The 52802-nt window shown below is 68.5% G+C and carries 46 protein-coding genes (2 of these 46 cut by a window edge); 21 read left to right on the top strand and 25 right to left on the bottom strand.

From position 1 onward, the window contains the following. A protein-coding gene (locus IFJ75_RS03080) for a CBS domain-containing protein (protein ID WP_207871163.1) crosses the window boundary here: on the bottom strand, positions 1-313 show its 5' portion. The gene continues 116 nt to the left of window position 1, outside the view; the window shows 313 of its 429 coding nt (coding positions 1-313); the start codon lies at positions 311-313; its stop codon lies beyond the left edge, outside the window. A gap of 71 nt (positions 314-384) precedes the next feature. Continuing rightward, on the bottom strand, positions 385-1149 hold the full coding sequence (locus IFJ75_RS03075; protein WP_207871161.1) for a rhomboid family intramembrane serine protease: 765 nt from the start codon (positions 1147-1149) through the stop codon (positions 385-387). A 117-nt stretch (positions 1150-1266) separates the two neighbouring features. Between IFJ75_RS03075 and hfaA the strand changes: the two genes are divergently transcribed. From hfaA to IFJ75_RS03055, 4 genes are all read left to right on the top strand, one after another. Beyond that, positions 1267-1737, top strand: coding sequence for a holdfast anchoring protein HfaA (hfaA, locus tag IFJ75_RS03070; RefSeq protein WP_225896962.1), 471 nt, complete (start codon positions 1267-1269; stop codon positions 1735-1737). After that, positions 1730-2785 (top strand): holdfast anchoring protein HfaB, encoded by a 1056-nt coding sequence (gene hfaB / locus IFJ75_RS03065; RefSeq protein ID WP_207871159.1) that lies wholly within the window; start codon positions 1730-1732, stop codon positions 2783-2785. The genes hfaA and hfaB overlap by 8 nt, the downstream gene beginning before the upstream one ends. After that, positions 2709-3962: a holdfast anchor protein HfaD gene (gene hfaD, locus IFJ75_RS03060; protein ID WP_207871157.1), complete on the top strand. Its 1254-nt coding sequence runs from the start codon at positions 2709-2711 to the stop codon at positions 3960-3962. Before hfaB ends, hfaD begins: the two co-directional genes overlap by 77 nt. Before the next feature lie 129 nt (positions 3963-4091). After that, on the top strand, positions 4092-7001 hold the full coding sequence (locus tag IFJ75_RS03055; RefSeq protein WP_207871155.1) for a M16 family metallopeptidase: 2910 nt from the start codon (positions 4092-4094) through the stop codon (positions 6999-7001). Between the two features lie 133 nt (positions 7002-7134). Here IFJ75_RS03055 and IFJ75_RS03050 read toward each other — a convergent pair whose 3' ends face one another. Next, positions 7135-8034, bottom strand: coding sequence for a hypothetical protein (locus IFJ75_RS03050; RefSeq protein ID WP_225896961.1), 900 nt, complete (start codon positions 8032-8034; stop codon positions 7135-7137). Between the two features lie 239 nt (positions 8035-8273). On the opposite strand from IFJ75_RS03050, the gene IFJ75_RS03045 reads away from it, so the two are divergent. The 9 genes from IFJ75_RS03045 (at position 8274) to IFJ75_RS03005 (ending at position 24952) form a co-directional block, all read left to right on the top strand. Then, positions 8274-8795 (top strand): PAS domain-containing protein, encoded by a 522-nt coding sequence (locus IFJ75_RS03045; protein ID WP_207871153.1) that lies wholly within the window; start codon positions 8274-8276, stop codon positions 8793-8795. 401 nt (positions 8796-9196) lie between these two features. Beyond that, the gene (locus IFJ75_RS03040) at positions 9197-12043 is read left to right on the top strand and encodes a TonB-dependent receptor (RefSeq protein ID WP_207871151.1); all 2847 of its coding nucleotides are present in this window, start codon (positions 9197-9199) and stop codon (positions 12041-12043) included. 90 nt (positions 12044-12133) lie between these two features. After that, positions 12134-13612 (top strand): glycoside hydrolase family 28 protein, encoded by a 1479-nt coding sequence (locus tag IFJ75_RS03035; RefSeq protein ID WP_207871149.1) that lies wholly within the window; start codon positions 12134-12136, stop codon positions 13610-13612. A gap of 10 nt (positions 13613-13622) precedes the next feature. Then, complete coding sequence (locus IFJ75_RS03030; RefSeq protein WP_207871147.1) at positions 13623-15749, top strand: alpha/beta hydrolase family protein; 2127 nt, start codon at positions 13623-13625, stop codon at positions 15747-15749. Positions 15750-15780: 31 nt separating this feature from the next. Then, on the top strand, positions 15781-19677 hold the full coding sequence (locus tag IFJ75_RS03025; protein ID WP_207871145.1) for a LamG-like jellyroll fold domain-containing protein: 3897 nt from the start codon (positions 15781-15783) through the stop codon (positions 19675-19677). Then, positions 19674-20714, top strand: a complete 1041-nt coding sequence (locus IFJ75_RS03020) for an alpha/beta hydrolase (RefSeq protein WP_207871143.1) — start codon at positions 19674-19676, stop codon at positions 20712-20714. Before IFJ75_RS03025 ends, IFJ75_RS03020 begins: the two co-directional genes overlap by 4 nt. Before the next feature lie 462 nt (positions 20715-21176). Further along, on the top strand, positions 21177-22382 hold the full coding sequence (locus tag IFJ75_RS03015; protein WP_207871141.1) for a saccharopine dehydrogenase family protein: 1206 nt from the start codon (positions 21177-21179) through the stop codon (positions 22380-22382). Between the two features lie 11 nt (positions 22383-22393). After that, positions 22394-23590 (top strand): carboxynorspermidine decarboxylase, encoded by a 1197-nt coding sequence (locus IFJ75_RS03010; RefSeq protein WP_225896960.1) that lies wholly within the window; start codon positions 22394-22396, stop codon positions 23588-23590. Between the two features lie 99 nt (positions 23591-23689). Next, a complete protein-coding gene (locus tag IFJ75_RS03005; protein WP_207871139.1) occupies positions 23690-24952 on the top strand; it encodes an MFS transporter in 1263 nt (420 codons plus the stop codon). 59 nt (positions 24953-25011) lie between these two features. On the opposite strand, the gene IFJ75_RS03000 is transcribed toward IFJ75_RS03005, so the two are convergent. Continuing rightward, complete coding sequence (locus tag IFJ75_RS03000; RefSeq protein WP_207871137.1) at positions 25012-26313, bottom strand: MFS transporter; 1302 nt, start codon at positions 26311-26313, stop codon at positions 25012-25014. Positions 26314-26403: 90 nt separating this feature from the next. Beyond that, positions 26404-27222 carry a 2-keto-4-pentenoate hydratase gene (locus tag IFJ75_RS02995; RefSeq protein WP_207871135.1) on the bottom strand — a complete coding sequence of 273 codons (819 nt, stop codon included), beginning with the start codon at positions 27220-27222 and terminating at the stop codon, positions 26404-26406. Positions 27223-27389: 167 nt separating this feature from the next. Between IFJ75_RS02995 and IFJ75_RS02990 the strand changes: the two genes are divergently transcribed. Beyond that, entirely contained in the window at positions 27390-28436 is a 1047-nt protein-coding gene (locus tag IFJ75_RS02990; protein ID WP_225896959.1) for a LacI family DNA-binding transcriptional regulator, read from the top strand. A gap of 76 nt (positions 28437-28512) precedes the next feature. On the opposite strand, the gene IFJ75_RS02985 is transcribed toward IFJ75_RS02990, so the two are convergent. Then, entirely contained in the window at positions 28513-29175 is a 663-nt protein-coding gene (locus IFJ75_RS02985) for an RpiB/LacA/LacB family sugar-phosphate isomerase (RefSeq protein WP_207871131.1), read from the bottom strand. Between the two features lie 169 nt (positions 29176-29344). Between IFJ75_RS02985 and kduI the strand changes: the two genes are divergently transcribed. Genes kduI through IFJ75_RS02970 form a run of 3 tightly spaced genes read left to right on the top strand, consistent with a single transcriptional unit; the run spans position 29345 to position 31984 of the window. After that, complete coding sequence (gene kduI / locus IFJ75_RS02980) at positions 29345-30178, top strand: 5-dehydro-4-deoxy-D-glucuronate isomerase (RefSeq protein WP_207871129.1); 834 nt, start codon at positions 29345-29347, stop codon at positions 30176-30178. A gap of 7 nt (positions 30179-30185) precedes the next feature. After that, positions 30186-30944: a 2-dehydro-3-deoxy-D-gluconate 5-dehydrogenase KduD gene (kduD, locus tag IFJ75_RS02975; RefSeq protein WP_207871127.1), complete on the top strand. Its 759-nt coding sequence runs from the start codon at positions 30186-30188 to the stop codon at positions 30942-30944. Positions 30945-30964: 20 nt separating this feature from the next. Continuing rightward, positions 30965-31984, top strand: coding sequence for a sugar kinase (locus tag IFJ75_RS02970; protein ID WP_207871125.1), 1020 nt, complete (start codon positions 30965-30967; stop codon positions 31982-31984). Here IFJ75_RS02970 and IFJ75_RS02965 read toward each other — a convergent pair. From IFJ75_RS02965 to IFJ75_RS02930, 8 genes are all read right to left on the bottom strand, one after another. Beyond that, a complete protein-coding gene (locus IFJ75_RS02965) occupies positions 31981-33669 on the bottom strand; it encodes a class I SAM-dependent methyltransferase (RefSeq protein ID WP_207871121.1) in 1689 nt (562 codons plus the stop codon). The two genes, IFJ75_RS02970 and IFJ75_RS02965, sit on opposite strands and share 4 nt — an antisense overlap. Then, positions 33666-34211: a DUF2239 family protein gene (locus IFJ75_RS02960; RefSeq protein WP_207871119.1), complete on the bottom strand. Its 546-nt coding sequence runs from the start codon at positions 34209-34211 to the stop codon at positions 33666-33668. Before IFJ75_RS02960 ends, IFJ75_RS02965 begins: the two co-directional genes overlap by 4 nt. Positions 34212-34402: 191 nt before the next feature. After that, complete coding sequence (gene dxs, locus IFJ75_RS02955) at positions 34403-36313, bottom strand: 1-deoxy-D-xylulose-5-phosphate synthase (RefSeq protein WP_207871117.1); 1911 nt, start codon at positions 36311-36313, stop codon at positions 34403-34405. 138 nt (positions 36314-36451) lie between these two features. Next, entirely contained in the window at positions 36452-37327 is an 876-nt protein-coding gene (locus tag IFJ75_RS02950; protein ID WP_207932443.1) for a polyprenyl synthetase family protein, read from the bottom strand. Between the two features lie 41 nt (positions 37328-37368). Continuing rightward, positions 37369-37749, bottom strand: coding sequence for a tRNA-binding protein (locus IFJ75_RS02945; RefSeq protein ID WP_207871115.1), 381 nt, complete (start codon positions 37747-37749; stop codon positions 37369-37371). Beyond that, positions 37749-37997 carry an exodeoxyribonuclease VII small subunit gene (locus IFJ75_RS02940; protein WP_207871114.1) on the bottom strand — a complete coding sequence of 83 codons (249 nt, stop codon included), beginning with the start codon at positions 37995-37997 and terminating at the stop codon, positions 37749-37751. Before IFJ75_RS02940 ends, IFJ75_RS02945 begins: the two co-directional genes overlap by 1 nt. A 40-nt stretch (positions 37998-38037) precedes the next feature. Beyond that, complete coding sequence (locus IFJ75_RS02935; protein WP_207871112.1) at positions 38038-38685, bottom strand: histidine phosphatase family protein; 648 nt, start codon at positions 38683-38685, stop codon at positions 38038-38040. A gap of 42 nt (positions 38686-38727) precedes the next feature. Beyond that, positions 38728-39645 carry a histone deacetylase family protein gene (locus IFJ75_RS02930; RefSeq protein ID WP_225896958.1) on the bottom strand — a complete coding sequence of 306 codons (918 nt, stop codon included), beginning with the start codon at positions 39643-39645 and terminating at the stop codon, positions 38728-38730. 75 nt (positions 39646-39720) lie between these two features. Between IFJ75_RS02930 and IFJ75_RS02925 the strand changes: the two genes are divergently transcribed. From IFJ75_RS02925 to IFJ75_RS02915, 3 genes are all read left to right on the top strand, one after another. Further along, entirely contained in the window at positions 39721-40257 is a 537-nt protein-coding gene (locus tag IFJ75_RS02925) for a GNAT family N-acetyltransferase (RefSeq protein WP_207871110.1), read from the top strand. A 20-nt stretch (positions 40258-40277) separates the two neighbouring features. Continuing rightward, positions 40278-41456 (top strand): vWA domain-containing protein, encoded by a 1179-nt coding sequence (locus tag IFJ75_RS02920; protein WP_207871108.1) that lies wholly within the window; start codon positions 40278-40280, stop codon positions 41454-41456. 77 nt (positions 41457-41533) lie between these two features. Next, positions 41534-42055: a hypothetical protein gene (locus IFJ75_RS02915; RefSeq protein ID WP_207871106.1), complete on the top strand. Its 522-nt coding sequence runs from the start codon at positions 41534-41536 to the stop codon at positions 42053-42055. 53 nt (positions 42056-42108) lie between these two features. On the opposite strand, the gene IFJ75_RS02910 is transcribed toward IFJ75_RS02915, so the two are convergent. The 6 genes from IFJ75_RS02910 to IFJ75_RS02885 all read right to left on the bottom strand — a co-directional run bounded on the left by IFJ75_RS02910 (position 42109) and on the right by IFJ75_RS02885 (position 46327). Beyond that, on the bottom strand, positions 42109-42297 hold the full coding sequence (locus tag IFJ75_RS02910) for a CsbD family protein (RefSeq protein WP_207871104.1): 189 nt from the start codon (positions 42295-42297) through the stop codon (positions 42109-42111). 92 nt (positions 42298-42389) lie between these two features. Then, positions 42390-42881 carry a hypothetical protein gene (locus IFJ75_RS02905; protein ID WP_207871102.1) on the bottom strand — a complete coding sequence of 164 codons (492 nt, stop codon included), beginning with the start codon at positions 42879-42881 and terminating at the stop codon, positions 42390-42392. Further along, on the bottom strand, positions 42866-43309 hold the full coding sequence (locus tag IFJ75_RS02900) for an NUDIX domain-containing protein (protein ID WP_207871100.1): 444 nt from the start codon (positions 43307-43309) through the stop codon (positions 42866-42868). The genes IFJ75_RS02905 and IFJ75_RS02900 overlap by 16 nt, the downstream gene beginning before the upstream one ends. Before the next feature lie 2 nt (positions 43310-43311). Beyond that, positions 43312-44364, bottom strand: a complete 1053-nt coding sequence (locus IFJ75_RS02895; RefSeq protein WP_207871098.1) for a sensor histidine kinase — start codon at positions 44362-44364, stop codon at positions 43312-43314. After that, positions 44361-44786 carry a response regulator gene (locus IFJ75_RS02890; RefSeq protein WP_225896957.1) on the bottom strand — a complete coding sequence of 142 codons (426 nt, stop codon included), beginning with the start codon at positions 44784-44786 and terminating at the stop codon, positions 44361-44363. The genes IFJ75_RS02895 and IFJ75_RS02890 overlap by 4 nt, the downstream gene beginning before the upstream one ends. Next, positions 44783-46327 (bottom strand): sensor histidine kinase, encoded by a 1545-nt coding sequence (locus tag IFJ75_RS02885; RefSeq protein ID WP_225896956.1) that lies wholly within the window; start codon positions 46325-46327, stop codon positions 44783-44785. Before IFJ75_RS02885 ends, IFJ75_RS02890 begins: the two co-directional genes overlap by 4 nt. A gap of 158 nt (positions 46328-46485) precedes the next feature. Here IFJ75_RS02885 and IFJ75_RS02880 point away from each other — a divergent pair, with 158 nt between their 5' ends. After that, on the top strand, positions 46486-47157 hold the full coding sequence (locus tag IFJ75_RS02880) for a hypothetical protein (RefSeq protein WP_225896955.1): 672 nt from the start codon (positions 46486-46488) through the stop codon (positions 47155-47157). Here the strand turns inward: IFJ75_RS02880 and IFJ75_RS02875 are convergent. The 5 genes from IFJ75_RS02875 to flbD form a co-directional block, all read right to left on the bottom strand. Further along, positions 47150-48136, bottom strand: coding sequence for a hypothetical protein (locus IFJ75_RS02875; protein ID WP_207871094.1), 987 nt, complete (start codon positions 48134-48136; stop codon positions 47150-47152). The two genes, IFJ75_RS02880 and IFJ75_RS02875, sit on opposite strands and share 8 nt — an antisense overlap. A gap of 50 nt (positions 48137-48186) precedes the next feature. After that, positions 48187-48753 (bottom strand): SRPBCC family protein, encoded by a 567-nt coding sequence (locus IFJ75_RS02870; protein WP_207871092.1) that lies wholly within the window; start codon positions 48751-48753, stop codon positions 48187-48189. Between the two features lie 92 nt (positions 48754-48845). Then, on the bottom strand, positions 48846-50948 hold the full coding sequence (flhA, locus tag IFJ75_RS02865; RefSeq protein ID WP_207932439.1) for a flagellar biosynthesis protein FlhA: 2103 nt from the start codon (positions 50946-50948) through the stop codon (positions 48846-48848). Positions 50949-50962: 14 nt separating this feature from the next. Next, a complete protein-coding gene (gene bla, locus IFJ75_RS02860) occupies positions 50963-51886 on the bottom strand; it encodes a class A beta-lactamase (protein WP_207871090.1) in 924 nt (307 codons plus the stop codon). 4 nt (positions 51887-51890) lie between these two features. After that, a protein-coding gene (flbD, locus tag IFJ75_RS02855) for a sigma-54-dependent transcriptional regulator FlbD (RefSeq protein ID WP_207871088.1) crosses the window boundary here: on the bottom strand, positions 51891-52802 show its 3' portion. The gene runs 480 nt beyond the window's last position; only the last 912 of its 1392 coding nucleotides appear in the window; its start codon lies off the right edge, out of view — the gene reads right to left on this strand; it ends in the stop codon at positions 51891-51893.

Below are 52802 nucleotides of genomic sequence, written 5' to 3'. Positions count from 1 at the left end.
CCGGCAGGTGGCGGATCCGGCGATCGGTCATCCGGCCCATCAGGATGGCGACGGTCTCGGCCGGTTTGGCGAAGACCACTTCGGCGGTCATATAGTCGGAGACCGGCTTGCCGAGCGCGGCCGCCCCGTCGGCGGCGACGGCCTTGACCACATCCCGCTCGGAGAAGACCCCGGCGACCCGGTCCCCGTCACAGACGATCAGGGCGCCGACACGTTTGGTGTCCAGCTCGGCGCAGGCTTCAGCGACGGTGGCGGCGGGCGCGAGGGTGAAGACCGCCCCTCCCTTGCCCTTGAGGATTTCGGCGACGAGCATCAGGGGTTTCCTTCTCTATCGTTGTAGAGAACGACGCCGGCAGGGCTCGTGATCGGGCCTGTCGGGCCGCTTCAGGCGCGAGGATCGCCCAGACCGGCTTCCGACGCAAATCCTGCGGGCGGTTTTCCGAACCAGCGGGCCAGCGGACCGATCAGCAGCAACCCCGCCAGGAAGCCGAAGGCATGGGCCTCCCAGGCGATGCCCGCCCCGTCGGCTCCCGGCGCGAAGCCGATCAGGCCGGTCACGGCGTTGAGGATCAGGATGACGGCGCTGGTCGAGATCACACCGCGGTCGCTGAGAGGCCGCACCCGGCCACTGGTCCCGAGCAGTCGGATCGCCCCGCCCAGCAGGCCGGTGACCGCCCCGGACGCCCCGACCATCGGCGCGTCGGAGCCCAGATGGATGAGGCCATATCCCAGGGTTCCGGCCAGACCGCAGACTATATAATAGGCGAAAAAGATGAATCCGCCTTTCGCGCCCGAAAACAGGCGTGCGATCGGGGGGGCGAAAGCGATGGCGAAACCGGCGTTCATCAGGGCGTGAGCCCAGCCGCCGTGCAGGATCATGCTGGTCAGAATCCCCGGCCACCAGCCGCCGTTCGTCAGGGAGTTCGGGAAGAAGGCCCAGCGCAACCCCTCGTCCGGCAGTCGCTCCTGCAGGAAGAACATCACCGGCATCGACAGGGCGACCAGCAGCGGCGCCAGGGGCGCGTTGAAGATGCGCTCGCGATCCTGCCCGTCGCCGCCGTCCGGCGTCGGCGAGGGCGCGCGAGCTCCCCACGGCGACGACGACGGCGGGCCTGACGGAGTGTCGAATCTGTCGTGTTCGGAACCCATGTCGATGGAATGCGCGGAGAATTCTGCAATCTCAAGCGCTTCTTAATAACCCTAACCGCATTCTGGCACGCGGGTTGGTTACCGGCCCATCAACCAAGTTCCGTGCGGAGACCCGGAATGACCACTGCCAGAATGCGCCGGACGGCCCGCGGGGGAGCCCTGTTGGGGACCGTGTGCCTCGCGGCCATGGGCCCGACGTTCGCCCTCGCCCAGACGACGGGCTCGGCCGGAGCCTCGAGCTTCCAGGCCGGATACGGCAACGCCCGCTATGCGGTGACCCAGCCGTCGACCGGGTCGACGCGCGACGCCAACGGCAACCGTCTGATCGTGGACGGCATCATCCAGAGCGGCGCCTCCAGCTATTCCAGCGCCAGCTCCGGCGCCTCGTCGGCCTATGCGGGGGCGGGGTCGTCCTCGTCCAGCAGCAGTGGCGGCACGACCATCGGCGGCGCGACCGCCATCGGCAACAGCCTGAACGTAGTGGTTCAGGGCAACCATAACACCGTGATCGTCAACTCCAGACAAACCAACACGGGCAATATCAGCGCCGGCACGGTGCTGAACGGGACCCTGGACCTCGATGACTGAACGCACCCTCTCCAAAAGCCCTCTGGCCAAACGCCCCCTGGCCAAACGGGTGCGCATCGTCGGCGCGGCCTGCGCCATCGGCGCCCTGATGTCCGGCTGCGTGAGCACGGTCGCCGGACCGGGCGGCCAGTATGCGACGCCCATCGGCAACGCCCCGGTGACGGCCAACCCCACGCCCTATTCCACGGCCCTCTACTGCCTGTCGGACTATGCGCGCCGCTACAACCTGCCCTCGCCGCGCATCGCGGTGGGCCGGATCAGCGACTACACCGGCTCGGTCTCCTCGGACGGCGGCCGCCAGATCACCCAGGGCGCGTCCCTGATGGCCTATTCGGCCCTCGCCAAGGCCGGCGCCCGGATGGTCGAGCGCTACGACACTTCCATCTCGGAGCTGGAGCTCCGCTATGCCAACAACAAGCTGATCGGCGACGAGGGCGCGGCCGCCGGCGGCGCCCCGGACAGCAACAACTATCGCCGCATCCTCGCCGGCCAGGTGCCGGGCTCGGACTTCTACCTCGTCGGCGGGGTGACCGAGGTGAATTTCAACATCCGCTCCGCCGGTGTGGACATCGGTCAGGGCGAGGTCGACTCGGCCCGCCCGGGCTCGGCCCTTATCCAGGGCAAGGTCTTCGTCATGAACGTCGCCATCGACCTGCGTCTGGTCCAGACGACCTCGATGGAGGTGGTCGACGTCATTTCCTACCAGAAGCAGATCATCGGCCGGGAGATTTCGGCCGGGGTGTTCGACTTCCTCGACGGCAACGTCTTCGACATCTCGGCCGGCACGGGCGGGATGGAGCCGGTCCAGCTGGCGGTCCGTTCGCTGATCGAGCGCGGCACCCTGGAGATGATGGCCAACCTCTATGGCGCCCCGGGTCCGCAGATCTGCCTGGACGCCGCCCACGATCCGCTGGGCTCGGTCGGCCCGACCGGCGGCTACTACCCCGCCTATGCAAACACGGACAGCAACAATGGCCAGACCCGCGCCGATCCGAACCGCTGGCATGCTGGCCGCGACGGTGATGTGCGTCGCAGCAGCCGCTACTGAGGCTTCGGCCCAGACGGCGCCCGGCGCCCTGGTCCTGAACAATCAGCTGCAGCTCGGCGACGTCGTCAGCGGCCAGACCCTCAATGTCGAGGGCGCGACCGATCAGGTGACCGTGTCCAACGCGGCGACGGGCAACAGCCTGTCGGGCGCGACCGAGGGCGTGGATCTGGACGTTCGCAACGTCCAGACGATGAACGGCAACACCCGCGCCACGACCGAGATCAATCCCACCGGCGACACGGGCGGCATCATCAACGCCACGACCCAGGCCAACGGCAACTACCTGGCCGGCGGCGGCTATGGCGGGAACCTGGCCATCGATTCCGACCAGCGCGTCGGCCCGTCCGAGATCACGGCCTCGACCGCCATCCGCGGCGGGACCGCCCGCCTGCTGGGTGGGGCCAATGTCACCGCCGCCGCGACCGGCAACGCCGCCGCCCTGGCCGGCAATGTCGGGGTCATCTCGGGCGCCGTGCATCAGGTGTCGGACGCCTCGGTGCGCGCCGAGAACCTGGCCGAGACCCAGTACATCCCCGCCGGGGCCGTGTTCGGCGCCCAGGCCATCAACAACGCCGCCGCGGTCAACGGCGAGGACCAGTCGGGTCAGTCGATCTATATCGGCCAGCGCTCGACCGGCGACGCGGTCACGGCCAACACCAGCGCCAACGCCGGCAACGCCTGGGACCTGACCGGCGCCTCGGTGGCCACGGCCAACCAGGCGGTCATCGCCAACAAGGGCGGCTCGGTCGTCGCGCGGACGCAGCAGGAGAATTTCTCCGCCGTCGCCTCGACCGCCGTCACCACCGCCTATGACTACGGCCGCGCCGTGGCCTCGGCCGAGGGCACGGGCAACGCCGCCTCGGTGGGCAACAACGACAAATACCTTGAGCTGGACAACAGCCAGATCAACTCGGGCGGGGTCGAGGTCCGGGCCGAGTTCTCGGGCGCCCAAGGCTATGACGCCTATGTCTCGGCCAATGCGGCGGGCAACTCGGTCACGGGCTATGCCTGCGCCGAATGCCAGGCCACGCTGAACGCCACCAACAACCAGACCAACGACGGAAACGTCAGCGCCTCGGCCAATACGACCATCTCGGGCGCCAACCGCAACGTCATCACCGGCTCCAACGCCGTCGGCAACGCCGCGACCTTCTACGTCTCGCGCCCCGGCCAGTAAGGCGCGCGAGACGGGTAACGCCCGCCAATTCAACGAAATCGCTTGAGCGGCCGTGACCCTGCCCTAAGGGTTAGGGGTCCGGTCGACTGACGGCGTTCGGGCGATTCCCGACTGTCCGGAGCGACCCGAATGATCTCCCCTCGCCGCCTTCTGCTGCTCGCCGCCTCGAGCACGGCCCTCCTGACCGGGGCGGCGCTGCCCGCCTGGGCGGAGATCGCGGCGCCCGCCCCCGTTTCCGCGCCTACGGCCACCCCGTCGGATCCCTGGGCCCAGACGGCCAGCGATCTGACGCCCGACGCGGGCGTGCGGTTCGGCGTCCTGCCCAACGGCATGCGCTATGCGATCATGCACAACGCCACCCCGCCGCATCAGGCGGCGCTGCGCCTGCGCATCGACGCCGGCTCCCTGTCGGAGCGCGACGACCAGCAGGGTCTGGCCCACTTCCTTGAACACATGGCCTTCAACGGTTCGACCCATATCGCCGAGGGCGACATGACCAAGAACCTCGAACGGTTGGGCATGTCCTTCGGTGGCGACACCAACGCCCAGACCAGCTTCGACCAGACCACCTATATGCTGAACCTGCCCAACACCTCCGACGAGGTGGTGGACGCCAGCCTCTTCTCCCTGCGCGAGGTGGCGTCGGAGCTGCTGTTCGCCTCGGACGCCGTCGACCGCGAACGCGGCGTCATCGAGGGCGAGGAGCGCACCAGCGACAGCCCCGGCCTGCGTTCTCTCAAGGCCCTGCTGCCCTTCCTCGCCCCCGGCCAGCGGCTGGCAGACCGCCTGCCGATCGGCGACCTGAACATCATCCGCACCGCCCCGCGCGACCGGTTCGTCGACTTCTACCGCGCCTACTACCGCCCCGAGCGCGCCACTCTGGTCGCGGTCGGCGACTTCGACGTCGACGCCATGGAGGCGAAGATCAGGGCGAAGTTCGGCGACTGGACCAATACCGCCGCCAACGGCGCCGATCCGGATCTGGGCCAGATCCAGCCACGCCAGCCCGAGACCCTGATCCACGTCGAGCCCGGCGGCCAGTCCTCGGCCCAGATCTTCTGGACCGTGCCTCATGACGACGCGCCGGATAACAGCGCCGAGCGCCGCAAGTCGGTCGTGCGCAGCCTGGCCTCGGCGGTGCTGAACCGCCGGCTCAGCGATATCGGACGCCAGCCCAATCCGCCCTTCATCGGCGCCGGCGGCGGCTATCAGTCCCTGTTCAACGCCCTCGACGCGGGCAGCCTGTCGGTCGCCTTCAACCCGGGCGAATGGAAGCCGGCAATCGAGGCCGTCGAGCAGGAAGAGCGCCGTCTTGTCCAGTACGGGGTCACCGCGTCCGAGCTGAACCGTGAACTGACCGAGTTCCGCACCGCCCTGACCGCCGTCGCCGCCGGCGCCGCGACGCGCCAGACCCCCAGCCTGGCCGCCGGCCTGGTCAATTCGGTCAACGACGACGAGGTCTTCACCAACCCCAACGATGACCTGAAGCGGTTCAACGAGATCGCCCCGACCATCACCGTGGACGAGGTCAACGAAGCGGCGCGCAAGACCTTCAGCGGCAACGGGCCTCTGGTCTTCGTCACCTCCCCCGTGCCCATCGAGGGCGGCGAGGCCGCCGTCACCGCCGCCCTGGAAGCCTCGCGCGCCACCCCGGTGACCGCCCCGGTCATCGCCGCCGACGTCCAATGGCCCTATGCCGACTTCGGGACCCCGGCCCAGCCGTCCCACCAGAGCGAGATCGCCGATCTGGGCGCGACCCTGGTGACCTTCCCCAACGGGGTGCGAATGACGGTCAAACCGACCACCTTTGCCGACAAACAGATCCTGATCACGGTGCGCGCCGGCAACGGCTATCTGGACCTGCCCACCGACCGGCCTACCCCGGTCACCTGGGCCGCGGGCTCCGAAATGACCGAGGGCGGCCTCGGCAAGCTGACCGCCATCCAGCTGGATCAGGTCACGGCGGGCAATGTCGTCGGCGTCAGCTTCGGCGCCGACCAGAACGCCTTCCAGTTCGGCGGCTCGACCCAGCCGCAGGACCTGAACCTGCAGATGCAGCTGATGGCGGCCTATTTCACCGACGCCGCCTGGCGGCCCGAGCCCTTCGCCAAGACCAAGGCCGCCTTCCCGCAAGCCCTGGCCCAGTATCGCGCCACCCCGGCGGGCGCCTTCAGCCTGGCCGCCGCGGGCCTTCTGGCCGGGAACGACCCGCGCTTCGGTCTGCCGACGGCGGATCAGATCTCGGCCGCCAGCCTGGACGACATGCGCCAGATCGTCAGCCAGTCCCTCTCGCGCGGACCGATCGAGATCGTGATCGTGGGCGACATCGCCGTCGCCGACGCCGTCGCGGCGGTGGGCTCGACCTTCGCCGCCCTGCCCGCCCGCACGCCCGCCGCGACGCCTTCGGCCCAGGCCCTGCGCGTCGGCTTCCCGGCGCCGACGGCCGAACCGGTTCAGCTGCACCACACCGGCCTGCCGACCCAGGCCCTGGGCTATGTCGCCTGGCCGAGCGTGGACTCCATCGGCGACCGCAAGCCCGCCCGGATCGTCAACCTGCTGGCCCGGGTGCTGCAGTTGCGCGTCACCGACGAGATCCGCGAGAAACAGGGCGCGGCCTATTCGCCGGGGGCGGCTGCGACCTCGTCGCTGGTGTTCCCCGACTACGGCTATGTCTTCATTCAGGTGGAGACCCCGCCCGAGGCCCTGCCCGTCTTCTTCCAGACCGCCGACGCCATCGCCGCGGGCCTGCGCGACGCCCCGGTCACCGAGGACGAACTGAACCGCGCCCGCCTGTCGGCGATCGAGTCGATCCGCCGCAGCCAGGCCGGCAACGGCTATTGGCTGGGCGCCCTGAAGGGGGTGCAGACCGACCCGACCCAGATCGAGGCCATCCGCACCGTCATCTCGGATCTGGAGGCCATCACCCCCGCCGACCTGCAGAAGGCCGCCCAGACCTATCTGCAGCCCGACCGCGCCTGGCGCGCCGAGGTGACCGCCGAGACCGCGGCGCCCGCGACGGCGGCTCCCGCCGCCCAATGACGAAAAAGGCCCCGGGGCTTGCGCTCCGGGGCCAGTCGTTACTCAGGATCGCCGGCGATGAACCGACGCTCTCAATCTATCAAACCCGACCTGTCCGCAGGCTGAACGGGCCGTTCGGGAACCGTTGTCTCGATCAGAACACCCGGCCGCCGACGCCGCCGTCCAGCGTCATCGAGGCGCCGGAGATGGACATGCTCGAGGCCTGAACGGTCTCTTCGCGGTATTCGGTATAGGTCTCCTGACGCCACATCGTCAGGATCTTGACGCCCGCGCCATAGCGGCGGAGCAGCGAACGCTCGTTGCAGTCGCGTTCCGGCTTCTGGGGCCGGCATTCCATCACGCCGCCGCCGATCGGGCCACCGGGGCCCGGCTGGGCGACGCCGCCCTGAGCGGAGGCGTAACCCTCGGCGTAGCTGGCGGCATAGGCGGCGGCGGCCTCGGCGCTGCGGCCGTACCACAGGCTTTCGCCCTTGCGGCAGCTCATGGTCTGGCCATGGTCGAAGCTGATCTGGTCGACATAGTCGGCCCAGGTGACCTGAAGACGCGTCCCGGCGATGCAGCGGTAGATCTCGCCGTCATAGGCGTCGGCGATCTCGCGGCCCGGCTGGACCTGGGACGCCGGGTGCGGGATCTCGCGGTCGTCGATGCAGACGGCCTGGATGACCACGCGGCTGAAGGCCCAGCGCGAGGCGGTGAAGGGCGTCCGGACCACCTGGGCGGCGACCGCGCCCTCGACATTCAGTCCCTCGATCACCGTCGGATACGGCTGGGCGACGCTGAAATACGCCCCGCCGTTCGAGCTGATGTAGGTGTCGCCCTGGCCGTGGGCGTTGATCAGCGATCCCGCATTGGCATTGGCGTTCGCATTGGCGTTGCCGTTGACGTTGACGTTCACATTGACGTTGAAGTTGCCGGTTCCGCCCGGATAGGACGGCGGCGGCGGGGCCTGCAACAGCTGCTGGGCGGCGACGGCGGGGTCGGCGCGGGAGGGGGCTGACAGCAGGAAGGCGGGGTCGGGGTGCAGCTGCCGCACTGGGCGACCGCAGAGCCGCCGACGGCTCCGAACGCCGTCAGACCGACGATCGTCGCCAGCCAGGTCTTGATCCGCACCCGCATGGGCTGGGCTCCCCGAGAATTCGTTCACGCGAGACCGGTCCGCGAAGGGCGCGCCGGTCCAGCGAGCATTTGACGACCAAACCCTTGCGTTTCCGTTAGCTACGTCCTGCGGCGAGAGGCCCCATCCTTGCGTGAGGGCGGCTGAAAGGCCGCGCCATGTTCCATTCCGGTACGCAAACCCTGATCGACCACTGGACCGCCCTGCCCGAGGCGCGGCGCATCCCCGCGCGCGCCGACTTCCAGCCGATGGCCTTCGGCCCGCTGACGCCCCAGCTGTTCATGGTCGAACGCGAAGGCGCGCGGCTGCGGCTGGCGGGCGCCTGGGTCGAACGCGTGCACGGTCGCCCCCTGGGCGGCGCCGACTGGCTGTCGGTCTGGCGCGAAGAGAGCCGACCGATGGTCGCGGCCGCCATGGTCCAGGCCATCCGCGAAGCCCGCCCGGTCGTCCTCGCCGCCGACGCCGCCCGCATGGAGGGCGTGCTCGAAATCGTCGTCGCGCCCCTCAGGAACCGCGCCGGAGAAGCGGACCGGCTGGTCGGCCTCTACCAGCCCGTGAACCGCGCGGACCGCGAGGCCGAAGACGTCGGCGCCCTGCACGCAAGACTGTCGATAGGCGTCGGCCCGATCGCCCGCGCGCCCTTGAGTCTCGCCGCAGTCGACGGCCGCCGCATCGCCTGAGCGGCCCCGAATGCGCCTTTTATCGACAGTCTGTCGATATTGCATGCGCGCGTCGGCAGGTTGTGCTCCGCTTGGGCATGGCCGTTCAGCAGTGTCGAAAGCCCGCCGCTTACATTCGACAAACTACTGATTTCAGTAGCGATATCGACCCGCCCACAAAGCGCGACACACAACACCAGGTTCAAACCAGGAGATTTCACGGGCGCCGTCGTCGTTTCGATTCCGTCGCATCACGGTCACATCGGCGGCGACTTGGGCCATCGGGGGTTTGACACCGGTGGAATATCGGAGAACACTGCGGATTATAGACACCGGTGTCATCGCAAAGAGTCCACCCATCCCGAATAAGGGGAACGGACCAGATGACCTCGGACATTTTGATCCTGGGGAGGAACTCTGGAATGACGACTGTTCGCTCACGCCTGCTCGCCACGTCGGCGATGATCACCGCGCTCGGCATGGCCGCGCCCGCACTGGCGCAGACCGCGCCCGCCCAGACGCCGCAAACCGACGACGGGGCGACCCAGGTCGAGGAAGTCGTCGTCACCGGCTTCCGTGGCAGCCTGGAACGCGCGCTGAGCATCAAGCGCAACGCCAACGAAGTCGTCGACACCATCGTCGCCGAAGACATGGCCAAGTTCCCGGACAACAACCTCGCCGAATCCCTTGCCCGCGTGCCGGGCGTGGCCATCACCCGTACGGGCGGCGAAGGCTCGCAGATCTCGGTGCGCGGCCTGGGTCCGGACTTCACCCGCGTCCGCATCAACGGCATCGAGGCCCAGGCCACGACCGGTTCGAACCGCGGCCGCGGCTTCGACTTCAACGTCTTCGCATCGGAGCTGTTCAGCCAGCTGGACGTGCGCAAGACCCCTTCGGCCAACGTCGAGGAAGGTTCGCTGGGCGCGACCGTCGACCTGCACACCGCCCGCCCCTTCTCGCAATCCGGCTTCAAGGCCGCCATGTCGGCCCAGGGCGCCTGGAATGACCTGTCGGAGGCCACCAACCCGCGCCTCGCCGGCCTGGTTTCGAACCGCTGGGACACGCCGCTGGGCGAGTTCGGCGCCTCCTTCTCGGTCGCCTATTCCGAGAAGACCACCCTGCAGAACGGCGCCTCGACCGGCCTGTGGAACTTCGGCTCGGCCGACGGCGGCTGGTGCGACCCGGTCGCCCGCCCGACCCTGTGCGCCGGCACCAACACCGCCGCCCGCGCCACGGCCAGCCTGGACAGCACCCGCTACCCGCGCTTCCTGCGCTACCAGGACTACCGGCTGGAGACCAAGCGGACCGGCATCACCGGCACCCTGCAATGGCGCCCGCAAGAGTCGACCCTGGTCACCTTCGACGTCCTGTACTCGAAGTTCGAGGGCGAGCGGAACGAGCGCCAGCTCGAGTCGATCGGCCTGAGCCGCGCGGCCTCGCAAGGCGGCAAGCCCGAGACCGTCGTCCGCGACATCGTTCTGGATGGTAACGGCACCGCCGTCTTCATGGCGCTCGACAACGTCGATATCCGTTCCGAGAACTATATCGACATCTATGACACCACCTTCCAGCAGTACACGCTGAACGTCGAACAGCAGTTCGGCGACAAGCTGACCGTCACGGCGCTGGGCGGCTATGTGAAGAACGACTTCAACAACGCCATCGACTATATCGTCCAGATGGACCGTCAGAACACCGATGGCTATTCGTACGACTTCCGTCCCGGCGGCCAGTACTTCCCGGCCATCAACTACGGCTTCGACGTCACCGATCCGAACCAGTGGTACATCGGCCCGACCACGACGGCGGCCGGCGGCACCGGCGCCAGCGGCCCGGACATCCGTCTGCGTCCGAACTGGAACGACAACATCTACAAGACCGCCCAGCTCGACTTCAAATACGAGTGGTCCGACAACCTCACCCTGCTGGGCGGCATTCAGGCCAAGCAGTACGAGTTCATCGGTCGCGGCCAGCGCCTGGCCAGCGAGAGCAACATCCCGGCCATCCCGGCAGGCTACAACATGACCAGCCTGACGGAAGCCTATTGCGGCTTCCAGGGCCTGAGCCTGCCGTCGGGCACCCCGAACTGCTGGCGCTCGCCGAGCCTCAGCGCGATCGCCGAAGCCTATGGCGTCTTCTCCAACACGGGCCGGTTCGCCCTGTCGGAGACGGTCTCCAGCGCCCGCGGCGACAACCGCACGGTCACCGAGGACGACCAGGCCGCCTATCTGCTGGCCCAGTTCAAGCTGACCGCCCTGGGCATGCCGATCCGCGGCGACATCGGCTTCCGCCGCGTCCACACCAAGCAGGAGTCGGGCTTCTATTCGACCGTTCCGACCGCGGTGAACCCTTCCGGCTTCGAGTGGACGGTCGTCGGTCGCGAGTATGACGACAACCTGCCGTCGATGAACCTGGTGTTCGAGCCGGCCGAGGACTTCCTGATCCGCTTCGGCGCCGCCAAGGTCATGGCGCGTCCGGGTCTGGCCCAGATCTCGGCGGCGACCAATGTTTCGGTTGCCGGCGGTTCGCGCACGGTCTCGACCGGCAACCCGAACCTGGAGCCCTACCGCGCCAACACCTACGACCTGGCGTTCGAATGGTATCCGGCCCGGGGTTCGATCTTCTCGGCGGGCTTCTTCTACAAGGAGATCTCGACCTACATCCAGAACATCACCACCACCGGCACCTTCGCCTCGACCGGCCTGCCGGACTCGCTGCTGGCCGGCACCGGTGTGGCCGCGACGGACTCCTTCCAGATCTCCAACGTGATCAACACGCCCGGGGGCCCGCTGCAGGGCGCCGAACTGAACGTCCAGCAGGCCCTGACCTTCCTGCCCTGGAAGTTCTCGAACCTGGGCGTTCTGCTGAACTACACCTACGTCAAGTCGGACATCGACTACTTCGTCTCGACGACGGCCGGTTCGGCGACGGTGACCCAGCCCCTGCTGAACCTGTCCAAGAACGCCTTCAACACGACGATCTACTACGAAGAAGGTCCGTTCCAGGCCCGCGTGTCGCTCAACTACCGCGACAAGTACCTGACCGCCGTGCCCTCGTCGTACAACACCGACGTGGCGGGCGTGAAGGCGACGACGTTCATCGACTTCTCGACCAGCTACAAGTGGGGCGACAACCTCACCTTCACCGTGGAAGGGATCAACCTGACCAACGAGCCGACGATCTCCTACACGGACTCCTCGGCGGAACGGCTCAGCGACTACTTCCAGAGCGGGCGTCAGTTCTACGCCGGCGTCCGGTACGCCTTCTGATCCAGGCCTGATGACGGCGGTCCCTGACGGGGCCGCCGTTCTTCTTTCAAGACACCCGTCCCCCCGACGCCGTCTCCCAGAGACACCTCCATGTTCCCTTCCCTGATGAAGCCCGGGCGTCGCGACCTCGCGAAGGCCGGGCTCGGCGGTCTGCTGGCCGCGTCCCTGCCGGTCTCCTTGCCATTTGGGGCGCTCGCCCGAGCCGTTGAGGACCCTAATGATCCCTGGGCCGAGGCCCGGGCCATCCGCGCCCGCATCCGCCCGCCGGTCTTCCCGCGCGCCAACCGCTTCGGTCCCGAGCAGTTCGGCGGCAGGGCGGACGGCGTCACCGACAACACCGAGGCCTTCCGCCGCGCCATCGACGCGGCCTCGAAGGCGCCCGGCGGCGGACGCGTCGTGGTCGAAGGCACGGCCGACGGGACGGTCTGGCTGACCGGCGCCATCCACCTGAAGTCCAACGTCGAGCTGCATGTCTCGCGCGAGAGCACCATCCGCTTCCGCACCGAGCCCGAGGCCTACTTCCCCGCCATCCTGACCCGCTATGAGGGGACGGAGTTCATGGGGATCTCGCCCTTCATCTATGCCTATGGCTGCGAGAACATCGCCATCACCGGCCACGGCATCCTCGATGGTCAGGCCAGCCGCGAGAACTGGTGGCGGCAGAAGCGGGTCGCCGACGGTCAGGAGAGCGACAACGGCCGCCTGCGCCGCTGGGCCGAGGAGGGCAAGCCGGTCGCCGAGCGCGTCTTCGGCCCAGAGGCCACCATCCGCCCGCAGTTCATCCAGCCCTACCGCTGTCGCAACGTCCTGATCTCGGACCTGACCATCCTGCGCTCGCCCATGTGGGAGGTGCATCCGGTGGAGTGCGAGAACGTCACCGTGCGTCGGCTGACCATCTCCAGCCACGGCCCGAACAACGACGGCTGCGACCCGGAGAGCTGTCGCGACGTCCTGATCGAGGACTGCGTCTTCGACACCGGCGACGACTGCATCGCCATCAAGTCGGGCCGCAACGCCGATGGGCGCAGGCTGGGCAAGCCGACCGAGAACCTGATCGTCTCGGGCTGCACCATGCTGGACGGCCACGGCGGGGTGACGCTCGGCAGCGAGATCAGCGGCGGGGTCCGCAACGTCTTCGTCGAGAACTGCCGCATGGACAGCCCGCGGCTGAACACCGCCATCCGGTTCAAGAACAACGCCGCGCGTGGCGGGACCCTGACCAACATCCACGTCCGCGACGTGACCGTGGGACAGGTGGCCCATGCCGCCATCACCATCGACTACAACTACGCCGAGGGGGCCAACGGCCGCTTCACCCCGGTGTTCGACGGCCTGACCATCGAGCGGATGACCGTCGGCCGCTGCGAGCGGGTTCTGGACCTGCAGGGGTTCGAGACCGCGCCCATCCGCAACATCGCCCTGAAGGACTGCGACTTCGTCCGCGCCGCCGAGCTCGACATCATCGAGCATGTCGAGGGGCTCACCTACGCCAACGTCCGCCGCAACGCACAGGCCGTGACCGGTCCTGCACCGGGCGGCCACGGCAATGCAGCCGACCGCTCCGGTTGAGGAACACACCATGCCCAAACACGCCCGTCCCCTGATGCTGACGGCGGCGCTTCTGGCCGCCCTTTCCCCCCTGCCCGCCTTCGCCCAGACGGCGCCGGCGGCCGCCACCGCTTCGCCCGCCGCTCCCGAGACCGGACGCGACCGGCTGATCGCCTGGCTGACCGATGTGGCGCGCCAGCACGCGGCCGAGCGCCGCGCGACGATCGCCGCCCTGACCACCGAGGCCGACGCCCGCCAGCGTCAGGTCCGCGTCCGCTCCCTGCTGGCCGAGATGGTCGAGTTCGAGAGCGCGGCGGGGCCCGTCGTCTCCGAGAGCACGGGCGTCAGCCACGAGGACGGCTTCGACGTCGAGCGCGTCCGCTACCAGAGCCTGCCCGGCTACTGGGTCACGGCGAACGTCTTCATCCCCCGCACGGAGGGACCCCACCCGGCCATCGTCATCCAGCCCGGGCACGGGGTGGACGGCAAGCTGGGCAACTACTCGTTCGCCGCCAACTTCGCCCGCGCGGGCTTCGTGGTCCTGAACATGGACATCGTCGGCGAGGGCGAGCGGATCCAGCACTTCGACCCGGAGATCGGCTCGTCCAAGGTCGGGCGGCCGACCGGCGAACACTCCATGGCCTTCGAACAGGCCCTGCCGACCGGCGGCCACGTTTCGCGCTACTTCATCCAGGACGCCATGCGCGGCGTCGACTATCTGATGGCCCGGCCCGACGTGGACGACCAGAGGATCGGAGCCTTCGGCTGTTCCGGCGGCGGCACGATCACCGCCTATCTCGCGGCGCTCGACCAGCGCATCAAGGCGACGGCGACGGCCTGCTATGTCACCGACTTCGACCATCTGCTGGCGCCGGGCGTGACCGGGCCGCAGGACGCCGAACAGTCGATCCCCTTCTTCATCGAGCGCGGTCTGGACCTGGCCGACTGGGTCGAGGCCGCCGCGCCCCGCCCCTATGCCGTGGTCTCCACGACGTCTGACATGTTCCCCATCGACGGCGCCCGCGCGGCCTATGCGGAGGCGAAGCGCTTCTATGGCCTGATGGGAGCCGAGGACCGGATCACCATGATCGAGGGGCCGGGCGGGCACGGCAATCTGGGGCCCATCGCGCCGCAGATCGTGGCCTTCTTCACCCGGAACCTCATGGACAGCCCGGCCGAGCGGCCGTTCACGCCAGTGCCGCTGGGCGACGCGGCGCGGCTGATGGTGACGCCGACGGGCCAGCTGTCGACGTCGATCGGGGGCGAGACCCTGCAGACGCTCGCGCGGGCCGAGGCGGACGCCAACCCGGCGCCGGTCAACGCCAACGAAGCCCCCGCCGCCCGGCTGGCGCGGCTGAGGACCGCTATCCGCGACATCGCCCGCACCACCGTCAATCCCGGCGATGCCGCCCCGGTCGTGCAGCCCTCCATGCTGATCGAGCGCAGCGGCTATGCCTCGCGGGACCTCGTGATGGAGACGGTTCCGGGGATGCAGGTGAAGGCCACCTTCGCCCGGGTCGGCGGTCCGGAGCGCCATCCGACCCTGCTGCTGCTGACCTCCCAGCCCGTCACCGCGCTGGGTGCGCCCGGCGGTCTGTTCGAGACCTGGGTCGCGGCGGGCTGGAACGTGCTGGCGGTCGAGCCGCGCGGCGCGGGCGGGACGGAAGAAGCCAAGTCGCCGCTGACGGGCGACTGGACCCTGTTGTCGCTACGTGCCCTGCTGGTGGGAAAGACCCCGGTCGGGATGCGCACCGACGACGCCGTCGCCGCCCTGAACTGGCTGGCGACCCAGACCGACGTCGACATGCGCCGCATCGCCGTCACCGGCGTCGGCGCCATGGGCCCCGTGGCCCTGCACACGGCGGTTCTGGACGACCGGGTGGGCAAGGTGACGGTCGACAGCTCGATCACCAGCTACCGCGAGTTCGTGGACCAGCCGATCAGTATCAACATGGCCGAGGTCAACCTCCCCGGCGTGCTGCGCCGCTATGACCTGCCCGATCTGATGGCGGTGCTGGGCGACCGGCTGACGCTGGTCAATCCGGTCAGCTCGATCGGCGACACGATGACCGCCGCCGAGGTCGCCGCCCGCGCGCCGCAGGCCGCCGTCGTCTTCCGGGGCGCCCGCGATCCGGTCGCTCCGCCGCCTGCCCGGTAACGTTCAGCCCTTCAACGAAGGCCGTCCCCCCATGCTGCGTTCCTCGCCTGCCCTCCTGCTGAGCGCCCTGATGGCCTCGGTCGCCCTGCCCGCGTTTGCGCAGACGGGCGCCCAGACCGCTGGCCCGGATGGTCGCCTGTTCCACGCCTCGCTGGATGCCGGCTATGCGGCCGATCAGGCGGGCGGGATCGCCGCCCCCCTGCTCGTGGATCAGGTCGAGCTGACGCCGGACGGAGCCCAGGGCGGCGCCGTCAGGGCCTCCGACGCCCAGATCCTGGCCTGGGCCGCGCCGGGCAACCTCTATGCCCAGAGGGGGACGCTGAGCTTCTTCTGGCGCTCGCACCAGCCGATCGGACCGCGCCAGTTCGTCATCTTCCGCGTCGGCTATCCGGATCACACCAGCTGGGACATGACCTTCCTGCGGCTGGACTGGAACGGGCACGGCTTCGACGCCTTCGTGACCGACGCCAACCTCGCGCGGGTGCGGGTGTCGTTCGACGCCCCGGCGCCCGATCCGGAGGCCTGGACCCATCTGGCCGTGGCCTGGGACGAGACCTCGGGCCTGACCCTCTATGTCAACGGCAAGCCGGCGGCGAAGACCGGCCAGACGGCCGTGCTGGACAACGGCCTGTTCGCCTTCGGGCCGCACAGCCGGATCATCGCCGGCTATCAGGTCCAGAGCGCCTACGACTACCAGAGGGGCGGCGACGTCGACGAGGTCTCGACCTTCGACCACCGCTTAAGCGACGCCGAGGTCGCGGCCCTGGCCGCGCATCAGACCCCGACCGGGGGCGCCTTCCCCGCCCGCGACATGGCCGATCCGGCGACGCGGGACGAGTGGCGGATGCGCTATGGCTTCAACCGGCCGAACGACCCGCCGCCCTATCTGGACGCGCCCTCGACCGCCATCCGGGTGGTGCGGCCGACCGAGGCGCGGGACATCCGGATGCTGTTCTCCAAGGGGACCGACGGCATCCGCGAGAGCACCTGGCCGGGGGTCTACAACCGCTCGCGGCTGGCGGGGCGGCACGACTACTTCGTCCTGCCCGACTGGAACGTCTATGAGGCGGGCGGCAAGGCCCTGACCCTGCATCTGCCCGACCAGCCGTGGAACCGGATCGAGATCCAGGGGGCGGCGGACGGGACGCTGACGGCGGTCGGTCACGGCGCCGAGACCCGCATCGGCGAGCGGGCGCGCGGGCAGGAGCGGACCACGCTGCAGCTGGCGTCGGAGCGCGCCGGCGGGGCCGTGCGGTTCGACAACCGGATGCAGGAGACCCCGATCCGCGAGATCGGGGTCTATGACGTCCGGCCGGGCGAGGCGCCGACAGGCTCGGCCGCTCTGGAGTATACGGTCGATGCGGCGGCGGGGACCGACTACCCGACGCTGGACGAGCTGAAGACTTATGTCGCCGGTCGGTTCGTGCCCGACGAGCGGGCGACGGTCGTGGCCCTGCCGGGCGGAGCGCCGCGCGAGGCGAAGGCTGCTCCGGCGGGGGCTTCGATGCCCTTGGTCCATGTGCTGATCCCGGCGGACTTCCGGAACGTGGCCCCCGGCGGAGAGCCGGCGCGCTTCGACTATGGCTGGGCCAATATGCGCGACGGGCTGGACGGCTTCGTCCTGCAGATCCCGGCCCTGACGGTGACGCCCACCCATGAGGGGCTGATCCCGCTCAACATCCGCATCAAGGACCCGATCTGGCCGGATCGCGACCTGCTGGACGTCAATGTCTCGGTGAAGCCGGGCGAGGCGCGGACCCTGTGGCTGGACACCCGCGACCGGCTGCTGCCCAACGACCGGAGCCTGTATCTGACCGTGGCCTCGGCCAGCCCGGACTTCGGGGCGCAGGGCCTGAACGGGATGAAGGTCCGGCTGGTGTTCAAGCCGCGTGAGCAGGCCATGGCCGAGCACGTCGCCGACCGCGAGGAGCAGGTGAAGGCCAACCTCGCGTGGTTCGTGGAGGAGCAGCCGAACAACCGTCTGCTGCCGGTCTATGAGCGGTTCGACCGGGAGGTCACCGACCTCCTGCGCGTCGATCCGGACAACGTCACGGCCCGCATCTACTGGAACGAGCAGAACGGCGGCCAGCCCTGGCCGGCCTTCGCCCAGAGCCAGCCGGCGCCCGGCGTGCCCCTGTGGGCGCATCGCCAGATCGAGGACCTGAAGCTGGTCGAGCGGTTCGTGAACTGGTGGATCGACAACCGCCAGATCCCGGCGGGTCAGGACGGCTCAGGCGAGCTGGGCGGCGGCCTGTCGGACGACAGTGACCTGCTGCACCAGTGGGTGCCGCTCTATATGATGGGCTCGGAGCCGGAGAAGGTCCGGGCCAGCCAGGCGGCGGCGCTGGCGGCCATCTACCGCTCGGGCATGATCACCGACGGGCTGAACACCATCCGCGCCGACGAGCTCCACTCCTATGAGGAGGGGATCAACACCATCGCCCAGTATGCCCAGATGAACCGGGGCAGCCCCCGGGCCATCGAGCGGCTGATGGCGACGGCGCGGCGCTATCCGGAGATGACGGCGGTCAATGCGGCCGGGCACCGCCACTTCCTGTCCAACTCCTTCTCGGCCCACGACTTCTCGTCGGAGGGGCCGTGGGGACGGCAGAGGGGCAACAACTTCCTGATCTTCCACCCCGGGGTCCTGCTGGTCCAGTGGAACGGCTCGCCGCGGACCAAGGCGGTCATCCTCGAGACCCTTGACGGCTTCCTGGCCCACGGGAGACCCGCCGCGAGCGGGACCGGTGTGGTGCTGGACAGCCCGATAGACTGGACGACGGACAGGAGCTTCACCGTCAACGGGCCGCTGGGGAACACCACGGGCGGGGGTCTGGGCGGGTCGACGACGGCCTTCTGGGCGGCGTGGAGTTGGACCCATGACGACAGGTACCTCGCGCCGCTGCTGGGCGCTGGGACCGGCGGGCTGAACGGGCTGGGGCCGGACGTGATGTCGGTGCTGGGCCGGCGCGAGACCTGGGGGCCGATGTTCGTGACGGCGGCGGGCGCGGCGGACAGCTACCGCCTGTCCAACACCGGCGGTCAGGGCAGTCCGGTCAATATGGCCCGGTTCGGCGCCTGGCAGACCACGGGCGACAAGCGCTACCTCGAGACCCTCTACGGCGCCGAGATCCAGTCCGGGACCCAAAGGATGGGGATGATGACCACGGGCGAGCTGTGGACCGACCGGGTCCAGATGCCGTCCGAGATGCTGCAGCGCGCGCGCCTGGGCGGGGTCGGCGCGCGGCGGGGTCAGATCTTCCCGGGCAATGTGGTGTCCTGGCGGTTTGGGCAGGCGGATGGGGCCGACAGCGTGGCCATCCTGCTGCCCGAGGCGACGCCGGAGCGGTTCAAGGTCATCGCCTTCAACGTCACCGACCGGCCGGTTCAGGCGACCCTGATCGGGGCCGGGGTGACGCCGGGACGGTGGAGCCTGTCGCAGGGGTCGGACGCCGACGGGGACGACAGGGCGGATGCGCCGACAAACTCCTCCATCGCCTTCGAGCCGGGGGCCGAGGTCGCCCTGACCCTGCCGCCGAAGCAGGCGATGGTGCTGGAGCTGGCCATGACCGAGGCCGGGACGCCGATGGCCCAGCGGCCCGACGTGGGGCTGGATCCGGAGGATGTGGTCGTGTCCGGCCGGACGGCCAAGGTGACCGTGCATGGGCTGGGCGGGGTCGCCTCTCCGGCGGGCGAGGTGCTGATCGAGGACGCCTCGGGCAAGGTGGTGGGCCGCGCGCCCTTCCCGGTTCTCGCCGCGCCTGAGGACCTGCTGCCCAAGACGGCGACGGTTCGGGTCAACCTGCCCAGAGACTTGGAACGGGCAAGCCCGACCGGGCTGCGGGTGAGGCTGGCGTTGAACGGCGAACCGGTCGAGATCAGTCCCGCCAACAACATTGTCCCCCTGCCCCAGGACCAAGAGCCATGATGTGGAACCGCCGCACCCTCCTCGGCGCCGCTGCCGCGACCAGCGCCAGCGTGGCCCTGAGCGCCCGCGCCCAGACCGCGCCGCGCGCGCCGCAGACCTGGCCGGCGGCCGGGCCGGACCTGACGGGGACGCCGTCGGCGCCGGTGGTCATCCCGGCGCCGGACGAGCCGAAGGGGCTGCTGTCGGACGCCTCCTTCCCGATCTGGCCCGAGGGCAAGGTCCCGGGGTCGGGCGGGGTGACGGCGCGGCGGCTGGTGCTGGAGCGGGGCTCGCCCGCCGCCCACGACCGGGCGGTGATGCACGTGTCCCAGCCCCTCCTCGAAGTCTTCCGCCCGGCCAACCCCAACGGCTCGGCCATGGTGGTGGCGCCCGGCGGCGGTTACGTCCGGCTGGCCGTGGACAAGGAGGGGGCGGGCGCCGCGCGACGGCTAAACCAGTGCGGGGTGACCGTCTTCGTCCTCAACTATCGCCTGCCCGGCGACGGCTGGGCGGCGGGCTATGACGCCCCGTTGCAGGACCTCCAGAGGGCGGTGCGGCTGGTCCGGTCGCGGGCCGCGGAATGGGCGCTGGACGTCAAGCGGATCGGGGTCATGGGCTTCTCGGCCGGGGGCCATCTCGCGGCCGCCTCCCTGACCCGGTACGACGACGCTGTCTATGAGCCGGTGGATGCGGTGGACCAGACCTCGGCCCGGCCCGACCTGGTCTGTCTGGGCTATGCCCTGATGAGCGTGGGCTCGGGCGCAAGCCAGTTCCCAGGCCCCGACGCAGAGGCGCGTCAACCATTGACTGAGCGCGTGAAGCCGGGTCTGGCGCCGACCTTCCTCGTTCATGCGGCGGACGACCGCACCGTTCCCGTGGCCAACAGCCTGAACATGTTCGCCGCGCTCAAGGCCGCCGAGGTTCCCTGCGAGATGCACATCTATCAGGAGGGCGGTCACGGCTTCGGCTTCACCCTGCCCGGCGACCGTCCGGCCTCCCACTGGCCCGACGCCTTCGAGGCCTGGGCGCGACGGTCGGGCTTCTTCGGCGCGGGCTGATTGCACTCAAAAAAGGCGAGTGCAAAAAGTGCAATGCCGAATGTCAGACTTGAGGAATTTGCTCCTTATATTTGATTTTACGCGCTAAAAATTCCGACAGTTCATTGCACTCGGTTTGCACTCCGGGTGCACGCCCGTCTTCGACCCAGATGGCGCGAGGCGAGCGATCCGGCAGTATCGCAGGGGCCGGAGGGGCGCCGAACCGAAGGCGGCGGAAAGGCCTGAAACCCCGTGAGAACGGCGACGGCGATGGGCAGTCGAATCCGGCCAAACGCCTTCGGGGAACCTCTTCGGCCCAAGGACATATCCCCGTCACGGGTCGGCGGTTATACCTGCCGCGGAATCGGCCCCCTCGCGGTTAGCGAACCGGGACGGACCGTGCTAAGGCCCCGCGCTTCGATGAAGGCGGCGGCGGCCGTCAGTTTTTCAGACTTCCTTTTTGACTTCCAAGGAGTGCGTGAGATGAGCAGGGTTCTGGTGATCGGCGCCGGCGGCGTGAGTTCCGTCGCGGTCCACAAGATGGCGATGAACAGCGACATCTTCTCGCACATCACGGTCGCGAGCCGGACCAAGTCCAAATGCGACGCCATCGCCGCCTCGGTGAAGGAACGCTTCGGCGTGACCATCGACACCGCCGCCATCGACGCCGACGACGTGGCGGCGACCACGGCCCTGATCAAACAGGTGAACCCGGTCCTGCTCGTGAACCTGGCCCTGCCCTATCAGGATCTGACCCTGATGGACGCCTGTCTGGCGGCCGGGGTCCATTATCTGGACACCGCCAACTACGAGCCGCGCGACGAGGCCAAGTTCGAATACAGCTGGCAGTGGGCCTATCAGGAGCGCTTCAAGGAAGCCGGCCTGATGGCCCTGCTCGGCTCGGGCTTCGACCCCGGCGTGACCTCGGTCTTCACGACCTACACCAAGAAGCACCTGCTCGATTCGATCGAGACGCTCGACATTCTGGACTGCAACGGCGGCGACACCGGCCTGCCGTTCGCGACCAACTTCAACCCCGAGATCAACCTGCGCGAAGTGACCGCGCCGTCGCGCCACTGGGACAACGGCCAGTGGATCGAGGGCCCGGCCCTGACCAACAAGCAGGTCTATGACTTCGAGGGCGTCGGCCCGAAGAACATGTACCTCATGTACCATGAGGAGCTGGAGTCGCTGGCGAAGTTCTATCCGGAGATCAAGCGCATCCGCTTCTGGATGACCTTTGGCGACAGCTACCTCAAGCACCTCGACGTGCTCGGCAATGTCGGCATGCTGTCGATCGAGCCGATGATGTTCCAGGGCCGTGAAATCATTCCGATGGAGCTGCTCAAGGCCCTGCTGCCCGAGCCGTCGTCGCTGGGCCCGCTGACCAAGGGCAAGACCAATATCGGCACCATCGCCACCGGCCTGAAGGACGGGGTCCAGAAGACGGTCTACATCAACAACATCTGCGACCACGAAGAGGCCTATGCCGAGACCGGCAACCAGGCCGTCAGCTACACCACCGGCGTCCCGGCCATGATCGGCGCGGCCCTGATGGTGACCGGCGTCTGGAAGGGCGAAGGCGTGTTCAACATGGAGCAGCTGGATCCGGATCCCTTCATGGACATGCTGAACAAGCACGGCCTGCCCTGGAAGGTGCAGGAGCTGGACGCGCCTCTGGCGTTCTGATCGGGTCTTCGATGTCGCACACTCCTGCCGCCGCCATGGAAACCAAGGCCGGCGATCCCGGCGCCTTCGCCCGGTTCGACCTGAACCGCGTCCCCTCGCCGGCCTTCGTGGTCGACGAGGCGGCGGTGCGGCGAAACCTCGGCGTCCTGAAGGACGTCGGGGTGCGCGGCGGCGCCAAGGTGCTGCTGGCGCTCAAGGCCTTTTCCATGTGGTCGCTGGCCGATGTGGTCGGGGAATACCTCGACGGCGTCTGCGCCTCGGGCCTGTGGGAGGCGCGGCTGGCGCGGGAGTTCTACAAGGGCCACCTGACCACCTACTCCCCGGCCTACAAGCCCGAGGACCTGCCCGAGATCCTGCGGATTTCGGACAGTGTGATCTTCAACACCCCGACCCAGGTGGCGCGGTTCGCCGAGCTGATCGCCGAGGCGCGGGCGGAGGGCGCGGTGTTCGACATCGGCCTGAGGCTGAACCCCGAACACTCCGAGGCCGAGGTCGCGAAATACGATCCCTGCCAGTTCGGCTCGCGGCTGGGCTTCCCCATCTCGCAGCTGAAGCCGGAGCATCTGGAGGGCGTCGACGGCCTGCATCTGCACGCCCTGTGCGAACAGGGGTTCGAGCCCCTGTCGCGCGTCTGGGGCGCGATCGAGCCCAAGCTGACGCCTCTTCTGCCGCATGTGAAATGGGTCAATCTGGGCGGCGGTCACCACGTCACCCGCGCCGACTACGACCGCGACAGTCTGGCGGCCTTCCTGAAGGCTCTGGGCGAGACCCATGGGGTCGAGGTCTATATCGAGCCGGGCGAGGCCATCGCGCTCGATACGGGCATTCTGGTGGGCGAGGTTCTGGACACCTTCGAGAACAGCCTGCCGATCGCCATCACCGACATCTCGGCGACCTGCCACATGCCGGATGTGATCGAGGCCCCCTACCGGCCGGCGATGCTGGGCGAGCCGGTCGAGGGGACCCGCTACCGTCTGGGCGGGCCGTCCTGCCTGGCCGGCGACATTCTCGGCGACTATGTCTTCGGCACGCCGCCCGTCGCGGGGACGCGCATCGCCTTCCTCGACCAGGCCCACTATTCGATGGTCAAGACCAACACCTTCAACGGCGTGCCCCTGCCCGCCATCGTGCTGTGGAACTCGGCGACGGACGCCCTGCGGGTCGTGAAGGCCTTCGACTGGACCGCGTTCCGGGACCGGCTGTCCTGAACCCATAAGGGGGCTCACAGGCGCGATCAGCTTTCCTCGTTCGGCGATCGGGTCGGTTGCTTTTAGAGATGGTCGCTCCTCCCGCCGAGACGACCCGCCATGCCGACCCTGCCCAGACGCTTCCACCCCGCCCTGCTTGTGGTGGCGATCACCTTTCTGGCCCTGCTGTTCTCGGCAGGGCTGAGGTCGGCGCCCGGGGTCCTGATGGTGCCGCTGGAGCTGGCCTTCGGCTGGGACCGGGCGACCATCTCGCTGGCCGCGGCGATCGGCATCCTGCTGTACGGCGCCGTCGGGCCGTTCGCGGCGGCCCTGATGATCAGTTTCGGCATCAAGCGTACCATGCTGGCGGGTCTGGCCCTGATGGCGGTCGCGACCTTCGCCAGCCAGTGGATGAGCCAGCCCTGGCACTACATCCTGACCTGGGGCGTGCTGTCGGGGATCGGATCGGGCGCCGTGGCCTCGGTGCTGGGCGCCGCCGTGGTCAATCGCTGGTTCGCCACGCGGCAGGGGCTGGTGATGGGGCTGCTGAGCGCCTCGACGGCGACGGGGGCGCTGGTCTTCCTGCCGGTGCTGGCCTGGCTGTCGGAGACGGGGGCGTGGAAGCCGGTCGTGCTGGCGGTCAGCGCGAGCTGCGCCGTCCTGATCCCCCTGGTGGCCTTCCTTGTGCCCGAGCGGCCCGAGGACCGGGCGACGCGGCGGTTTGGCGAGGCCGCCGACACCCCGCCCGCCCCGCCGATGAAACAGGCGGCGACGCCCTGGCTGGCCATCGAGGCGCTGGTCCGGGCCGGCAAGACGCCGGTCTTCTGGCTGCTGGCCGGGACCTTCTTCGTCTGCGGCCTGACGACCAACGGGCTGGTCGGCACCCATATGATCGCCTTCTGCGGCGACCACGGGATCGCGCCGGTGGCGGCGGCGGGCCTGCTGTCGATGATGGGCTTCTTCGACCTGATCGGCACAACGGCCTCGGGCTGGCTGACCGACAGATATGACCCGCGCAGGCTGCTGGCCGTCTATTACGGACTGAGAGGGCTGTCGCTGCTGGCCCTGCCCTTCATCGACTTCGGCCCGGCCAGTCTGACGGCGTTCGCGGTCTTCTACGGGCTGGACTGGATCGCGACCGTGCCGCCGACGGTGAAGCTGGCCAACCAGTCGTTCGGAGAGCGCGACGCCCCGATCGTCTTCGGCTGGGTGCTGGTCGCGCACCAGATGGGGGCGGCGGTCGCGGCCTTCGGCGCCGGGGTGATCCGGGAGACCATGGGCAGCTACAACCCCGCCTTCCTGCTGGCCGGAGCCTTCGCGGTGGCGGCGTCGCTGGTCTTCATCGGCGGAATCAGACCGAAGTCGGCGGTCGTGCCTGCCTGAAACGAAAACGGCGCCGCTCCGGGGAGCGGCGCCGTCGATCATCTGGCTGAAGCCGGCCCCTAGACCTTGGCGGGCGCGTACTTCGGCATGATCAGGTGGATGACCAGAAGGGCGATCAGATAGACCGAGCCCGCCACGATGAAGATCGGGGTGTAGGTGCCGATCGTCTCGAGGATCTGGCCGACGTATTTCGAGAAGACCATGCCCCCGATGCCGCCCAGCATGCCGCCAATGCCGACGACCGAGCCCACGGCCTTACGCGGGAAGACGTCGCCCGGCAGGGCATAGAGGTTGGCCGAGAAGCCCTGGTGGGCGGCGGTGGCGACGCCGATGATCAGCACGGCGATCCAGAGGTTGGAGGCCTCCGCGGCGAACATGACCGGCACGGCCAGCAGGGCGCAGAGCAGCATCGTCAGCTTGCGCGCCTTGTTCAGGCTGACGCCCATATGCATCATCCGCGAGGACAGCCAGCCGCCGCCGACCGAACCGACGTCGGACAGCAGATAGATGGCCACGATCGGCGGGCCGAAGGTCTTGAGGTCCAGGCCGTAGCGCTTGCCGAGGAAGTCCGGCAGCCAGAACAGGAACATCCACCAGATCGGGTCGATCAGGAACTTGCCCGCGGCATAGGCCCAGGTTTCCTTGACGGTCAGCAGCTTGCCCCAGCCGACCTTGGCTTCGGTGTCGGCCGGGTCCTGTTCGATATAGGCCAGTTCGGCGGCGGACAGGCGCTTCTGGTCGCGCGGCTTGCGATAGACCAGGAGCCAGATCGGCAGCCAGATCAGGCCGAGAAGGCCGGTGACGACGAAGGTCGCCTGCCAGCCGAAGGCGAGCACCAGCACCGGAACGATCAGCGGGGTGACGATGGCGCCGATGTTGGTGCCGGCGTTGAACAGGCCGGTGGCGAAGGCGCGTTCCTTCTTGGGGAACCATTCGGCGACGGCCTTGATCCCGCCCGGGAAGCCGCCGGCCTCGCCGACGCCCAGCAGCATCCGGGCGAAGATGAAGTGCGACAGATCACGGGCGGCGCCGTGGAACATGTGGCCGATCTGCCAGATGAGGAAGGCGATGCCCAGGCCGAAGCGGGCGCCGATCTTGTCCATCAGCCGGCCCCAGATGGCGTAGAACAGGGCGTAGGTGGCCTGGAAGTAGAAGACGATGTCGGCGTAGTCGGTCTCGGACCAGCCGAACTCCTTGGACAGGGTCGGCTTCAGGAAGCCGATCATCTGACGGTCGACGTAGTTGATCACCATGGCCGCGAACAGCAGCCACATGATGATCCAGCGGTATTTGCCCGGCGACGGCGCCTTGATCGTGATCGGCCCCGTGTCTGAGGGGGGCGTGTTGGTGGCGTCGGTCATGAAGATCCCCGTTCCCGTACTGTATTCCTCGCGCGTCCCGACCTGTCCCCGCGTCATGCGGGCCGGCGGGTTGGCGCTACGATGATAGCCCTAGGCTTCGGCCTTGACGACCGTGCCCTTGATGATGCCCACGCCCTTGAAGTCGCAGATGAAGTCGCTGCCGGCATGGATCCGGTGCACGCCGGTGACGGCGCCGGACGAAACCAGCATGCCCGCCGTCAGCGGGCGGCCGCGCCGGGCCAGGTGACCCAGCAGGAAGCGCACCGATTCGAGGGCGCCGCCCTCGAGCGACGGCGAGCCGCCGGTTCCCACCGACACTCCGTCGATAGTGCTCTCGACCTGGACCGCCGGCAGTTGCGCCCGCCAGTCGGTCAGGGCGGGACCGACGAAGATGCCGGCGTTGTTGCCGAAGTCCGAGGCCACGATGGGCGGGCCCAGGTCATTGATGGCCGACAGCGGGCTGCCGGCGATTTCCAGGCCAATGAAGACGGCGTCGACGGCGGCGGTCGCCTCCTCGATGGTCCATTCGGTCTTGGCCGGATCGACGCCCTCGCCGATGCGGATCAGGAATTCGGCCTCGATGGCGGTGAAGCCGCCCTCGATCGCCTTGACCACGACGTCGCCTTCAATCGGCCAGTTGTTGCGGGCGAAGATGGGCCCCGCCAGGCGGTGGGCGCCCAGTTCGGCCTGACGGGCGGGCGCGATGCCGCCGACCTTCCAGCCGATGATCTGGTCGGGATACAGGCCGATGGCGATCTCCTGGACCGCATAGCCCTCGTCCATGCTGGTCGGCAGAACGCCCGGATAGTCAGGCGTCGCCCGCGCGGCCAGACGCGCGGAGACGAAAGCCTCGGCGGTGGCGGCCGGGTCCTGGGCGCCGTTGACGGCGGCGGCACTGGAGGCGTTCATTGCGCCCCTCCCTTTGTAAACGTCGTCGCGAACACGAAAGACCCTCGATAAGGCGCGGAATATGGGCGGGGTAGGAAACCGGTGTCAATGCGGTTCTTGCGACACCCGTGGCGCTTTGCTCCGGACACGGCTATGCCTTGGCGAAACACGATAATGAGGAACCCTGGGTGACAGACGATCCGCGCGGCGCGAAGTCCGGCAAGCGCGCCACCATCAACGACGTCGCCCGGGTCGCCCGGGTGTCCAAGAAGACGGTGTCGCGCGTCATCAACCAGTCGCCCTTCGTCAAGGGCGACACCCGCGAGCGCGTCGAGAAGGCGATCGCGGAGCTGGGATTCACGCCTGATCCCCAGGCCCGGGGCCTCGCCTTCCGCCGGTCCTTCCTGGTCGGGCTGATCTACGACAACCCCTCGCCGACCTATGTCGTGAACATGCAGCAGGGCGTGCTGGACGCCCTGAAGGGCTCGGGGCTGGAGCTGGTCGTCCACCCGTGCAATCGCAATTCCGAGACGCTGATCGACGACATCCGGGGCTTCATCGAGCGCCAGCGGCTGTTCGGCGTGATCATGCCGCCGTCGATGTCGGAGGACGAACGGGTGATCGCATTGTTGCGTGAACTCGACTGTCCCTATGTCCGCATCGCATCGGTCTCGCTGGACGAACCGGGGTCCATGGTGGTGACCAACGACCATCTGGGCGCCGCCGAGGCCGCCCGGCGTCTGGCCGACCTAGGGCACACGCGAATCGGTCTGGTCAGGGGCCCTGCCCTGTTCCGCTCATCGACGGTGCGCGGCGGCGGTTTCCGCGAGGCCCTGGCCGAGCGCGGCGTGCCGCTGAACCCCGATTATGAGATCGAGGGCGCCTATACGTTCGAATCGGGGGTGGAGGCCGGGCATGCCCTGCTGTCGATGCCGAACCCGCCGACCGCCATCTTCACCTTGAACGACGACATGGCCATCGGGGTCATGCAGGCGGCGCGCGAGCGTGGACTGGAGCTGCCGCGCGATCTGTCGGTGGTGGGCTTCGACGACCTGCCCATGGCCTCGCGCGTCTGGCCGAACCTGACCTCGGTGCGCCTGCCGATCCGCGACATGGGCCGGATGGCGGCCGAGAAGCTGCTGGCCCCGATGCGCGGTCTGGATCCGGCGAAACTGGACCAGCCGGAAGTTCGCCCCTCGCTGGTGGTGCGCAAGTCCGACATTCCCGCCACCTAATCCGCGACGCGCACAAAAAAACGCCGGAGACCCGCGAGGTCTCCGGCGTTTTTCGTTGGGCCCAGGCCCTTCAGTCTCAGGCCGGCTCGAGTTCCGAGGTCTTGGCCAGGACGCCCTGGATGTAGTCGCGGATGCCCGCGTCCGTGGCGTTGGCGAAGAAGTATTCCTGGAACTTCTCGCCGGCGATGGCGGCCTTGAGCAGGTCCTGGTCGATGTTTTTCAAGACGGTCAGCATGTCGTTGCAGGTCACGGCCTTGAGCGACTTCAGGATGCCGCGGTTCTTGGCCATGATCTCGGCGCGCTCCTTGGGATAGCCCAGGCCGCGCTCGCCTTCGAACAGCTTCTTGTAGACGTCCTGCAGGTTCAGCTCGGCGGCCCAGCCGAAGCCCTTGGCGTAGGGCATGGAGATGGCGTTGCCGTCGTTGATCTGGCCGAACAGGAAGGCGTCGGTAGGGTCGATGACCAGGCCGCAGAAGACGCCCGGCATCGAGTTGGCGGCCAGCATGGAGCCCATGCCGGTGCCGCAGCCCGTGACGACGAAGTCGGCGGCGCCCGAGTTGAGCAGGATGCCGGCCAGCAGGCCGTTCATGACGTAGGTCAGCGAGGCTTTGTCCTCGGCCGCATACATGCCGTAGTGGAAGACCTCGTGGCCCAGCGGCACGGCGACCGACGTCAGGGCGTCGTGGATGGTGGCGCTCTTGGCGGCCTGGCTGTTTTCAACGATCAGGGCGATTTTCATCGGTTTCCTCTTGGTCGGATGCAGACGGCCGCGTTCGTTATGAACTTCGCCCGGCGTGCGTTGGGGGGTATCGGGATCAAGATGGCGGTTTACACCACCGCTCCTGTATTTGCATTTGAATATGACACCGGTTACCAACCGTCGCAACGACAGGTGGGAGGATCACCGAATGTACCGCAAAACCTACCACGCCACGCACCCGACGTCGATGGCGGGCGCCAGCACCGAAGACCTGCGCGACCGCTACCTGATCCAGGAGCTGTTCGCCCCGGGCGAGGTGCGGCTGAACTACACCCATATGGACCGGATGGTGATCGGCGGAGCGGAGCCCGCGGGCGGAAGCGTCAGCCTGCCCGTCCAGGTCGAGCCGGCGTCAGCGGCGGGCAAGCCCTATCTGGAGCGCCGCGAACTGGGCGCCATCAATGTCGGCCAGACCGACGGGACCATCACGGTCGACGGCCGGACCTTCACCCTGAAGCCCAAGGACGGCCTCTATATCCCGATGGGGTCGGCCGAGGTCAGCTTTGCAGGCGAGACCCGATACTATCTCGTCTCCACCCCGGCCCATGCGGCCTATGAGGTGCAGCAGATCTCCATCGACCAGGCCATTTCGATGGAGCGGGGATCGCTGGAAACCTCCAACGACCGGACCATCTACCAGTACATCATTCCCGGCGTGTGCAAGTCGTGCCAGCTGGTCATGGGGCTGACGATGCTGAAGCCCGGCAGCGTCTGGAACACCATGCCGCCGCACGTGCACGAGCGCCGCTCCGAGGCCTATTTCTATTTTGAACTGGGCGACGAGAATCGCCTCTATCACTTCATGGGCCGCCCCGAGGCCCAGCGACATATCGTCATGGCCGACAGCGAGGCCGTGATCAGCCCGCCCTGGTCGATCCATATGGGCGCGGGAACTTCCAACTACACCTTCATCTGGGCCATGGGCGGCGAGAACGTCGACTATACCGACATGAACGTGCTCGATATCTGTCAACTCAAGTAGGCCTGTCATGACCAATCCGTTCAGCCTTGAAGGCAAGGTCGCCCTCGTCACCGGCGGCAATGTGGGCATCGGTCAGGGCATCGCCCTGGCCCTGGCCGACGCCGGCGCCGACATCGCCTCGGTCGCCCGCCGCGCCTCCGACGACACCGTCGGCAAGGTGCTGGCCAGGGGCCGCCGCGCCATCTCGATCCAGGCCGACCTGATGTCGATGGAGCCGATCGGCCGCATCATCGAGGAAGCCGAGAAGGGCCTGGGTCCCATCGACATCCTGATCAACAACGCCGGCATCATCCGCCGCAACGACGCGGTCGACTTCACCGAACAGGACTGGGACGACGTGATGAACGTCAACCTGAAGACCGTCTTCTTCCTGAGCCAGGCCGTGGTGAAGACCATGGTCGCCGGAAACCGGGGCGGGAAGATCGTCAACACCGCTTCGATGCTGTCCTACCAGGGCGGCATCCGGGTCCCCTCCTATACGGCGTCCAAATCCGGCGTCGCGGGCCTGACCAAGCTGATGGCCAATGAGTGGGCGAAACACGGCATCAACGCCAACGCCATCGCCCCCGGCTACTTCGCCACCGACAACACCCAGGCCCTGCAGGACGACCCGGTGCGCTCGAAAGAGATCCTGGGCCGCATCCCGGCCGGACGCTGGGGCGATCCGTCGGATATCGGCGGCGCGGCCGTCTTCCTGTCGTCGAGCGCGTCGGACTATGTGCAGGGCATCACCCTGCCGGTCGACGGCGGCTGGCTGGCGCGCTGATACCGCGCTAGCGTCCTGACATGACCGTGAAAACCATCCTCTGCTTCGGCGAAATGCTGCTGCGTCTGAACCCGCCCGAGGGCGAGCTGCTGATGCAGGGCAACACCCTGACCGTGCGTCCCGGCGGCGCAGAGGCCAATGTGGCCGTGTCCCTGGCCCGCTTCGGCGCGCCCACGGCCGCGGCGACCGTCCTGCCGGACAATGCGCTGGGTTACGGCGTGCGCGACGAGCTGCGCAAACATGGCGTGGACACATCCGGCGTCGAATTCCGGCCCGGCCGGATGGGCCTGTACTTCATGACGCCGGGCGCCGTGCGCCGTCCGGCCGACGTGCTTTACGACCGCGCCGGCTCGGCCTTCGTCCAGCATGTGGACACCGCCTTCGACTGGCCGGCCCTGCTGGAGGGCGTGGAATGGCTGCACGTCTCGGGCGTGACGCCGGCTGTGGGGCCGACCGGCACCCGCGCGGCCATCCAGGCCGTGGACGCCGCCGCCAAGGCGGGGGTGAAGGTCTCCTTCGACGGTAATTTCCGCGGCAAGCTGTGGGGCGAATGGGCGGGCGATCCGCCGAAGACGCTCGGTCACATGCTGTCGACCGCCTCGATCGCCTTCGCCGACGAGCGCGACTTCGCCCTGGTGCTGGGCAAGACCTTCGTCTCCGACGATCCGCATGAGCGGCGCCGGATGGCGGCGCTGGCGGCTTTCGAGGCCTTCCCGAAGCTGGAGCGAATCTGCTGCACCCTGCGGGTTCAGGAGAGCGTGGCCGATCAGGCCCTGTCGGCCGTGATGCTGACCCGCGATGGCGAGGTTCACGCCGATCCGATCCACCTGACCGGCGTCATCGACCGGGTCGGAGGCGGCGACGCCTTTGCGTCAGGCGTGCTGTTCGGCGTCTGGAGCGGCTGGTCCGACGAAGAGGCCCTGGCCTTCGGCCTGGCCGCCGCCGGGCTGAAGCATTCGGTGCACGGCGACTTCAACCTGTTCACCGCCGCCGAGGTCCGCGCCGCGATGGACGCCGACGGGTTCGACATCAAGCGCTAAGCGCGCTTACGCGCCCACAGGTGATACATCCCGGCGAACAGGCCGGGATGGTCGGCCTCGACCGCGTCCCAGAGGATCAGGTCGAGCGGGTTCGCCCCTGCCCCATGACGCTCGCGGAAGCGGGCCATGGCCTCTTCCGGCGCGTCGAAGCCGACGAGGGCCAGGCCAGCGCCGGACAGCAACGCCGCGAGGCCTGAGGGGTCATAGGCCCGTTCCTGGACATGGAAGGCGAGGTCGCGGCAGCCGCTGAGGCTGTAGAAGTCGTCGCTGGTCCGGAGCGGGGCCAGCGGCGAGGTCGCCGGGGCGTCGAGGACGATGCGGCGGAAGGCGCGAATGTCGTCCGGGCTCGTGGTCAGGCCGCGCGCCGTAATCTCCGACTGGGCGGCGCGGACGGCGGCGCGGGCGCGTTCGCTGTAGAGGCCGAGGCGGATGATGCCGCCGGGCCGCAGCGTCCGGACCACCGCCGCCAGCCCCGCCGCCGGGTCGTCCATATGGTGCAGGACGCCAGTCGAGACGGCGACGTCGAAACCGCCCTCCAGTGATTCGAGATGCAGGATGTCGCCCTGACGGAAGTCGATGGTCCGGACGCCGAGTTCGGTGGCCATGCGCGCGCCATAGGCGAGACTGGGGCGGCTGAGGTCGAGGGCGATGATGCTGAGCGTCGGATCGGTGCGGGCCAGATCGATGGCCTCATAGCCCGTGCCGCAGCCGGCGATCAGCAGGCGGCGGACCGGGCCGGGGTCGGTGATTCCGGGAAGCGCGGCGATGACCGAGGCCAGCGGCCGCTGGTCGGGCGTCGGGGGCTCGGACCAGCGCGGATAGGGGTTGAGCTCGTACTGATGACGCACGGCGGCGGAGACGGCGTCCTCGGCGTCGGCCTTGTCGGTCAGGGTCGGGAAGGCGCGGGCCAGTCGGCGCTCGACCACAAGGTCATCGAGGGTGCGTTTGAGCAGCAGGCTGCCGAGGCCGCCGGGGATGGCCGCGAGCCGCTCCGTGAGGACGGGGTCGGGCGACAGGGCGGTCAGGGGCGCCGACAGGGTCCGGAGGAGCGGGTCACTGGCCTGAAAAGGGGGCGCCAGATACTCGCCGGCGAAGGCCTGGAGCGCGAGGGCGCAGGTCAGGGGCTCCAGAGACGCGGGAACCGTCGCCTCCCTCCGATCTTGCCCTACCCGGTCGATCAGGGCGGCGCGCAGGGTGACCAGACGCGCCTCCATGGCCGCCTCGACGTTGAGGCAGAGCGAGAGGAAGGCCAGCCAGAGCGGGTCGCGGGCGACGGCGTCGAGGTCGGCGGAGACGGCGCCGGCGGCCTCGCGGGCCAGCAGGAGTTCGGCGGTGACGCGGGCCAGGGCCTGATGCTCGACGCCGGGCTCGGCGAAACAGGCCACGAGGTCATGCTCCAGCTTCGGGTGATACGCCCGGCCCGAGAAGGCGCCGAGCTGGGCGGCGAAGGCGGCGGCGAGACGGCCCCGGTCGGCGTCGCCGACGGCGCGCAGGCCAGTGCTCAGCACCTGCGTCGCCAGTCCCCGGTCGCCCTGACGGATCAGGATGCGGGCGGCGCCGAGCCAGGCGGGGGCGGTCCCGGGGTGCTGCTGGGCGCAGGCCTTGAAGGTCTGGAAGGCGGCCGCGTCGTCGCCCGAGCATTCCTGCGCCCGGGCCGTCTCCAGAAGGGCGTCCGGATCCGTCACCGGGCCGGACCGGTCAGACGGATCGCCATCTCGCGCACATCGGCGGGCCAGCCTTCAGTCGCGGCGTCGAAGCCGGACCAGTCGTCGGCGAACAGGGCGCGGACGGCGGCCTCATAGGCCGGACGGTCGCCAGCCATGGCGGTCATGAACCGATAGGCGGCCTCTTTCGCGCGGCGGGCGCGGTCGGGGCCTTCGGCCTCCCGCAAGGCCCCTTCGACCAGTTTGCGCAGGGCCACGGAGGCGCCCCCGGGCTGGGCCGCCAGCCAGTCCCAGTGGCGCGGCAGGAGGGTGACCTCGCGGGCGGTGACGCCGAGCTTGGGGCGACCGGGGCCGCGTTTCTCCTCCACGGGAACCGGCAGGCGGGCGAGAACGGCGTCGAGGTCTCCGCGCAGGTCGAACTCGACAGGCCGGGCGTCGGCGTCGTCGAAGATCAGGACGCTCTCACCGGCCTCGGTCGCCGCCTTGACGGCCGGCACGACATCGCGCGGCGCCCCCGAGGCGATGCGGCGGTCTCCGGCGAAGGCGGTGCAGCTGAGGGTCATCCAGAGGATTTACCCGGGGATTATAGATGGGGCAAGGACCCTTCTCCCCTTGCGGGGGAAGGTGGCTCGCGGAGCGAGACGGATAAGGGGTCGTGCCGTCGTCTGATGCTGAAGGGTGCTGACCTCATAGGCCTGCGTGACCCCTCATCCGCCCCTCCGGGGCACCTTCTCCCGCAAGGGGAGAAGGAGGCCTAGGCCCTTACCGCTCCACGCCCGTCCGCCACGCCCAGCGCGACCAATGCGGAGGCGGCGATCTGGTCGGCGTTGAGGCCGGCGGTGGCGTACATGGCGGCGGGGGTGTCCTGGTCCTGGAAGACGTCCGGCAGGCAAAGGGTGCGGACCTTGAGGCCGGCGTCGAGCGCGCCCCTCTCGGCCAGAAGCTGGAGCACGAAGGCGCCGAAGCCGCCCATGGCGCCCTCCTCCACCGTGATCAGGCACTCGTGCTCGCGGGCCAGACGCAGGATCAGGTCGGCGTCGAGCGGCTTGGCGAAGCGGGCGTCGGCGACGGTGGCCGAGACGCCGCGCGCGGCCAGCAGGTCGGCGGCCTTGAGCGATTCCTGCAGACGGGTGCCCAGCGACAGGATGGCGACGGCCGTCCCCTCGCGCACGATGCGGCCCCTGCCGATTTCGAGGGGGGCGGCCAGTTCGGGGATCTCGACCCCGACGCCGTCGCCGCGCGGATAGCGGAAGGCCGAGGGGCGGTCGTCGATCTCGCAGGCGGTGGCGATCATGGCGGCCAGGTCGGCCTCGTCGGCGGCGGCCATCAGGACCATATGCGGCAGGGCGCCCATGAAGCCGATGTCGAACGAGCCCGCGTGGGTCGCCCCGTCGGCCCCGACCAGACCGGCGCGGTCCATGGCGAAGCGGACGGGCAGTTTCTGGATCGCCACATCGTGGACGACCTGGTCGTAGCCGCGCTGCAGGAAGGTCGAATAGATGGCGCAGAAGGGCTTCATCCCGTCGGCGGCGAGGCCGGCGGCGAAGGTGACCGCGTGCTGCTCGGCGATGCCGACGTCATAGGTCCGCTTGGGAAAGGCCTGTCCGAACAGATCGAGGCCCGTGCCCGAGGGCATGGCGGCGGTGATGGCCACGATCGAGGGATCGCGCTCGGCCCGCTTGATCAGCTCGGTCCCGAACACCTTGGTGTAGCTGGGGGCGTTGGAGACGGACTTGGACTGCTTGCCCGAGACCACGTCGAACTTGACCACCGCATGCAGCTTGTCGGCGCTGGACTCGGCCGGGGCATAGCCCTTGCCCTTCTGGGTCACGACGTGGACCACCACCGGACGGTCGGTGATGGCGGCGGCGTTCTTCAGGATGGGGACGAGGTTGTCCATGTCGTGCCCGTCGACCGGACCGATGTAGTAGAAGCCCAGCTCCTCGAAGAAGGTGCCGCCGACGACCATGCCGCGGGCGTATTCCTCGGCCTTGCGCGCCGCCTCGCGGAACGGGCGGGGCATGTGCTGGACGACTTCGCGGCCGAATTTGCGGAAATTCTGATAGGCGCCGCCCGAGACCTGTTTGGCCAGATAGGCGCTCATGCCGCCGACCGGAGGCGCGATCGACATGTCGTTGTCGTTGAGGATGACCGTCAGCTGGCCGGTCGTCTCCGCGGCGTTGTTCATCGCCTCATAGGCCATACCGGCCGACATGGAGCCGTCGCCGATGACGGCCACGACCTTGTTGGTCTCGCCCTTCTGGTCACGCGCGGCGCAGAAGCCGAGGGCGGCGCTGATCGAGGTCGAGGCGTGGGCCGCGCCGAACGGGTCGTATTCGCTCTCGCTGCGCTTGGTGAAGCCCGACAGGCCGCCCGGCTGGCGCAGGGTGCGGATGCGATCGCGGCGGCCGGTCAGGATCTTGTGCGGATAGCACTGGTGGCCGACGTCCCAGATCAGGATGTCGTTGGGCGTGTCGAAGACGGCGTGCAGTGCGGTGGTCAGCTCGACCACGCCCAGACCCGCGCCCAGATGGCCGCCGGTGACCGACACCGCGTCGATCGTCTCGGCCCGAACCTCGTCCGCCAGCTGCTTGAGCTGGGCGATGTCGAACCCGCGGAAGTCGGCGGGGACGTTGACGGTGTCGAGCAGAGGGGTCTCAGGCATTTCAACTCTGTAGTCCGAGATCGGAGAAGGCGCGAGTGTCCTTGTCGTCGCCGTGGACTTTAGGCAAGCCTCAGGCCCACAAGATGTTCCCACCGTGGACAATCCGTCCAGATAAGGCTCAGGCCGTCCAGATCCGGTTCAGGAGCGCCGGTTCAGGACGAAGTCGACGCTGGCCTGGAGGTTTAGGGCGTCGTGGCCGAAGACGTCCAGATGGCTGCGGGCCTGATCGGCCAGGTGGGCGACGCGGTGGCGGGCCTGATCGACGCCCAGCAGGGTGACGAAATTGGTCTTGCCCATGGCCGCGTCCTTGCCGCCGGCGGCCTTGCCGAGGATGTCCTCGTCGCCGTCGACGTCCAGCAGATCGTCGACGATCTGATAGGCCAGGCCGATGTCGTGGGCGAAATTGATCAGGGCCTGCTGATGGATCTCGCGGGCGTCGGCGATGATCAGCGGGATCTCGAAGGCGTAGGTGAACAGGGCGCCGGTCTTGAGCCGCTGCATCCGGGCGACGCCGCCGAGGTCATCGCGCACGCCCAGCAGGTCGATCATCTGGCCGCCCGCCATGCCGCGCGCGCCCGAGGCGTAGGACAGACGCCGGGCCAGTTCGCAGCGGACGTTCGGGTCCTCGTGCGTGTCCTCATGCAGGAGGATGTCGAAGGCGGCGGTCTGCAGGGCGTCACCGGCGAGGATGGCAGTCGCCTCGTCATAGGCGATGTGCAGGGTCGGACGACCGCGGCGCATGTCGTCATTGTCCATGGCCGGCAGGTCGTCGTGGACCAGCGAATAGGCGTGGACGCATTCCAGCGCGCAGGCGGCGCGCAGCACCGGCCGCTCCTCGATGTCGAACAGCCGCGCCGCCTCCATGGCGAAATAGGGCCGCAGACGCTTGCCGGGACCGAGCGCCGCATAGCGCATGGCCTCGGTCAGGCGGGATTCGGGGCCGTCGGCGCGGGGCAGCAGCTGGTCGAGGGCGACGGTGACGAGGTCGGCGACCTCGGCGACGCGGTCGATCACCGATTGTTCGGGCGAGTTGGCGGCGTGCGGCTTCGCGGTCGTCAAAACAGTCGCCCCCCGATCACGGCGTCGCGGTCGACGCCGACCAGAACCACCTCGCCGTCGGCGTCCGGGAAGCCGAGGGTCAGGACCTCGGACATGAAGGGGCCGATCTGGCGCGGCGGGAAGTTGACCACGGCGGCGACCTTGCGGTCTTCCAGCTGGTCGAGGGTGTAGAGTTTGGTGATCTGGGCCGAGGAGCGTTTGACGCCGATGTCCGGGCCGAAGTCGATGGTCAGCTTGAAGGCGGGCTTGCGCGCCTCGGGGAAGGCCTCGGCCTTGAGCACCCGGCCGATGCGGATATCGACCTTCATGAAGTCGTCGAAGACGATGCGTTCTGAAACGGGAGGGGCGGCCACCGCTGAAGTGGTCGAACCGGCCATCAGTTGAACTCGGCGGGCTCGACGCCCTTCGCAGAACCGTCGGCGCCGACGACGATCTTCTCGACGCGCAGCTGGGCGGCCTTGAGCCGGGCCTCGCAGTGGGCCTTCAGACGCGCGCCTTCCTCATAGAGGGTGATCGATTCCTCCAGCGGCGCCTGACCCGACTCGAGGCGGGAGACGATGTTTTCCAGGCGCGCGAGAGCGTCTTCGAAGCTGAGATCGGCGGTGGAGGGAGCGGTGTCGGTCATCACCGACCGTTATGGCGGGGCGCGACGGCCTCGCCAAGCCTCAACGCTTCTCGTAGCGACGCTGTGACCAGTATTTGAAGCCCTGGTTGTGGACGAGGGCCCAGCCGCGCGCCTTCAGACAGGCGCCGACCATATGGTTGAAATAGCCGTGGGCCAGGACCAGCACGTCTTCGCCGGTCCCGGCGCGCTCGATCAGCAGAGCCGCGACGCGGTCGGCGCGACCTTCCGCCTCAGCCCGGGTCTCCTGGCCTTCGTGGTGGTTGAAGGCGTGCCACCAGAAGCGGGCGACGGCGCCCCAGTATTTGGGCGGCAGCTTGAACCAGGCCGGGAAATGCGGCGGCGGCAGGGGCGCCTCGATGAACAGGACGTCGGAGGTCACCTCGCGCCCGGCCGAGATGGCGGCGGCGGTTTCCTGGGCGCGCGGGCGGGTCGAGGCGAAGATCACCCCGGCGCCGGCGGCGGTGGCCAGAAGCTCGGGCGGCGGAGTCTGGCCGGGGCGCAGGCCTCCGACCTCATAGCGGGCCCACCAGTCGCGGTACTGATCCGAGGTCAGCATACATTTGCGCGACAGGGCCGGTTCGCCGTGCCGGGTCAGGACGATGGCCCCGGGCTTCGCGGCCGGAAGGCCTGCCGAGCCGGCGCCAGTCAGGGATTCGGGGGTGTCGAGGGTGCGGGCCGGGAGGGTCATGATGAAAGGATGCGCGCGGAATTACCCTGCGTTCTGCGTCCCTTAGTCCTCCCCCAGAGCCTGAACATGAGCGACCGCCGAACGGCCGAGCCCTTCTAGGTCGTAACCGCCCTCGAGCGAGGACACAACCTTGCCGCCGCATCGACGACGCGCGACCTCGACCACGGCGCGGGTCGCCCAGGCGAAATCCTCGGCCTCGAGCGACTGGTGAGCGAGCGGATCGCGGCGGTGGGCGTCGAAGCCGGCGGAGATCAGGATCAGGTCCGGAGCGAAGGCGTCGAGCGCCGGCATCAGGGTCCCGGCGAAGGCGGCGCGCCAGTGCTCGCGGGCCGCATGGGGCGCGATCGGGGCGTTGACGATATTGCCGACGCCGGTCTCGGACGCCGCCCCCGTGCCCGGATAGAGGGGCGACTGGTGGATGGAGGCGAGGAACAGGCTGTCGTCGTCCTCGAACGCCGCCTGGGTGCCGTTGCCGTGATGGACGTCGAAATCGACCACGGCGACGCGGGCCAGACCCAGCGACTGGGCCACGCGGGCGGCGACGGCGACATTGGAGAACAGGCAGAAGCCCATGGCCTTGCCCGGCTCGGCGTGGTGGCCGGGCGGACGGACGGCGGCGAAGGCGCGGGTCATCTCGCCGGCCGCGACGGCGCGCACGGCGTCGACGGGGGCTCCGGCGGCCAGACGGGCGGCGCGCAGACTGCCGGGGGCGAGAACCGTGTCGGCGTCGAGCTGGCTGAAGCCCGTCGCGGGCTCGGCGGCCAGCAGGCGGGCGACGTGGGCGGCGGGATGGACCCGCTCAAGATCGCCGACGGCGGCCTCGGTGGCTTCTCGTCTGTCGCGGCCCAGACCGGCGTCGGCCAGGGCGTCGAGCACGGCGGTCAGCCGCGCCGGGCGCTCGGGGTGACCTTCCCCGGCGTTGTGGGCGACCATGTGGGAGTGGGTGAACAGGGAGACCATGCGATAAATACGTTAGGACCTCCGATCAGGATTGTCGCGGATGACGAGGGACTTCGCGCGCGGTAATCCCCCGCCATGAACAGACTCGACGACGTCACCATCCGCCCCGGCCGCGCTGAAGACGCGGAAGCCCTGTCGGCCCTGGGCCGCCGGACCTTCGTGGCGACCTTCGTCGACGGCTTCGGCATCCCCTACCCGCCCGCGGATCTGGAGGACTATCTCGAGTCGAGTTTCGGGGTGGCGGCGACGGCGAAGAAGCTGGCGGAGCCGGGCGCGGCCTGGTGGGTAGCCGAGCGAAACGGCGAGTTGCTGGCCTTCGCCAACGCCGGACCGAACGGTCTGCCCCACCCCGACGCCCGGCCCGAGAACATGGAACTGCGCCGCCTCTACGTCGGCACGGGCGCGCAGGGGCTGGGCCTGGGCACCACCCTGCTGAAACTGTCGCTGGAGTGGATGGAGGCCGAGACCGACGGCCCCCTCTGGATCGGCGTCTGGAGCGGCAATGTGAAGGCCCAGAAGCTGTACGAGGCCTATGGTTTCGCGAAGGCCGGGGAATATCTCTATCCGGTCGGCGACTGGCGCGACCACGAGTTCATCTTGCGGCGAGACTGATCGAGGTTCAGGTTCGCCCCATGCTCCTCCCCTTCTTCACCGCCCTGCGCGAGGCCAAGGTTCCGGTCTCGACCAAGGAATGGCTCCACCTGATGGAGGCCATGGACAAGGACGTGGCCGGCGGACGGGTCGAGGACTTTTACCATCTGTCGCGGGCGGTGCTGGTCAAGGACGAGAAGCACTACGATCGGTTCGACCAGGTGTTCGGCAAGGTGTTCAAGGGGGTCGAGAGCGTCGGGATCGGCGACGACCTGACCACCGACATCCCCGAGGACTGGCTGAAGCTCCTCACCGACAAATATCTGACCGACGAGGAGAAGGCCGAGATCGAGGCCTTGGGCGGGTTCGACAAGCTGATGGAGACGCTGAAACAGCGTCTGGAGGAGCAAAAGGAACGGCACGAGGGCGGGTCTAAATGGATCGGCACGGGCGGGACCTCGCCCTTTGGCCACGGCGGCTACAACCCCGAGGGCGTGCGCATCGGCGGGCCCGGCAAACAGGGCCGCGCGGTCAAGGTCTGGGAGAAGCGCGAGTATCGCAACCTCGACGACACGGTCGAGCTGGGCACGCGCAACATCAAGGTGGCCCTGCGCCGTCTGCGCCGGTTCGCACGCCAGGGCGCTCCGGACGAGCTCGACATCGACGGCACCATCGACGGAACGGCGCGTCAGGGCTGGCTGGACATCCAGATGCGGCCCGAGCGGCGCAACACGATCAAGGTCCTGCTGTTCCTCGACGTCGGCGGCTCGATGGACGGCCATATCAAACTGGTCGAGGAGCTGTTCTCGGCGGCGCGGACCGAGTTCAAGAACCTCGAGTTCTTCTACTTCCACAACTGCCTCTACGAAGGGGTGTGGAAGGACAACCGGCGTCGGCATTCCGAGCAGACCCCGACCTGGGAGGTGCTCAACAAATATCCGGGCGACTGGCGGGCCATCTTCGTCGGGGACGCGACCATGAGCCCCTATGAGGTCACCATGCCCGGCGGCTCGGTCGAGCACTGGAACGAGGAGGCCGGCGCCGTCTGGCTGAGGCGCGCCCGTCAGCAGTGGGACAAGTCGGTCTGGCTGAACCCCGTCGCCGAGAAATACTGGAGCTACACCGCCTCGGTGAAGCTGATCGACGAGGTCATGGACCAGCGCATGTTCCCCCTGACGCTGGATGGTCTGGACCGGGCCATGCGGGCCCTCACCCGCTAGGTTGGCGCGATAAGGCGGCGCGGTAGCTTTTCCCCTCACACGGGTGCAGTCTGGAGTCTCGTTCAGGAGTATCCGTGATGCTGACCGCCGTCTTCGCCGCCCTGATGCTGCAACAGGCCGCCGGGATGATCTCCTGGAACCCGCCGCCCGCGCCGGATCCGGAGGCGCCGGTCGAGGCCGCGGCTCCCGTCCCTGCCGGGCCGGTCACGACGATCCCCGAATGGGGCCTGGCCGATCCGTTCGGCTGGGAACGGTCGCAGTGCAGTCCGATGATCCGCAAGGACGCCTCGATGGAGTTGTGTCAGGCCCGGGTCCGCACCGATCTCGCCACCGCGCTCGGCGACAAACTGCCGGCGGGGCTGCAACCCAGCGGCGTCGAGGGTTGCCGTCAGGTCTCCAACGGGGCCGGCGGATATGAGCTGACCTGCGCCCCACCCCGTCGCGAAATGGCCGCGAGCACCGCCCCGGTCGCCGAGGTCTGCGAGGAGCGGCCGTCCGCCACCGGCAGCGGCGGCGTCAATTTCGAGCGCCGCTGCACCCCGGCGACCGGGCCCAAGCCCGATGAAGGCGGCCTGAAGTTCCGCCTGGGCGGCGACTGAACGCAAAAACGCCGCCCGCGAACGGACGGCGCTTTCGATGAAATAGACCGATGCTAGTTGCGGCGGTCGGAGTCGCGCAGGCTGTCCTTGGCGCCGCCAAAGGCGTTCTGGACCTTGCCGGTCAGCTGGTCGGCCTTGCCTTCGGCTTTCAGTTTTTCGTCGCCGGTGATCTTGCCGGCCGCTTCCTTGATCTTGCCGCCGACATTCTTGACGGCGCCGTCGATACGATCTTGATCGGGCATTGAAATCTCCGTTTGCACGGCGTCGCGAGGGAGGCGGCGCTTCGGATAGTCAAACCCCGGCCAGAGGCGCGAGTTCCCGGACAGAGGGATGTTTACGGCAACGTACGGTCGGCTTCGGCGAGTGCGGCTGCGCGATAGGTTTCCATCAAGGCCAATACCTCGGCGGCCGGCGCGCGCGTCCATTGGATGACGCCGTCCAGCCCCATGCCCCGCAGGAGGAACCCCACCGGTCCCTTCCGCCTGGCCTCTGGCCGAAACGTCCAGCCGATCGCCCCTCTCATCTCCTGAAGCCCGACACGCTCGGCGGCGAGAAACAGCTCCTGGATATCGATCCAGCGAAAGAAGGCCGGTTCCCAGAACCCCTTGCGCCCATAGAAGAACCCCTTCGCCGTCAGGACCAGTTCAGGCGGGCGAATGAGAAGCCAGACCGAGATCACCATGATCGGTGTCCAGATCAAGCCGTACCAGGGTTGGCCCTGCCACCAGAGAAAGGCCTCGAACAGGGCGAGCGCGGGCAGCATCAGCCCATAGGGCCAGCGCACGAGCGGCAGACGCCGAACCGGCAGCGTCAGGTCCTGAGCCATTTCGCGACCGCCCAGGCGTGGGCGTCATGGCGCAGTTCGGCCAGGGCCGTGCGCGGGTGGAGCCAGACCAGTTCGTGGTCGGCCTCGACCTTCACCGCCGGATTGAGCGCGATCATCTCGGCGATCCACAGGCCGCCGATATTGTTCATCGGCCGGGTGTCGGACTTGCGGAAATACTGGCCGGCCTCGGCGATGCGCTCGACCGGACGGACGGTCATGCCGGTCTCTTCGAGGAACTCGCGGATCAACGCCTCCTCCTCGGTCTCACCCGCCTCAACCGCCCCGCCGGGCAGGTCGTAGTAGGACCGGGCGCGCTCGACGCGGACGCAGGCCAGCTTCTGGTCGTGGAACACCAGGCCGAAGGCCGTGGGCCGTTCCGGATAGTCGACGCCCGGATCGCGACGGCCGAACTGGAGCGCGGCCGCCATGGTCAGAGGTCGAAGGCCAGGCGGGCGCGGACGCCCTTGTGCGCATGGTCGAACTCGACGACCGAACGCAGGCCCGAGGCCATGGCCGAGATGATCTTGCCTCCGAGGCCCGTACCCTTGGGCGAACCGTCTCCCATGCCGGGCCCGTCGTCCTCAACGGTCAGAAGCGCGCGGCCGTCGGCGTCGGGCCGCAGGATGATGCGGATCTCGCCCCCCTGCCCCGGCGCATAGGCGTATTTGACGGCGTTGGTGACCAGTTCGGTGACGACCACGCCCAGGGACACGGCCTGGTCGGTCGAAACGCGCATGGGAACGGCCTCAAGAACCAGGGTCGGGGAGCCTTCGTCGGGGCCCAGGGACTTGCCCAGTTCGTCGATCAGCCCGGCGAGGTACTCATCCATGGCGACCGAGGACATGTCGCCCGATGTATAGAGACGGCGGTGGACGTGGGCCACGGCCTCGATCCGGGCCTGGGCCTCGCGCAGGGCGTTGCGAGCGCCGTCGTCGGCGAGATGGCGCAGCTGCAGCGACATGAAGGTCGAGACCAGCTGCAGGGAGTTGCCGACCCGGTGATTGACCTCGCGCAACATGGCCTCGGCGCGGTCGCGGGCCAGACGCACCTGTTCGACGGCCTCGTCGTTCTCGCGCTGCAGGCGGCGACGCAGCAGGGCGTCTTCCAGGGCCGAGCGCAGCAGGGAGGTGAAGTCCTCCGACACGTCCTTGATCACATAGTCGGCGGCGCCGGCGCGCAGGGCGGCGACGGCGATGCGGCCTTCCTGGGCGCCTGTGACATAGACGACCGGAGGCGGGCTCGGCATGGCCAGGATGTCGGGCAGGACGTCGAGGCCGTCGCGGCCGGGCATGTAGTGATCCAGGGCGCAGACGTCGTAGGTCGCCGCCGCCAGAGCCTCCAGCCCCGCATCCCCGTCGACGGCGCAGGTCACCTCATAGCCATGCCGGCCCAGTTCCTTCTGGACCAGCCGGGCCAGGCCGGCGTCATCGTCGATGTAGAGGAGCCGGGTGAGCCTGGACTCTGGCGGCTTTTCAGATGTCATTCGATGTCGGGCGCCTGCATCACCGACAGGAACAGGCCCAGCTGGCGGATGGCGCCGGCGAAGCTTTCATAGTCGACGGGCTTGGTGATGTAGACGTTGCAGCCCAGGTCGTAGCAGCGCTGGATCTCGGCCTTGTCGTCGGTGGTGGTCAGGACGACGACGGGCGCGCGGCGCAGCCGCTCATCCTTCTTGACCTCGGCCAGGATGTCCGTGCCCTGCATGTCGGGCAGGTTGAGGTCCAGCAGGATCAGCATCGGGCCGTTCGAGCGGATTTCGTCCGAGAACAGATAATCCAGCGCCGGCTGGCCGGAATCGAAATGCACGATCTCGTTGGAGATGTTGGCCCGGCGGATGTTTTTCTCGATCAGCTTGGCGTGGCCATGATCGTCTTCGACCATGACGATCTTTACAGGGGTGCTCACAGGGTGTCTCCGGCCTCGTCAAGGATGAGGCGTTTGGGGAATTTCAGGCGGAATGTCGAGCCCTCGCCCAGTTCGGATTCCAGGGTGATCTCGCCGCCCAGCCGGCGAACGCTGTTGCGCACGAAGGCCAGGCCCAGCCCCTCGCCCTGGGTGTCCTGACGGCCGGCGCGGCGGAAAAGCTCGAAAACCCTTTCGTGGTCTCGCGGAGCGATGCCTCGGCCATTGTCCGTCACCGCATATTCGACCCAGCCGCCGGGCGCTTCCCGACCTGAAACGACGATATGGCCGGGTCGGGCCGGATCCAGATATTTGACCGCGTTGTCGATCAGATTGCCGAACACCTGTTCGATCGACAGCCGGTCGTTCTCGAACGAGGGCAGGGTCTCGACGACCACCTCGGCGCCCTTTTCTTCGGTCTGGTGACGGATGCTGTCGGCAATGCGTCCGGCCATGGCGGTCATGTCCAGCCGTTCGGGCGTCAGGGTGCGGCGCCCTTCGCGAGACAGCTTAAGGATGGCGTTGATCAGCCGGTCCATCTTCTCGGTGGAGGCGCGGATGAAGCCGACGGCCTCGGGCATGTCCTCGCGGACGGCGGCGACGACTTCGGGATCGACCTCGCGCTCGACCTCGGCCCTGGCGATGGCGCGTTCGATGGTCTTGCCTGCCTGCTCCAGTTCGGAGGTGTAGCCCATGACGTTGACCAGCGGCGAGCGCAGGTCGTGGCTGACGATATAGGCGAAGCGCTGGACCTCTTCATTGGCGCGGATCAGGGCGCCCGTGCGCGCCTTGACGGTGTCCTCCAGCCCCGCGTTGACGCGATCCAGCTCGGCGCGAGCGGCATTGATCTCGGCCAGATAGCGCCGAACCAGCATGAAGATGATGCCGGCGAGGACGAGGATCAGGGCGCCGGCGATGGCGTTGACGATGACGGTAAACAGGCCCGATCGCGCCGACTGGGCGCGGCGGTCGTCCAGCACCTGGCCGAGATGGACGTCGAGCCGGTTCAGTTCGGCGGCGAGCTCTTCGGTCAGGGCCTGCCCCTGCCCCGTCCGCACCCGGCTGACGGCCTGCCCGATGCGCCCCTGGCGCGCCAGATCGAGGGTCCCGGACATCTCGAGGAATTTGTCCCGCGTGATCCGGCTCAGGGCTTCGGAAGAGGCCAGAATGACCTCGTCGCCGGCCGCGCGCCGCTCGAAATCGGCGAAAATGGGCGGCAGGGCGGCCTTCTGCTTCTCGAAGGTCGCCAGGAAACCGGGCTGGCCCGTCAGCAGGAAGCCGCGTTGAGCGGTCTCGGCGCCCTGGACCGTCAGGGTGATGCTGCGGGCGGTCCGGCGCATCTGCCAGGCGGCGTCGACCTGGGCGTTGTAGGCGGCCGTACGGCTGATCATCACGAAGGTCGAGACGTTGACCAGCAGCAGGAGGATCAGGGCGCCGGTCAGCAGAAGAACAACGGATCGGGCGAGGGACGAGGTTCGCAGGAACTCACGCCACCGGGAGAAAAGCCCCATTGAGGGGAAGCGGCTGGCGGATTCCACTGACATGGGTGAAGCTTTAGCCGGGCTTTGGCCGCTGTCCAGCGTCGTCGCGCAACCGGAGGGGTTGTGAAGCGATTGTTCCGGCGGGCCAAAGCGTTGGGAGCGCCGTCGACATGGTTTCGTGGTGGTGGGTGATACCGGCCTTGGTGGCCTTTGTGAGCGCCGTGTTCGTACTGAACGGGCTGGTGTCGCTGTTCCGGGGCCGACCGTTCAGCGGCATCCTGAAGATGATCGGCGGCGGTATCGTTCTCTGGGCCGCCCTGGCGCTCGTGCTGCTGGCCCTGAACGTCCAGACCTATGCCCGGCTGACCTATGAGCGGCCGGTGGCGACCATCCAGCTGAGGAAGCTGGCGCCCCAGTATTTCGAGGTCACGGTCATCGAGCCGCCGGCAGCGAAGGACGAGCCGGAACGGGTCGCCGTCTATCCGGTCAACGGCGACGACTGGCGCGTCGACGCCCAGGTGCTGAAATGGAAGCCATGGGCCAATGTGCTGGGGCTGGATGCGCAGTACCGGCTGGACCGCCTGTCGGGCCGCTATCAGGATATCGAACAGGAACGGACCGGCGCCCGCAGCGTCCACGCCCTGTCCGGCGGCGACGAGACCGTGAAGGTCATGGGCGCGACCGTGCCGTGGAAGATCAGCGCCTGGGACGCCGCGCGCCGCTACCGCCGCTACGTCGACGCGGTCGACACCCTCTATGGGTCTGCTGCCTATATGCCGATGGCCGACGGGGCCCGCTACGAGGTCTGGATCACCCAGTCCGGCCTGATCGCCCGCCCGGTCAATGAAGCGGCCCGCAACGCCTCGGCGGGCGGGTGGAGCGGGGTCAACTAGGGGCGCAGGCGCCGGGGTCGTCGCTGCGGATCAGGCAGGCCATCCGTCGTCCGCGTTCGGGGCCGTAACGCTCGGCCAGCCGGGTCTCGAACAGGGTCCATTTGGAACGCGAGTCGGCGACGGCGGCGGTGACGGCGCGAGCGAAACCGCCATCGGCGCCCCTCCCCTTGCCGTCGGTGCTGGCGGCCGGATCGCGCATGTCGATCAGGCCTTCGTCCTTGTTCAGATCAGCGTGGCGCACGCGGCCCCGGCAGAACAGAAACTCGGGCACGAATTTGAAGCAGCCGGACACCAGTCCCTCGGGAAAGGCCGCCTCCGTCGAGGCCATCCACGGCGCGGGCGCGTCATGGCCCAGACGCGCGGCCTCGAACGGCGTCGCCGCGCTGACCGGGGCGTCGGTCCAGTTGGTGTGGGAATAGAAGTCCTGGGTGGTGTGAAAGACGAGGCCCATATTCTCCAGCGCCCGGCAGCGCGCCGGACCTTCGTCCTTGCCCCGGAACCGGCAGTCCTCGGAGGCCGCAATCTGGGCCGGGATCGGCCGCCCCCGGGCGTCCAGCATCTGACCGGCGGCCGTGACCGCGTCCTCCAGCCTGTCGAAGACGAAGGCGCGGCAATTCCTCAGGCGGTCGGCCGCCTGGGTGCGCGTTTGGCGGTATTCGTCCCTCGGCAGCCAGTCGCCGCCGTCGCAATGGGCCGCGCCGTTCAGGATCAGGCCTCGCCCGGGGCGGTCCGGCGCGCCCACGGCTCCGAACTTCCCTCGCCCCCCGCCGAACACCCACAGGGTCATGGGGCCCAAGCCGGAGTCCTTCAGGGCAAGGGCCGTGATCTTCGCATGCTCTTCATGCTGACCGAAGACCGCCACGGTTCCGAAGGCCTGCCCCGTCCGGGGCGCCCACGTCGCCATCAGGACGGCAAGGCCGATCAGCAGCGGGCCGCGACGCCAGCCGGCCGAAGCCCGATCTCGAGTGGAAATCCCCATGCCCGCCCCCTCGACGAACCACGATAGGCGAAGGGGCGGAGTTGTCCAGATCAGGGTTTGGGCGTCAGGCCGTCGTGAAGCTGCTGCAGGGTCCAGGCGTCACCGGTGTGGAACTGGCCGTAGAGGGCGTCGAAGGCCGCGCCCGGAACGAAGCCGACGCCCTCGAGATCGATCCGGGTCCCGCCTCCACTCGGGGTCAGGGTGATGACGGTCACAGTACGGCCGAACGCCTCGGCATGGGCGAATCCGGCCGGCGCCTGGATGTTGCGGATCGCCAGCATTCGGCCGGGGACATAGGCGACGATCTGGTTCTTGATGGTCCCCGGCGAGCCGGGCGCCACGGCCGGATCATAGCTGGCCTCGATCACCCCATCGAGCCGTGGATCGATCGCGGCTCTGGCGACGCCGAGATGGGCGACCCAGCCCTCGGGCGTGGTCAGCACTTCCCAGACCTGGGCCGGAGGGACCGGGACGACCGCGCTGAGGCTGATGACCCGCTCGCCGTTCGCCTCGGTGCGGGAGGCGTCGGTCACGGCGGGAAAATCGGCCATCTGGGCCGAGGCTGGCGCCGCGACCGCGAGGCACAAGAGGGCGGCGAGGGCGAACTGACGCATCATGTCACGGCTCCTGAAGGACCGGCGGCGATGACGACACGGGCGAGGGAGGCTGTCCAGCGGGGCGCGACGCCGCGACGCGGTCGGAGACGACCCTAGACCTGGCCGATGGTCTTCAGACGGGCCTTGGGGTGGACCTCATTCTGGCTCATCACCACGGTCTGGCCGCGGAAGCGTTCGATGATGGAGCGGACGTAGGGGCGGATCTGCGGGCCGGTCAGCAGGACCGCGGTCTCGCCCGCCATGGCGGCGCGTTCGAAGACGTCGCGGACGTTGCGGATGAAGTCCTGCAGGCGCGACGGGGCCATGGCCAGCTGCTTGTCCTCGCCCTGCCCGACCAGGGCCTCGGCGAAGGCGGCCTCCCATTCCGGCGACAGGGTGACGATCGGCAGGGCGCCGTCGTCGCCCTTGTGCTGCCAGCACAGCTGACGCGCCAGGCGGCTGCGGACATGCTCGACCAGGGTGGTCACCGACGAGGAGTGCGGCGCGGCCTCGGCGAGCCCTTCGAGGATGGCGCCCAGGTCGCGGATCGAGACCTTTTCCTTGAGCAGGGCCTGAAGAACGCGCTGAAGCGTGGTGACGGTGACGACCGAGGGCACCAGTTCGTCGACCAGCTTCTTCTCCTCCTCGCCCAGTTCCTTGATGAGCTTCTGGACCTCTGCATAGGACAGCAGATCGGCCATGTTTTCCTTGAGGATCTCGGTCAGGTGGGTGGTCAGGACCGTCGAGGGATCGACGATGGTATAGCCCCGGAAGGTGGCCTCTTCGCGCAGGGTCTCGTCGATCCAGGTGGCGGGCAGGCCGAAGGCGGGCTCCTTGGTGTGCTCGCCGGGCAGTTCGACCTGACGGCCGGTCGGGTCCATGGCCATCAGCGAGCCCAGACGCACCTCGCCCGACCCGGCCTCCATCTCCTTGATGCGGATGGCATAGCCCTGGGTCGGCAGGCGCATGTTGTCGAGGATACGCACCGACGGGATGACGAAGCCGTACTCCTGCGCCAGCGCCCGGCGCAGGGCGCGGATCTGGTCGGTCAGGCGACGACCTTCCAGATCGTTGATCAGCGCCAGCAGCGAGTAGCCCAGCTCGATCTTGACCTCGTCGATGGTCAGGGCGGTGCCGATGGGCTCCTCTGCGTCTTCCTTGGGCTTGCCGCCGGCGACCGCGGCCGCGGCGGCCTTTTCGGCCTCGGTCGGCTGGGGCTTGAGCCGGGCCCGGCCCAGACGCCAGGCCATGAAGCCGGTGCCGAGCGCCAGGGCGGCGAAGGGGATGATCGGCATCCCCGGGATCAGGCCGATCAGGCCGGCGGCGCCCGAGACCATGCCCAGGCTGACCGGGTTGGTGGCCAGCTGCTGGACCAGGGCCTTGTCGGCCGTGCCCTCGACGCCCGCCTTGGACACCAGGAAGCCGGCGGCGATCGAGATGATGATGGCCGGGACCTGGGTCACCAGACCGTCGCCGATGGTCAGCTGGACATAGGTGGAAGCCGCTTCCTGGAAGGGCAGCTGGTGCTGGATGACGCCGATCAGCATGCCGCCGATGGCGTTGATGAAGGTGATGATCAGGCCGGCGACCGCATCGCCGCGAACGAATTTCGAGGCGCCGTCCATGGCCCCGAAGAAGGTCGATTCCTGCTCCAGCTCCTTGCGGCGCAGCTTGGCCTGGTCCTCGTTGATCAGGCCCGACGACAGGTCGGCGTCGATGGCCATCTGCTTGCCCGGCATGGAGTCCAGGGTGAAGCGGGCGGACACTTCGGCGATCCGGGTCGAACCCTTGGTGATGACCACGAAGTTCACCACCAGAATGATGGCGAATATGATGATCCCGATGATGAAGCTGCCGCCCATCATCAGCTGGCCGAAGGCGTTGATCACCTGACCGGCGGCGTCGTGGCCCTCGTGCCCGTGGGTCAGGACCAGACGCGTCGAGGCCAGGTTCAGGCCCAGGCGGAACAGGGTCGAGACCAGCAGCACCGTCGGGAAGATGGCGAAGTCGAGCGGGCGCTTCATCATCAGCGCCGTCATCAGGATCAGCACGGACGACACCAGCGAGATGGCCAGCAGCAGGTCCAGCAGGAATTTCGGGACCGGCAGGATCAGCAGCATGATCACGCCGATGACGCCGAGCGCCATCCCGACCTCGCCGCGCATCAGCCAGCCCTGGACATCCTTGCCGGTCGGACGGGCCATGCCGTCCTTCATCAGGGTGCTGTCGGTCACGCCGCAGCCCCTTCAACCGGGGTTCCGTGACCGAGGGCCGCCAGGCCGCGCCGCGTGGCCTCGGCGATGACGGCGTCACGCGTCTCGGGCGCCAGGCTCTCGGGCGCGTCGTAGAAGACGGCGACCGGGATCGGATCGCCCATGGCCGGATAGACCACGCCGATGTCGTTGGTCTGGCCCGTGCCGCCGGTCCCGGTCTTGTGGGCCACGGTCCAGCCGGCGGGCACGCCCGCCTTGAGACGCTTCTCGCCGGTCGGGCTGTCGATCAGCCAGTCCCACAGAGGGCGATAGCGCGACTGGAAGACCAGGGGCTGATAGGCCTCCAGGATCCAGTTCAGATTGGTCGCGGCCTGGAACGGCAGGGTGGTGTCCTTGTCGCCGTCCTTGCGGTTGAGCTCGGGCTCCAGACGGTCGACGCGTGTCGCGTCGTCGCCGGCGCGGCGATACCAGGCGCGCAGGGCGTCCAGACCGCCCAGCTCGCGGATCAGGATGTTGGCGGCGGGATTGTCGCTGACCTCGACGGTCGCCTTCATCAGGTCGATCAGGGTCATCGTCTGGCCGACGGCGGTTTCGGTGACCGGGGCGTGGTCCAGCATGTCGGCGGCCGTCACGGGGACGGCGCGGTCGGCCTTCTCCTTGCCCTGCTGGATGCGCTCCAGCATGGCGGCGGCCAGGAACAGCTTGAAGGTCGAGCAGTAGTTGAACCGCTCATTGGCCCGCCAGGAGGCGCGATGGCCGTCCAGGATGCTGAGGCCGATGCGGCCGCCGTTCTCGCGCTCCAGATCGGACAGATCGAAGGCCACGTCGCGCGGCGGCAGGGGAACCTGGGTCGACGGCTCTTCGCGCGTGCGCTCGCAGCCGCCCAGACCGATCAGGGTCAGGCCCGCGAGGACGGTTCTACGATCCGTCAACAACGCCATGAATTCAGGCCGCGCTCGCGCCGTAGTTGGCGGCGACGCCGTTCTGCGGGGCCATGATGGCGGTCCCCTCGTCGGCGTATTCGTTCAGCTTGTTGCGCAGGGTCCGGATCGAGATGCCCAGGATGTTGGCCGCATGGGTGCGGTTGCCCAGGCAGTGGGTCAGGGTGTCCAGGATCAGGGTCTTTTCCATCTGCGCAACAGTCTGGCCGACATAGGCGCGCGACACGGCGTCGGCGGTCTGGGCGGCGCGCGCAGCAGGGCCCGAGTCGGCCTGCGCCACAACGCCGGAAAGCGGCTGGCCGTCGGGAAGACGGATGGCCTCGGCGTCGATCTCCGGACCGACGGCCAGCAGGACCGCGCGGTGCATGGCGTTTTCCAGCTCGCGGACGTTGCCGGGCCAGCGGTGGGCGGCGAGCGCCCGACGGGCGTCGGCCGACAGCGGGCGGGTCGGCACGCCGTTGGCGGCGGCGTATTTCTTGACGAAGTGGTCGGCCAGGACAGCGACGTCGCCCGGGCGCTCGCGCAGGGACGGCAGGCGCAGATTGACCACGTTCAGGCGGTACAGGAGGTCTTCGCGGAAGACGCCTTCCGCCACGGCCTTGGACAGGTCGCGGTTGGAGGTGGCGATGATGCGGATGTTGACCGGCACGGGCTTGGTGCCGCCGACGCGGTCGATGACCCGCTCCTGGATGGCGCGCAACAGCTTGGCCTGCAGGCGGGCGTCCATCTCACTGATTTCGTCCAGCAGCAGGGTGCCGCCGTCGGCCTCCTCGAACTTGCCGATGCGGCGGGCCACGGCGCCGGTGAAGGCCCCCTTCTCGTGGCCGAACAGCTCGCTCTCCAGCAGATTGTCCGGGATGGCGGCGCAGTTGACGCTGATGAAGGGACGGTCCGACCGCTTGGAGTTGACGTGCAG

The organism is Brevundimonas goettingensis, assembly GCF_017487405.1.
Taxonomy (GTDB): Bacteria; Pseudomonadota; Alphaproteobacteria; order Caulobacterales; family Caulobacteraceae; genus Brevundimonas; species Brevundimonas goettingensis.
This window is presented reverse-complemented; position numbering and strand designations above follow the sequence as displayed.

Excerpts from the sequence above, each read along its gene's own strand:
- kduD (WP_207871127.1), top strand. The coding sequence starts at position 30,186 with ATGACCAATCCGTTCAGCCTTGAAGGCAAGGTCGCCCTCGTCACCGGC.
- IFJ75_RS03015 (WP_207871141.1), top strand. The coding sequence starts at position 21,177 with ATGAGCAGGGTTCTGGTGATCGGCGCCGGCGGCGTGAGTTCCGTCGCG.
- IFJ75_RS02985 (WP_207871131.1), bottom strand. The coding sequence starts at position 29,175 with ATGAAAATCGCCCTGATCGTTGAAAACAGCCAGGCCGCCAAGAGCGCC.
- IFJ75_RS03000 (WP_207871137.1), bottom strand. The coding sequence starts at position 26,313 with ATGACCGACGCCACCAACACGCCCCCCTCAGACACGGGGCCGATCACG.
- IFJ75_RS02945 (WP_207871115.1), bottom strand. The coding sequence starts at position 37,749 with ATGGCCGGTTCGACCACTTCAGCGGTGGCCGCCCCTCCCGTTTCAGAA.
- IFJ75_RS03005 (WP_207871139.1), top strand. The coding sequence starts at position 23,690 with ATGCCGACCCTGCCCAGACGCTTCCACCCCGCCCTGCTTGTGGTGGCG.
- IFJ75_RS03040 (WP_207871151.1), top strand. The coding sequence starts at position 9,197 with ATGACGACTGTTCGCTCACGCCTGCTCGCCACGTCGGCGATGATCACC.
- IFJ75_RS02925 (WP_207871110.1), top strand. The coding sequence starts at position 39,721 with ATGAACAGACTCGACGACGTCACCATCCGCCCCGGCCGCGCTGAAGAC.
- IFJ75_RS02940 (WP_207871114.1), bottom strand. The coding sequence starts at position 37,997 with ATGACCGACACCGCTCCCTCCACCGCCGATCTCAGCTTCGAAGACGCT.
- IFJ75_RS02870 (WP_207871092.1), bottom strand. The coding sequence starts at position 48,753 with ATGATGCGTCAGTTCGCCCTCGCCGCCCTCTTGTGCCTCGCGGTCGCG.
- IFJ75_RS02910 (WP_207871104.1), bottom strand. The coding sequence starts at position 42,297 with ATGCCCGATCAAGATCGTATCGACGGCGCCGTCAAGAATGTCGGCGGC.
- IFJ75_RS03025 (WP_207871145.1), top strand. The coding sequence starts at position 15,781 with ATGCTGCGTTCCTCGCCTGCCCTCCTGCTGAGCGCCCTGATGGCCTCG.
- IFJ75_RS02920 (WP_207871108.1), top strand. The coding sequence starts at position 40,278 with ATGCTCCTCCCCTTCTTCACCGCCCTGCGCGAGGCCAAGGTTCCGGTC.
- flhA (WP_207932439.1), bottom strand. The coding sequence starts at position 50,948 with ATGAAGGACGGCATGGCCCGTCCGACCGGCAAGGATGTCCAGGGCTGG.
- hfaD (WP_207871157.1), top strand. The coding sequence starts at position 2,709 with ATGGCCAGACCCGCGCCGATCCGAACCGCTGGCATGCTGGCCGCGACG.
- IFJ75_RS02930 (WP_225896958.1), bottom strand. The coding sequence starts at position 39,645 with ATGGTCTCCCTGTTCACCCACTCCCACATGGTCGCCCACAACGCCGGG.
- dxs (WP_207871117.1), bottom strand. The coding sequence starts at position 36,313 with ATGCCTGAGACCCCTCTGCTCGACACCGTCAACGTCCCCGCCGACTTC.
- IFJ75_RS02915 (WP_207871106.1), top strand. The coding sequence starts at position 41,534 with ATGCTGACCGCCGTCTTCGCCGCCCTGATGCTGCAACAGGCCGCCGGG.
- IFJ75_RS02960 (WP_207871119.1), bottom strand. The coding sequence starts at position 34,211 with ATGACCCTCAGCTGCACCGCCTTCGCCGGAGACCGCCGCATCGCCTCG.
- hfaA (WP_225896962.1), top strand. The coding sequence starts at position 1,267 with ATGACCACTGCCAGAATGCGCCGGACGGCCCGCGGGGGAGCCCTGTTG.
- IFJ75_RS03030 (WP_207871147.1), top strand. The coding sequence starts at position 13,623 with ATGCCCAAACACGCCCGTCCCCTGATGCTGACGGCGGCGCTTCTGGCC.
- IFJ75_RS02875 (WP_207871094.1), bottom strand. The coding sequence starts at position 48,136 with ATGGGGATTTCCACTCGAGATCGGGCTTCGGCCGGCTGGCGTCGCGGC.
- IFJ75_RS02970 (WP_207871125.1), top strand. The coding sequence starts at position 30,965 with ATGACCGTGAAAACCATCCTCTGCTTCGGCGAAATGCTGCTGCGTCTG.
- IFJ75_RS02935 (WP_207871112.1), bottom strand. The coding sequence starts at position 38,685 with ATGACCCTCCCGGCCCGCACCCTCGACACCCCCGAATCCCTGACTGGC.
- IFJ75_RS02885 (WP_225896956.1), bottom strand. The coding sequence starts at position 46,327 with ATGTCAGTGGAATCCGCCAGCCGCTTCCCCTCAATGGGGCTTTTCTCC.
- IFJ75_RS03010 (WP_225896960.1), top strand. The coding sequence starts at position 22,394 with ATGTCGCACACTCCTGCCGCCGCCATGGAAACCAAGGCCGGCGATCCC.
- kduI (WP_207871129.1), top strand. The coding sequence starts at position 29,345 with ATGTACCGCAAAACCTACCACGCCACGCACCCGACGTCGATGGCGGGC.
- IFJ75_RS03045 (WP_207871153.1), top strand. The coding sequence starts at position 8,274 with ATGTTCCATTCCGGTACGCAAACCCTGATCGACCACTGGACCGCCCTG.
- IFJ75_RS03055 (WP_207871155.1), top strand. The coding sequence starts at position 4,092 with ATGATCTCCCCTCGCCGCCTTCTGCTGCTCGCCGCCTCGAGCACGGCC.
- IFJ75_RS02900 (WP_207871100.1), bottom strand. The coding sequence starts at position 43,309 with ATGGCGGCCGCGCTCCAGTTCGGCCGTCGCGATCCGGGCGTCGACTAT.
- IFJ75_RS02895 (WP_207871098.1), bottom strand. The coding sequence starts at position 44,364 with ATGACATCTGAAAAGCCGCCAGAGTCCAGGCTCACCCGGCTCCTCTAC.
- IFJ75_RS02995 (WP_207871135.1), bottom strand. The coding sequence starts at position 27,222 with ATGAACGCCTCCAGTGCCGCCGCCGTCAACGGCGCCCAGGACCCGGCC.
- IFJ75_RS03075 (WP_207871161.1), bottom strand. The coding sequence starts at position 1,149 with ATGGGTTCCGAACACGACAGATTCGACACTCCGTCAGGCCCGCCGTCG.
- IFJ75_RS03035 (WP_207871149.1), top strand. The coding sequence starts at position 12,134 with ATGTTCCCTTCCCTGATGAAGCCCGGGCGTCGCGACCTCGCGAAGGCC.
- bla (WP_207871090.1), bottom strand. The coding sequence starts at position 51,886 with ATGGCGTTGTTGACGGATCGTAGAACCGTCCTCGCGGGCCTGACCCTG.
- hfaB (WP_207871159.1), top strand. The coding sequence starts at position 1,730 with ATGACTGAACGCACCCTCTCCAAAAGCCCTCTGGCCAAACGCCCCCTG.
- IFJ75_RS03020 (WP_207871143.1), top strand. The coding sequence starts at position 19,674 with ATGATGTGGAACCGCCGCACCCTCCTCGGCGCCGCTGCCGCGACCAGC.
- IFJ75_RS02905 (WP_207871102.1), bottom strand. The coding sequence starts at position 42,881 with ATGGCTCAGGACCTGACGCTGCCGGTTCGGCGTCTGCCGCTCGTGCGC.